This is a genomic window from Variovorax sp. YR750 (genome assembly GCF_900109805.1).
In the GTDB taxonomy this organism is placed as follows: Bacteria; Pseudomonadota; Gammaproteobacteria; order Burkholderiales; family Burkholderiaceae_C; genus Variovorax; species Variovorax gossypii.
Genome location: NZ_FOBJ01000001.1, coordinates 675512 through 731457 on the forward strand (window position 1 = coordinate 675512; position 55946 = coordinate 731457).

The 55946-nt window shown below is 68.3% G+C and carries 51 protein-coding genes and 1 other RNA gene (2 of these 52 running past the window's edge); 26 read left to right on the forward strand and 26 right to left on the reverse strand.

Annotated elements, in window-relative coordinates; genetic code table 11:
- Positions 1–449, forward strand: partial view of a hypothetical protein gene (locus tag BMY35_RS03100; protein WP_093195505.1) — the 3' portion only. The gene continues 304 nt to the left of window position 1, outside the view; only the last 449 of its 753 coding nucleotides appear in the window; its start codon lies off the left edge, out of view; it ends in the stop codon at positions 447–449.
- A gap of 111 nt (positions 450–560) precedes the next feature.
- The gene (locus BMY35_RS03105; RefSeq protein WP_093195506.1) at positions 561–1202 is read left to right on the forward strand and encodes a lysozyme inhibitor LprI family protein; all 642 of its coding nucleotides are present in this window, start codon (positions 561–563) and stop codon (positions 1200–1202) included.
- A 1-nt stretch (position 1203) separates the two neighbouring features.
- Here BMY35_RS03105 and ppa read toward each other — a convergent pair whose 3' ends face one another.
- On the reverse strand, positions 1204–1731 hold the full coding sequence (gene ppa, locus BMY35_RS03110; protein WP_093195507.1) for an inorganic diphosphatase: 528 nt from the start codon (positions 1729–1731) through the stop codon (positions 1204–1206).
- 255 nt (positions 1732–1986) lie between these two features.
- Between ppa and BMY35_RS03115 the strand changes: the two genes are divergently transcribed.
- The 8 genes from BMY35_RS03115 (at position 1987) to BMY35_RS03150 (ending at position 12557) form a co-directional block, all read left to right on the forward strand.
- On the forward strand, positions 1987–4503 hold the full coding sequence (locus tag BMY35_RS03115; protein ID WP_093195617.1) for a sodium-translocating pyrophosphatase: 2517 nt from the start codon (positions 1987–1989) through the stop codon (positions 4501–4503).
- Between the two features lie 163 nt (positions 4504–4666).
- On the forward strand, positions 4667–5035 hold the full coding sequence (locus BMY35_RS03120) for a nuclear transport factor 2 family protein (RefSeq protein WP_093195508.1): 369 nt from the start codon (positions 4667–4669) through the stop codon (positions 5033–5035).
- 68 nt (positions 5036–5103) lie between these two features.
- Positions 5104–7005, forward strand: coding sequence for a YhgE/Pip domain-containing protein (locus BMY35_RS03125; protein WP_093195509.1), 1902 nt, complete (start codon positions 5104–5106; stop codon positions 7003–7005).
- Between the two features lie 42 nt (positions 7006–7047).
- Positions 7048–7773, forward strand: coding sequence for a MerR family transcriptional regulator (locus tag BMY35_RS03130; RefSeq protein WP_093195510.1), 726 nt, complete (start codon positions 7048–7050; stop codon positions 7771–7773).
- Positions 7774–7777: 4 nt separating this feature from the next.
- Entirely contained in the window at positions 7778–9226 is a 1449-nt protein-coding gene (locus BMY35_RS03135) for a TolC family protein (protein ID WP_256228094.1), read from the forward strand.
- Entirely contained in the window at positions 9226–10212 is a 987-nt protein-coding gene (locus BMY35_RS03140) for an HlyD family secretion protein (RefSeq protein ID WP_093195511.1), read from the forward strand. The genes BMY35_RS03135 and BMY35_RS03140 overlap by 1 nt, the downstream gene beginning before the upstream one ends.
- Before the next feature lie 24 nt (positions 10213–10236).
- A complete protein-coding gene (locus BMY35_RS03145; RefSeq protein ID WP_093195512.1) occupies positions 10237–11421 on the forward strand; it encodes an ABC transporter permease in 1185 nt (394 codons plus the stop codon).
- Positions 11418–12557 carry an ABC transporter permease gene (locus BMY35_RS03150; protein ID WP_093195513.1) on the forward strand — a complete coding sequence of 380 codons (1140 nt, stop codon included), beginning with the start codon at positions 11418–11420 and terminating at the stop codon, positions 12555–12557. Before BMY35_RS03145 ends, BMY35_RS03150 begins: the two co-directional genes overlap by 4 nt.
- On the opposite strand, the gene BMY35_RS03155 is transcribed toward BMY35_RS03150, so the two are convergent.
- Positions 12554–13189 (reverse strand): TetR/AcrR family transcriptional regulator, encoded by a 636-nt coding sequence (locus tag BMY35_RS03155; protein ID WP_093195514.1) that lies wholly within the window; start codon positions 13187–13189, stop codon positions 12554–12556. The two genes, BMY35_RS03150 and BMY35_RS03155, sit on opposite strands and share 4 nt — an antisense overlap.
- Positions 13190–13319: 130 nt before the next feature.
- Between BMY35_RS03155 and BMY35_RS03160 the strand changes: the two genes are divergently transcribed.
- Complete coding sequence (locus BMY35_RS03160) at positions 13320–14162, forward strand: metal-dependent hydrolase (RefSeq protein WP_093195515.1); 843 nt, start codon at positions 13320–13322, stop codon at positions 14160–14162.
- Between the two features lie 24 nt (positions 14163–14186).
- Here the strand turns inward: BMY35_RS03160 and BMY35_RS03165 are convergent, their stop codons facing one another.
- The 8 genes from BMY35_RS03165 to BMY35_RS03200 all read right to left on the reverse strand — a co-directional run bounded on the left by BMY35_RS03165 (position 14187) and on the right by BMY35_RS03200 (position 21745).
- The gene (locus tag BMY35_RS03165) at positions 14187–14774 is read right to left on the reverse strand and encodes a hypothetical protein (RefSeq protein ID WP_093195516.1); all 588 of its coding nucleotides are present in this window, start codon (positions 14772–14774) and stop codon (positions 14187–14189) included.
- Positions 14775–15023: 249 nt separating this feature from the next.
- Positions 15024–15254, reverse strand: a complete 231-nt coding sequence (locus BMY35_RS03170; RefSeq protein WP_019653008.1) for a hypothetical protein — start codon at positions 15252–15254, stop codon at positions 15024–15026.
- On the reverse strand, positions 15241–15612 hold the full coding sequence (locus tag BMY35_RS03175; protein WP_093195517.1) for a hypothetical protein: 372 nt from the start codon (positions 15610–15612) through the stop codon (positions 15241–15243). The genes BMY35_RS03170 and BMY35_RS03175 overlap by 14 nt, the downstream gene beginning before the upstream one ends.
- A gap of 17 nt (positions 15613–15629) precedes the next feature.
- Positions 15630–16553, reverse strand: a complete 924-nt coding sequence (locus BMY35_RS03180; RefSeq protein WP_093195518.1) for a DUF6999 family protein — start codon at positions 16551–16553, stop codon at positions 15630–15632.
- The gene (locus BMY35_RS03185; protein ID WP_093195519.1) at positions 16537–18453 is read right to left on the reverse strand and encodes a StlD/DarB family beta-ketosynthase; all 1917 of its coding nucleotides are present in this window, start codon (positions 18451–18453) and stop codon (positions 16537–16539) included. Before BMY35_RS03185 ends, BMY35_RS03180 begins: the two co-directional genes overlap by 17 nt.
- A 3-nt stretch (positions 18454–18456) precedes the next feature.
- The gene (locus BMY35_RS03190) at positions 18457–19404 is read right to left on the reverse strand and encodes a fatty acid desaturase family protein (RefSeq protein ID WP_093195520.1); all 948 of its coding nucleotides are present in this window, start codon (positions 19402–19404) and stop codon (positions 18457–18459) included.
- Positions 19388–20158, reverse strand: coding sequence for a sterol desaturase family protein (locus BMY35_RS03195; protein ID WP_093195521.1), 771 nt, complete (start codon positions 20156–20158; stop codon positions 19388–19390). Before BMY35_RS03195 ends, BMY35_RS03190 begins: the two co-directional genes overlap by 17 nt.
- 9 nt (positions 20159–20167) lie before the next feature.
- The gene (locus tag BMY35_RS03200; protein WP_093195522.1) at positions 20168–21745 is read right to left on the reverse strand and encodes a phospholipase D family protein; all 1578 of its coding nucleotides are present in this window, start codon (positions 21743–21745) and stop codon (positions 20168–20170) included.
- Between the two features lie 161 nt (positions 21746–21906).
- Here BMY35_RS03200 and BMY35_RS03205 point away from each other — a divergent pair, with 161 nt between their 5' ends.
- On the forward strand, positions 21907–22458 hold the full coding sequence (locus BMY35_RS03205; protein WP_093195523.1) for a peroxiredoxin: 552 nt from the start codon (positions 21907–21909) through the stop codon (positions 22456–22458).
- A gap of 63 nt (positions 22459–22521) precedes the next feature.
- Positions 22522–23955 (forward strand): aldehyde dehydrogenase family protein, encoded by a 1434-nt coding sequence (locus tag BMY35_RS03210; protein WP_093195524.1) that lies wholly within the window; start codon positions 22522–22524, stop codon positions 23953–23955.
- A gap of 93 nt (positions 23956–24048) precedes the next feature.
- Here the strand turns inward: BMY35_RS03210 and BMY35_RS03215 are convergent, their stop codons facing one another.
- Positions 24049–24972 carry a ZIP family metal transporter gene (locus BMY35_RS03215; protein WP_093195525.1) on the reverse strand — a complete coding sequence of 308 codons (924 nt, stop codon included), beginning with the start codon at positions 24970–24972 and terminating at the stop codon, positions 24049–24051.
- An 11-nt stretch (positions 24973–24983) separates the two neighbouring features.
- Positions 24984–25619: a superoxide dismutase gene (locus BMY35_RS03220; RefSeq protein WP_093195526.1), complete on the reverse strand. Its 636-nt coding sequence runs from the start codon at positions 25617–25619 to the stop codon at positions 24984–24986.
- 204 nt (positions 25620–25823) lie between these two features.
- Here BMY35_RS03220 and BMY35_RS03225 point away from each other — a divergent pair, with 204 nt between their 5' ends.
- The 5 genes from BMY35_RS03225 (at position 25824) to glp (ending at position 31055) form a co-directional block, all read left to right on the forward strand.
- A complete protein-coding gene (locus tag BMY35_RS03225) occupies positions 25824–26513 on the forward strand; it encodes a hypothetical protein (RefSeq protein WP_093195527.1) in 690 nt (229 codons plus the stop codon).
- An 88-nt stretch (positions 26514–26601) separates the two neighbouring features.
- Complete coding sequence (locus BMY35_RS03230) at positions 26602–27885, forward strand: serine hydrolase domain-containing protein (RefSeq protein ID WP_093195528.1); 1284 nt, start codon at positions 26602–26604, stop codon at positions 27883–27885.
- Between the two features lie 58 nt (positions 27886–27943).
- On the forward strand, positions 27944–29092 hold the full coding sequence (moaA, locus tag BMY35_RS03235; RefSeq protein WP_093195529.1) for a GTP 3',8-cyclase MoaA: 1149 nt from the start codon (positions 27944–27946) through the stop codon (positions 29090–29092).
- Positions 29093–29106: 14 nt separating this feature from the next.
- On the forward strand, positions 29107–29742 hold the full coding sequence (mobA, locus tag BMY35_RS03240) for a molybdenum cofactor guanylyltransferase MobA (RefSeq protein ID WP_093195619.1): 636 nt from the start codon (positions 29107–29109) through the stop codon (positions 29740–29742).
- Complete coding sequence (gene glp, locus BMY35_RS03245) at positions 29739–31055, forward strand: molybdopterin molybdotransferase MoeA (protein ID WP_093195530.1); 1317 nt, start codon at positions 29739–29741, stop codon at positions 31053–31055. Before mobA ends, glp begins: the two co-directional genes overlap by 4 nt.
- A gap of 133 nt (positions 31056–31188) precedes the next feature.
- Here glp and rnhA read toward each other — a convergent pair whose 3' ends face one another.
- Complete coding sequence (gene rnhA / locus BMY35_RS03250) at positions 31189–31638, reverse strand: ribonuclease HI (protein ID WP_093195531.1); 450 nt, start codon at positions 31636–31638, stop codon at positions 31189–31191.
- Between the two features lie 46 nt (positions 31639–31684).
- A complete protein-coding gene (locus tag BMY35_RS03255; RefSeq protein ID WP_093195532.1) occupies positions 31685–32437 on the reverse strand; it encodes a class I SAM-dependent methyltransferase in 753 nt (250 codons plus the stop codon).
- 19 nt (positions 32438–32456) lie between these two features.
- On the opposite strand from BMY35_RS03255, the gene gloB reads away from it, so the two are divergent.
- Together gloB and BMY35_RS03265 are read left to right on the forward strand one after the other, a co-directional pair.
- Complete coding sequence (gene gloB / locus BMY35_RS03260) at positions 32457–33245, forward strand: hydroxyacylglutathione hydrolase (RefSeq protein ID WP_093195533.1); 789 nt, start codon at positions 32457–32459, stop codon at positions 33243–33245.
- Positions 33242–34867, forward strand: coding sequence for a transglycosylase SLT domain-containing protein (locus BMY35_RS03265; protein ID WP_093195534.1), 1626 nt, complete (start codon positions 33242–33244; stop codon positions 34865–34867). The genes gloB and BMY35_RS03265 overlap by 4 nt, the downstream gene beginning before the upstream one ends.
- Positions 34868–34909: 42 nt before the next feature.
- Here BMY35_RS03265 and BMY35_RS03270 read toward each other — a convergent pair whose 3' ends face one another.
- From BMY35_RS03270 to dnaX, 8 genes are all read right to left on the reverse strand, one after another.
- Positions 34910–36097, reverse strand: a complete 1188-nt coding sequence (locus BMY35_RS03270; RefSeq protein WP_093195535.1) for a low temperature requirement protein A — start codon at positions 36095–36097, stop codon at positions 34910–34912.
- A gap of 68 nt (positions 36098–36165) precedes the next feature.
- The gene (locus BMY35_RS03275) at positions 36166–37002 is read right to left on the reverse strand and encodes an ABC transporter permease (RefSeq protein ID WP_093195536.1); all 837 of its coding nucleotides are present in this window, start codon (positions 37000–37002) and stop codon (positions 36166–36168) included.
- Positions 37002–37817, reverse strand: coding sequence for an ABC transporter ATP-binding protein (locus BMY35_RS03280; protein ID WP_093195537.1), 816 nt, complete (start codon positions 37815–37817; stop codon positions 37002–37004). Before BMY35_RS03280 ends, BMY35_RS03275 begins: the two co-directional genes overlap by 1 nt.
- A gap of 44 nt (positions 37818–37861) precedes the next feature.
- A complete protein-coding gene (locus BMY35_RS03285; protein WP_093195538.1) occupies positions 37862–38902 on the reverse strand; it encodes an ABC transporter substrate-binding protein in 1041 nt (346 codons plus the stop codon).
- Between the two features lie 138 nt (positions 38903–39040).
- Positions 39041–39433, reverse strand: coding sequence for an MAPEG family protein (locus tag BMY35_RS03290; protein WP_093195539.1), 393 nt, complete (start codon positions 39431–39433; stop codon positions 39041–39043).
- A gap of 8 nt (positions 39434–39441) precedes the next feature.
- On the reverse strand, positions 39442–40032 hold the full coding sequence (gene recR / locus BMY35_RS03295) for a recombination mediator RecR (protein WP_093195540.1): 591 nt from the start codon (positions 40030–40032) through the stop codon (positions 39442–39444).
- A gap of 115 nt (positions 40033–40147) precedes the next feature.
- Positions 40148–40480 (reverse strand): YbaB/EbfC family nucleoid-associated protein, encoded by a 333-nt coding sequence (locus BMY35_RS03300; protein ID WP_012747441.1) that lies wholly within the window; start codon positions 40478–40480, stop codon positions 40148–40150.
- 57 nt (positions 40481–40537) lie between these two features.
- Positions 40538–42412 (reverse strand): DNA polymerase III subunit gamma/tau, encoded by a 1875-nt coding sequence (gene dnaX / locus BMY35_RS03305; protein ID WP_093195541.1) that lies wholly within the window; start codon positions 42410–42412, stop codon positions 40538–40540.
- Between the two features lie 87 nt (positions 42413–42499).
- Here dnaX and ffs point away from each other — a divergent pair.
- Positions 42500–42596: signal recognition particle sRNA small type (ffs, locus tag BMY35_RS03310), an RNA gene on the forward strand.
- Positions 42597–42690: 94 nt separating this feature from the next.
- On the opposite strand, the gene BMY35_RS03315 is transcribed toward ffs, so the two are convergent.
- From BMY35_RS03315 to BMY35_RS03325, 3 genes are read right to left on the reverse strand one after another with little or no spacing between them, the layout of a single operon-like run.
- Entirely contained in the window at positions 42691–43929 is a 1239-nt protein-coding gene (locus BMY35_RS03315; protein ID WP_093195542.1) for a TIGR03862 family flavoprotein, read from the reverse strand.
- Positions 43926–47189 carry a UvrD-helicase domain-containing protein gene (locus tag BMY35_RS03320; protein ID WP_093195543.1) on the reverse strand — a complete coding sequence of 1088 codons (3264 nt, stop codon included), beginning with the start codon at positions 47187–47189 and terminating at the stop codon, positions 43926–43928. Before BMY35_RS03320 ends, BMY35_RS03315 begins: the two co-directional genes overlap by 4 nt.
- Complete coding sequence (locus BMY35_RS03325) at positions 47186–49792, reverse strand: PD-(D/E)XK nuclease family protein (protein ID WP_093195544.1); 2607 nt, start codon at positions 49790–49792, stop codon at positions 47186–47188. Before BMY35_RS03325 ends, BMY35_RS03320 begins: the two co-directional genes overlap by 4 nt.
- A gap of 158 nt (positions 49793–49950) precedes the next feature.
- Here BMY35_RS03325 and trxA point away from each other — a divergent pair, with 158 nt between their 5' ends.
- On the forward strand, positions 49951–50283 hold the full coding sequence (gene trxA / locus BMY35_RS03330) for a thioredoxin TrxA (protein ID WP_093195545.1): 333 nt from the start codon (positions 49951–49953) through the stop codon (positions 50281–50283).
- Between the two features lie 194 nt (positions 50284–50477).
- Positions 50478–51743 (forward strand): transcription termination factor Rho, encoded by a 1266-nt coding sequence (gene rho / locus BMY35_RS03335; RefSeq protein WP_093195546.1) that lies wholly within the window; start codon positions 50478–50480, stop codon positions 51741–51743.
- 131 nt (positions 51744–51874) lie between these two features.
- On the opposite strand, the gene BMY35_RS03340 is transcribed toward rho, so the two are convergent.
- A complete protein-coding gene (locus tag BMY35_RS03340) occupies positions 51875–52933 on the reverse strand; it encodes an oxidoreductase (RefSeq protein WP_093195547.1) in 1059 nt (352 codons plus the stop codon).
- Between the two features lie 182 nt (positions 52934–53115).
- Between BMY35_RS03340 and BMY35_RS03345 the strand changes: the two genes are divergently transcribed.
- The 3 genes from BMY35_RS03345 to BMY35_RS03355 form a co-directional block, all read left to right on the forward strand.
- Entirely contained in the window at positions 53116–53385 is a 270-nt protein-coding gene (locus tag BMY35_RS03345; RefSeq protein ID WP_019653042.1) for a type B 50S ribosomal protein L31, read from the forward strand.
- 80 nt (positions 53386–53465) lie between these two features.
- Complete coding sequence (locus BMY35_RS03350) at positions 53466–55202, forward strand: hypothetical protein (RefSeq protein WP_093195548.1); 1737 nt, start codon at positions 53466–53468, stop codon at positions 55200–55202.
- Positions 55199–55946, forward strand: partial view of an MATE family efflux transporter gene (locus BMY35_RS03355; RefSeq protein ID WP_093195549.1) — the 5' portion only. 596 nt of this gene lie beyond the right edge of the window; the window shows 748 of its 1344 coding nt (coding positions 1–748); its start codon is at positions 55199–55201; its stop codon lies beyond the right edge, outside the window. The genes BMY35_RS03350 and BMY35_RS03355 overlap by 4 nt, the downstream gene beginning before the upstream one ends.

A 55946-nucleotide genomic window follows, 5' to 3' on the forward strand; every position in this document is an offset into this window, starting at 1 on the left:
AGGGCCAGGCCGCCGATGCCGTCGGCCATTACCGCGATGCGTTGAAAGGCCCCCTGGCCTCCGATCCGGAACTGCAATTCGGCCTCGCCAGCGCCCTTCTGGCCGCAGGCGGAGCGACTGCCGGCAACGAGGCATTGCAGGCGCTGCAGGCCCTGCGCGCCACGCGCGACGACTACCGCAAGGACGAAGTCGCGGTGCTCGCAGCACGCGCCCTCGCCGCCGATGGCCGCCAGGCGGAAGCACGACAGGCCTTCGAGGAGGCGCTGAGCCGCTACAACACCGTCGAGGCCCGCGCCCGCTACATCGCGTGGCTCGCCCAGCAAGGCGACGCCGCCGGCGCACAGCGCCAATGGGACGAACTCCAGCAGGCCGCGCGCCACTGGAACTCGCACGCACGCTCGGTCAATCGCGAATGGATGCGGCTGGCCAGCGACGCCGTCCGCAGCTGACACCCCTGCCCTGCTTCTCTCTCTCTGTCCAAGGGCATAGCGCCCTTGTCCGTTTGGCACATCGACGGCGTGCCGGGCCTCTCCTAGCATCGGCTTCGAGGAGATCCCCGCATGCAGACATTCACACGCCGGGCCGTCACGGCACTCTGCTTCTTCGCTGTCGCCCCGCTGGCCATGGCCGCCAGCTTCGACTGCGCCAAGGCCGGAAACGCCACCGAGAAGGCGATCTGCGCCGACCCCGGCCTCTCACGGCAGGACGAAGCCATGGCCGCGCTCTACAAGCGGCAGGTCGAGATGCCCGGCACGGGCCAGTGGCCCACCTTCCTGAAACGCGACCAGCGCGACTGGATCGTCGTTCGCAACCGCGAATGCAAGGGCAACACCGAGTGCCTGAAGCAGGACTACGAGCGGCGCATCACCTACCTGAGCCACCCGCTGCTGCACTGGATGGGCCGCTATGTGGAGGGCCGGTGCCCGAAGGACGGCCGCTTCCTGGATGTGACGCCCGAGGTGGGCGGCACGCTGGACATCCAGCTCTACGTCTGCCCAGATCCGCGCGGCAACATGCTGCTGCAGGGCAAGAACGTGCTCGACGGGCAACGGCGCCTCGTGGTGCGGGAGGCCGGGGGTTGCACCCGCACCCTGCAGTTCGACACCGACAGGGTCACCGTTTCGGACGGGCCGGGCTGCGCGCCGTCGCTGACCGGCAGCTTCGCGCGCGACCCGCGCCGCTCGCCCTTCGAGAACGAATAAGTTACTTCTTGTAGTTGGCGACGCCGTCCAGGATTTCCTTCTTGGCCGAGTCGATGCCTTCCCAACCCAGCACCTTGACCCACTTGCCCGCTTCGAGATCCTTGTAGTGCTCGAAGAAGTGGCTGATGGCCTTCAGGCGCATCGGGTTCACGTCGTCCACCGACTTCCAGTGGCTGTAGATGGGCAGTACCTTGTCGGTGGGCACGGCGAGAACCTTGCCGTCGACGCCGGCTTCGTCTTCCATCATCAGGATGCCCAGGGGACGGCACGGCACCACCACGCCGGGCAGCAGCGGATACGGCGCGATCACCAGCACGTCGACCGGGTCGCCGTCGCCCGACAGGGTCTGCGGCACGTAGCCGTAGTTCGCGGGGTAGTACATCGCCGTCGTCATGAAGCGGTCCACGAAGATCGCGCCCGATTCCTTGTCCACTTCGTACTTGATCGGGTCGGCGTTCATCGGGATTTCGATCACGACGTTGAAGGCATCGGGCAGGTTCTTGCCGGGGGAAACTTTGTCGAAGGACATGACGTTTTTCGAGTAGTTGAAAAGTATGAGACGAATGGGGACAAACCCGGAGTTTACTTTCCGTGTCACCGGCCGGTCGCACACGCATCTGTTTTTGCCTGTAAATTGCAACCGTTGGCCAATCGGCTCCGCACCCACGGTGCAGTGAGCTTCGAGGAAGCAACGCGGCGGAAAACATGGTCCCGTACGCGTTGCACGCAAGGGCCCATGCTGTCCGTCTCCACTAGTCACAACGAACGAATGGAGAAGCAAAGCATGATCGGCAACACCCCCCTGATACTGGCCATCGTCTGCGGTCTCGTGGCCGTGGCCTACGGTTTCTGGGCCCGAAGTTGGATTCTCGCGAAGGACGCCGGCAACGCCCGCATGCAGGAGATCGCGGCGGCCATCCAGGCCGGCGCCTCCGCCTACCTCGCCAAGCAGTACAGCACCATCGCCATCGTCGGCGTGGTGCTCGCGATCCTGATCGCCGTGTTCCTCGACCTCACTACCGCCGTCGGCTTCGTCGTTGGCGCGGTGCTCTCAGGGGCCTGCGGCTTCATCGGCATGAACGTCTCGGTGCGCGCCAACGTGCGCACCGCGCAGGCGGCCACGCAAGGCATCGGCCCGGCGCTCGACGTCGCCTTCCGCGGCGGCGCCATCACCGGCATGCTGGTGGTTGGGCTGGGCCTGCTGGGCGTGTCGGCCTTCTACTGGGTGCTGATCGGCAGCGGCACGCCGGCCGCGGGGCACAGCCTCTCGGCCGTCCTCAATCCGCTGATCGGCTTCGCCTTCGGCTCCTCGCTGATCTCGATCTTCGCGCGGCTGGGCGGCGGCATCTTCACCAAGGGCGCCGACGTCGGCGCCGACCTGGTGGGCAAGGTGGAAGCCGGCATCCCCGAGGACGATCCGCGCAACCCGGCCGTGATCGCCGACAACGTGGGCGACAACGTCGGCGACTGCGCCGGCATGGCAGCCGACCTGTTCGAGACCTACGCCGTGACGCTCATCGCCACGATGGTGCTGGGCGCGCTGATGGTTACCGCGGCCCCCACCAATGCGGTGCTGTATCCGCTGGCGCTGGGCGGCGTCTCGATCATCGCGTCGATCATCGGCTGCTTCTTCGTGAAGGCCTCGCCGGGCATGGTCAACGTGATGCCGGCGCTCTACAAGGGGCTGGCGGTGTCGGGCATCCTGTCGCTGATCGCGTTCTGGTTCGTCACCAGCTGGCTGATCCCCGACAACGCGATCGCCGCGAGCGGCAGCCAGCTCAAGCTGTTCGGCGCCTGCTTCGTCGGCCTCGCCCTCACGGCCGCGCTGGTGTGGATCACCGAGTACTACACCGGCACGCAGTACAAGCCCGTGCAGCACATCGCTCAGGCATCGACCACGGGCCACGGCACCAACATCATCGCGGGCCTGGGCGTGTCGATGCGCTCCACCGCCTGGCCGGTGATCTTCGTCTGCATCGCGATCCTGGCTTCGTATTCGCTGGCGGGCCTCTACGGCATCGCGGTGGCCGCCACGTCGATGCTGAGCATGGCCGGCATCGTGGTGGCGCTCGACGCCTACGGCCCCATCACCGACAACGCCGGCGGCATCGCCGAGATGAGCGAGCTGCCCGACAGCGTGCGCGCCGTGACCGACCCGCTCGACGCGGTCGGCAACACCACCAAGGCCGTGACCAAGGGCTACGCCATCGGCTCGGCCGGCCTGGCCTCGCTGGTGCTCTTCGCCGACTACACGCACAAGCTGGAGAGCTTCGGACAGGCGATCAGCTTCAACCTGAGCGACCCGATGGTGATCGTCGGCCTCTTCATCGGCGGCCTGATCCCCTACCTGTTCGGCGCGATGGCCATGGAGGCCGTGGGCCGCGCGGCCGGCGCGGTGGTGGAGGAAGTGCGCCGCCAGTTCCGCGACATCCCCGGCATCATGGAAGGCACCGGCAAGCCCGAGTACGGCAAGGCCGTGGGCATGCTGACCGGCGCGGCCATCAAGGAAATGATGATTCCCTCGCTGCTGCCGGTGCTGGTGCCGATCATCGTCGGCCTGGTGCTCGGGCCGAAGGCGCTGGGCGGGCTGCTGATGGGGACCATCGTCACGGGTCTCTTCGTCGCCATCAGCATGTGCACGGGCGGCGGCGCCTGGGACAACGCCAAGAAGTACATCGAGGACGGCCACTTCGGCGGCAAGGGCAGCGAGACGCACAAGGCCGCCGTCACCGGCGACACCGTGGGCGACCCGTACAAGGACACGGCCGGCCCCGCCGTGAACCCGCTGATCAAGATCATCAACATCGTGGCGCTGCTCATCGTGCCGCTGGTGGTGAAGTTCCATGCGGGCGATGCGGGGGCTGCCGTGCCCACGAAGGTGCCGACGCCGCCTGCCGTCACGGCTCCGGCAGCCACGGCGCCGTCGACGCCTGCGGCCGTGGTCGCATCGGGTGCCGTATCGGCCGCCGAGGCCGCCGCGGTGAAGGTCGAGAACGGCGTCGTGAAGTTCTACTTCGCGAGCGCCAGCTCCGAGGTGGCACCCAACGCAAAGGAGGCGCTGGGCGACGTCATCAAGGCCGTGCAGAGCGGCAGCACCGTGCTCGTGAGCGGCTACCACGACGCCAGCGGCGACCCGGCGAAGAACGCCGAGCTCGCCAAGCAGCGCGCGATGGCCGTGAGCGATGCGCTCAAGGCTGCCGGCGCTCCCGCCGACAAGATCGAGCTGGCCAAGCCGGAGCAATCGCAGGCGGACGGCCCTCCGACCGAGGCACGCCGCGTCGAAGTCAAAGTAAAGTCATGACATGACACTCCCCCAGGCTTCGCGCACTTCGTGTCGCTTCGCCAACCCCCTCGCCGGGGGCGACACCTGCGGCCCGGCAAAGCCGGTTCCGCGGTGTCTCGCGCACGATCCGCTTGAGCCTCATATGCCGCAGAAGGTGCGTTGCGCCATGGATCACTGAAAGATGCCCACACCCGAACGACTCGAATCATTCATCGCCGCCGTCGAAGGCGGCGCGCATGCCAAGGCCATCGAGGACTACTACACCGAAGATGCCACCATGCGCGAGAACCAGGCCGAGCCGCGGCGCGGCCGCAGCACGCTGGTGGCACAGGAAACCGCCGTGCTCGACCGCACCGAATCGGTGATCTCCACCTGCGTTCGGCCGGTGCTGGTGAACGGCGACCACGTGGCGATCCACTGGATCTTCGAGTTCACGTTCAAGGGCGGCGGCAAGATGCGCATGGAGGAGATCGCCTGGCAGCGCTGGGAAGGCGACCGCATCGCGCAAGAGCAGTTCTTCTACGACCCCGCGCAGCGAAAGCCGGGCTGATCGAGGCTTTTTCTCCGCTTCTCCGCGCGTTTCCACCGTCATGGCGCTTCTGCAGAACTCCTAGCCCCATGCGATACCTCCATGCACTGTGCGCCGGCACCTGGGCCATCGCCCGGGCCGAGCTGGCGATCGTGCGGCGCTTTCCCCGCATCCTGCTGGCCGTGGTGGCGGTCGGCGTGGTGCCCGCCATCTATGCGCTGATCTACCTCTCGAGCGTGTGGGACCCGGCCGGCCACACGGCCGACCTGCCCGCGGCCATCGTGAACCAGGACCGGGGCGTGACCTACATGTCGCGCACGGTCAACGTCGGCGACGACCTCACGCGCACCCTGCTCGAGAAGCGCGCCTTCGGCTTCCGCGCGATGGACGACGCAGAAGCCGCGCGCGCCGAAGTGCGACGCGGCGCTCTGGCCTTCGCGCTGCTGATTCCGCCCGACTTCAGCGCCAACGCGGTGCCCGGCACGCAGCGTGGCGCGGGGCAGCTGGTGGTCTACACCTCCGAAGGCAACAACTACAGCTCCGCCGGCCTGGCGCGGCGCTTCGCGGGCGAACTGGGGCACCAGGTCAACGAGATGCTCAACGAACAGCGCTGGGGGCTGGTGCTGAACGCGGCCTCCGGCTCGCAGGCGCGGCTCGAAAAGCTCAAGCAGGCCCTGCTGGAGCTGCGCGACGGCAGCCAGACACTGGCGAACGGCGCCGCCCAGTACAGCGCAGCGGCGCAGCAGGTCGGCAGCGGGTTCAAGCAGGTCAACGGCGGCATCCGCACCATCGAGTCGAAGCTGCCCGCCGACGCGGACCTGCGCGCGCTGAAGGCCGGCTCGCAGCAGCTCGCATCGGGCCAGCGCGAACTCGGCAGCGGGCTCGCACAGATCGGCGACGGGCTCGGGCAGCTGGAAGGCGGCGCCGGCCAACTCGGCGATGGCGCCCGCAGGATGCAGAAGGACACGGCCGACATCCCCTTCGTGGGCGACCGCATCTCCAAGGGCGCGGCCGAACTCGCCGCCGGCGCGGACAAGCTGCGCGGCGGCATCGACCAGGCGCAGGCCGCCATGACGAAGGCGCAGGACGGCAATCACAAGCTGGCAACCGGCGCGACGGCCCTCGACGGCGGCGTGGGCAAGCTCGCCGACGGCATGACGGCGCTCGCCGCCGGCATCCGCACGATGTCCGGCAAGCTGCCCTCAGACCGGAAGCTGGACGAATTCGTGCAGGGCGGCGCGCAGCTCGCCCAGGGCGCGGAACGCCTGTCGACCGGCGTGCGCACCATCGAAGCAGCCCTGCCCGCCTCCATCACCCGCATCCAGGGCAGTGCCTCGGGGCTGGCCGACTCGGTCGAGCCCAAGGTTGAAGTGGTGGCGCCGGTAGCCAACAACGGCAGCGCCTTCGTGCCCAACATGGTGTCGGTGGCGCTGTGGATCGGCGCGGTGATGGCCGGCTACCTGTTCAACATCCGCATCGTGCTGTCGGACCACAGCCACTATCCGAAGCTCGCGAAGACGCTGGGCAAGATCACCATGCCGGCGCTGATCGTGCTGCTGCAGGCGGTGCTGGTGCTGGCCACGTTGGTGGGCGTGCTGCGGGTGCAGGCTCCGGACGTGCCGGCGCTGGCGCTCACGATGGCGCTGGCCTCGCTGGTGTTCCTGGTGGTGCTGTTCGCGATCCTGCACGTGTTCGGCGACTTCGGCCGGATCCTCACCGTGCTGCTGCTGACGCTGCAGTTGTCGGCCGGCGGCGGCGTGCTGCCGGTGGAGCTCTCGGCCGGCTTCTTCCGCGACGTGCACGGCTGGCTGCCCTTCAGCTGGGTGGTGCAGGCCTTCCGCGCCGTGATGTTCGGCGCCTTCGACAACGGCTGGGCACATGCCTGCGGCGCGGTGCTGCTGTCGGGCACTGTGGCGGTCGGGCTGATGGCGCTCTTCGGCAAGTGGAACGAAGTGCTGCCGGCGGACTACAAGCCGACGATCCAGGTCTGAATCTCTTATGTGACATTGATGATGTAACATTCAATCCGTCACATGAACACGCCAGCCGTCACCGATGCGCTCCAGGAACTCTCCGTCGAGGAACTGGCCGCGCGCACCGGCGTGACGGTACGCAACATCCGCGCCTACACCACCGCCGGCCTGCTGCCGCCGCCCAGGCTGCGCGGCCGCCTCGGCCTCTACGGCGACGAGCACGCGCAGCGCCTGGCGCTGATCCGCGAACTGCGCGACCAGGGCTTCGGCATCGAAGCCATCCGCCGCATCTTCGGGCGCGCGCCGGCCTCGGCCTGGCGCGACCTCGTGGCGGTGGCGCGCTCCGTCTCGGGCAGCCTCTTCGCCGAAGAAGAGCCGGTGGTGGTCTCGGCCGACGCGCTCGCCGCGAAGTGGAAGGGCCAGATGACGCCCGCCCTGCTCGCCCGTGCCACCAGGGCCGGCCTCATGCGCGAGCTGCCCGACGGCCAGGTGCAGATGCTCAGCCCCGCGCTCGGCCAAGTCGCCGAGCAGCTCGCGGCGCTCGGCCTGCCGCTGGAGGAGGCGATCAGCATGCAGGAAACCATGGCCCGCACGCTGCGCACCGTGGCACGCCACTGGCTGCGCACGCTGGCCGACAGCCTGCTGAGCGGCGACGCCATCGACGCCCAGCGCACGGCCCAGCTGCTCGAGCAGGCGCGCGGGCTCGCCACCGGCGCGGTGCAGGCCGCGTTCCCCGTGATCCTGCAGCAGGAACTGGACGCCTTGTTGCGCCGCAAGGCCACCTGAAAAGATGACACCGATCCACCACGCCAGAAGCCCCTTCCTTCAGCGCCTGCCGCACCTGCTGCCGGCGCTGTTCGTGCTGTGCAGCCCGGCCTTCGCGCAGACCCAGGCCGGCAGCGACAACGCCCTCTCGCTGAGCTTCGACGCGGCCCGCGCCCGCATGATCGACCGCTCCGACAAGCTGGCCGCGGCCCGCGCGGCCGTCGAGGCGAAGGAGCTGCAGAGCCAGGGCCTCAAGGGCCTGGGCGGCCCGTCGATCAGCGTCTCGGGGCTGGCCTATGCCTACAACGCCAACCTGAACCTCGACCTCGATCCGCTCAACCAGAAGCTCGGGCAGATCGGCTCGTCGCTGCCCTCCTCCATCCAGAGCGTGATCACGCGCGTGCCGATCCCGCAACTGCCCAACAGCTACACGCTCAACCGCCACGACAGCGGCGCCAACGCCTCGATCTCGGCCGTGTGGCCGATCTACATCGGCGGCGCGACCGACGCGGTGCGCGGCTTCGTCTCGGCCCAGACGCGCGAGGCGCAGGCCGATGCCGAACAGGCCGGCCACGAGGTCGACACCCTGCTCGTGCAGCGCTACTTCGGCGCGCAGCTAGCCCGGCGCGCGGCTGCCCTGCGCCTGCAGGCCGAGCGCACCATCGCGCAGCACGATTCGGCGGCGCAGAAGATGCTCGCGGCCGGCGTGATCTCGCGCGTCGAGCGGCTGCAGGCCAGCGCCGCATATGAAGAAGCGCGCCGCAACGCGCGCAAGGCCGAGAACGATGCGGCGCTCGCCGCCGTGGCGCTGGCCCGCACCGTGCGCGCGGACGGCACCGTGGCGCCGCAGACGCCGCTCTTTCTCATCAGCACGCCGATCGAGCCTCTGGGCTACTTCATCGATTCGGCGCTCACGCGGCACCCGGGCCTGGGCAAGGTCGCGGCCAAGAAGTCGCAGGCCGAGCAACTGCACGAAGGCGAAGAAGCGCTGCGCCGCCCGCAGGTGATCGCCTTCGGCACGCGCGAGCTCAAGAGCGGCAACGCCGACTGGGTGGCCGGCGTCGGCGTGCGCTGGACGCTGTACGACTCGGTCGACCGAGACATGCTCTCTGCCGCGTCGCTCAAGCAGGTCGAGCAGGCCGAGCGCACCGATGCGCAGGCTCGCAGCGACATCTCGCTGCTGGTCGAGCGCAACTGGCGCGCACTGGAGAACGCGCGACGCCAGTACCTGGAGATGAAGGCATCCGTTGAACTCGCGCAGGAGGTGGTGAAGCTGCGCACCGCCGGCCTGCGCGAAGGCACGAGCACCACGCTCGACCTGATCGATGCCGAAACCAACCAGGCCAAGGTGCTGACCGAACGCGCGCAAGCCGCCAACGACTACGTGCAGGCGCTCGCGCAACTGCTCGAGAGCGCGGGGCTTTCAGACAGGTTTTCCGACTACATCGCGCGTGCCGACGTGAAGGTGAATTGATGATGAGTGCCAAGACCCGAAAACTGATCGCGATACTCGCCGCCCTGCTCGTGCTGGCGGTGCTCGTCTGGGGTTTCTGGCGCGCGTCGCGGCCCGCGCCGGAAGTGTTCCAGGGCCAGATGGAAGCGCGCGAGACCGACGTCGCCGGCAAGGTGACGGCGCGTGTCGCCGAAGTGCCCGTGAAGGAAGGCGACCGCATCCAGGCCGGCGCGGTTCTGGTGCGCATGGACAGCCCCGAGGTGCGCGCCAAGCTCGCGCAGGCCACCGCCGCCGAGCAGGCCGCGCAGGCGGTTGCCGAGAAGGCGCAGAACGGAGCGCGCCCGCAGGAAGTGGAAATGGCGCGCATGCAATGGCAGCGCGCCGAGACAGCCGCGCAACTCGCGCAGACCTCTTTCCGCCGCGTCGACGGACTGGCGCGCGAGGGCCTGGTGGCCGACCAGAAGCGCGACGAGGCCGAAGCCAACTGGAAGGCTTCGCGCGATGCCGCCATCGCGGCGAAGGCGCAGTACGACATGGCGCGCACCGGCGCCCGCCCCGAGGACAAGGCTGCCGCCAGCGCGCAGGCGCGCCAGGTTGCCGGCGTGGTGGCCGAGGCCGAAGCCGCCAAGGCCGAGACCGAGCTGCGCAGCCCGGTCGGAGGCGAAGTGGCCAAGGTGCTGGCGAAGGTCGGCGAGCTGTCGCCGCAGGGCGTGGCGGTGGTCACGGTGGTCGACCTGAGCGACCAGTGGGTGGTGCTGAACGTTCGCGAGGACCGGCTCTCGCGCTTCGCGCTGGGCGACGAATTCGACGCGCACCTGCCCGCGCTGCCCGAGGGCAAGCGCACTGCCCGCTTCAAGGTCTACTACAGCGCCGTGCTGCCCGACTTCGCGACATGGCGCGCCACGCGCGGCGGCACCGGCTTCGACGTGCGCACCTTCGAGGTCCGCGCACGGCCGCTCAAGCCCATCGAAGGCGCGCGGCCCGGCATGAGCGTGCTGGTGGACTGACCCGGCGACACACGGATTCCTTCGATGAGCCTCCGCGGCTTCTCCACCGCCAGCGCAAGGCGCGAGTTCGCGCTGCTGCGCACGCGACCGTGGGACCTCGCGATGATCTCGTGGGTGCCGCTGCTCGCGGTGTTCCTGATCTGGTGGATCTTCTCGGCCGGCCTGCCCGAGCGGCTGCCGATCGGCGTGCTCGACCAGGACCACTCCTCGCTCTCGCGGCAGGTGGTGCGCTTCCTGGACGCCACCCCGGGCCTGCGCGTGACGCAGCGCTACAGCGACGAAGGCGAGATGGCGCGCGCGCTGACCAGCGGCGCGGTCGACGCGGCGGTGCAGCTGCCGCGCGAGTTGAGCCGCGACGTGAAGCAGGGCCGCGTCGGCCAGGTCGTGCTGCTGCACAACGCGCAGCTCGGCACGCACTCGAGCCTGATCCAGCGCGACGTGCGCACCGCCGTGGCCACCGTCTCCGGCGGTGTCGAGCTCACGGTGCGCAACAAGCGCGGCGAGTCGATGAAGGCCGCGCGCGTGAGCATGGAACCGGTCAAGGCCAGCATGGTGGCGCTGTTCAACACCTCGACCGACTACGAGCAGTTCCTGGGCGCCGCGCTGATCCCGGCGCTGCTGCACATCCTTGCGATGACGGCCGGTGCGTGGGCCGTGGGCCGCGAACTGCGCGACCGCAGCATCGGCGGATGGCTCGGCGCCTCGCCGCGATGGCATGAAGCCCTGGCCGCGCTGGCGGGCAAGCTGGCGCTGCCGTTCGCGAGCCTCTCGGTGGTGGCACTGGCTGCCATGCTGTGGATCACCGCGGGCCGCGGGTGGCATCCGGTCGGCTCGCTCGGGTGGACGCTGTTCGCGTTGCTGGTTTTCCTGGCGCTGTCGATCGCGCTGGGGGCCTTCGTGGCGGCGCTCACTCGTTCGCTGCGCACGGCTCTTTCGGCCACGGGCTTCATCACCGCGCCGGCCTTCGCGTTCGGCGGCGTGGGCTTTCCGCTGGTCGCGATGCCTCTGCTGGCGCAGGTCTGGGCCAACCTGCTGCCCTACACGCACTACATCCGCGTGCAGATGGAGCAGCTGCAGATGGGCGCGCCGGTGGCGTATTCGGTGGCGACGCCGCTGTGGATGGCGCTGGGCACCGGTGTGCTGCTCGCCGCATGCGCTGCGGCGCTGGTGAAGGCCGCCAAGGCGCCCGAGAGCTGGGGGGGACGATGACCGGCACCGAACCGCTTCGCTTCGGCTCCGCGTGGCGCGAGACCGCGCTCGCCGTGCTGCGCGACAAGGGCGTGCTGCTGATCATGCTGCTCGCGCCGATCATCTATGGCTTCTTCTATCCGTGGCCATACGGCACACAGGCCGTGACGCGCGTGCCGGTGGCGGTGGTCGACCAGGACCACACCGCGCTGTCGCGGCAGATCGCACGCTTCGCGCAGGCCAATCCGCGCATCGACGTGCGCATGGTCACGGGCGACGTGGGCGAGGCACAGGAGGCGCTGTGGCGCGGCGAGATCGAAGGCTATGCGCTGCTGCCGGCCGACCTGAAGCGCAACGTGCTGCGCGGCACCTCGGCGGTGGTCACCATCGAGGGCAACGGCGCCTATGCGCTGCTCAACAAGGCGGTGCTGTACGGCTTCTCGGAGGCCGTGGGCACGGTGTCGGCGGGCGTCGAGATCCGCAAGCTGCAGGCCGGCGGCCAGAGCGCGATCCAGGCGGCGCGCAGCCGCAGTCCGCTCAACACGCAGCTCGTCGCGCTGTTCAACCCGACCGAGGGCTACGGCAGCTACGTGGTGCCGGCGGTGGCCTTGCTGATCCTGCAGCAGACGCTGCTGATGGGCGTGGCGATGCTGGCGGGCACCTGGGCCGAGGCCGGACGGCTGCGGGCCTCGATGGGGGCTTGGCTGGGGCGGCTCGGGGCGCTGTCTGGCTTCGGCTTCCTCAGCGGCGTCTTCTACTTCGGCTGGGTGTTCTTCCTGCAGGACTATCCGCGCGGCGGCAATCCGTGGGGAGCGCTGGTGCTGCTCGCCTTCTACGTACCGGCGATCTGCACGCTGGGCCTGCTGCTGGGCTGCTGGTTCCGCGACCGCGAACGAGCCTTGCAGGTGCTGCTGTTCACCGCGCTGCCGATGGCCTTCCTCTCGGGCTTCTCGTGGCCCGTGGAAGCCCTGCCGGAGCCGCTGCAGGCGTTGCGCTGGCTCTTTCCGAGCACGGCGGGCATCCAGGCCTCGCTGCGGCTCAACCAGATGGGAGCGCCGCTGCATGACGTGCTGCCCTATCTCGGCGTGCTGCTGTCGCTGACCCTGGCGGGCCTGCTGACGCTGCGGCTGGCCGCGACGACGCCGAAGCAGGCCTAGCGCCGGCTCTCGGCCGCCACGGCGCGCACCAGCCGCGTGGCGGGCGCCACCAGCTCGCGCAGATCGCCCGCGCGGTTCTGCTCGATGGCCTGCAGAACCAGCTCGTTGATGCCGCCCACCACCGTCATCGCCATTTCGCTTGTCAGGTGCACGGCGGGCCCCTCCGCGCTGCCGTTGCTGCTGGTGTTGATGGCGACCTGGATGAAGTTGGCGATCTCGTCGTTCACCCGTCGCCGCACCACGAGCCCCGGCATTCCGAGGCCCAGGATCTCGACGAACAGCGTGCGCAGCAGCACCGGGTCTTGGGCGAGGTAATCGAAGTACGCCGTCATCGCTTGCTCGACCTGCGCGTGCCACGGCTGCGCCGGGTCGAAAGCCTCGCTCACGGTCTGCAGCGCGAGGCGGCTGGCGGTTTCGTAGAGCGCGATCAGGCACTCGGTCTTGGTGCTGAAGTGTTCGTAGAAAGTGCGGCGCGACACGGCGGCCTCGCGCACGATGTCGGCAATGGTGGTTTCGGCGTAGCCCTTGGCCGCGACGGCATGCGCCATGCCCTGCAGCAGGCGCGCATAGTGCTCGCTTCCGGGGCCCTCGGCAGACTTGGAGGGAGCCGCTTTTTCGATGGTTTCGCTCATGGACGGCACATTTTCCTACGATCAGGTACTTGACAGTACCAATTCACAATTGCAACATGGCGACTCGCGGTACTGAGTTGTACCAACAGATCCACCCCACGCCGACCGTGCTTTTCCGAGGCTTGTTTTCATGACCGATCTCGTTGTCCGCCGCCTGCTGATCGACCTGCAACCGCCCTTTGCCCGCGACTGGTGCGGCGGCGACGCATTCTCGACTGCTTTCTTCAATGCGCTGTCGATGAGCTTTCCCTTCGGCGAGCAGTTCTTCATCGACGCGGTGCGCGACGCCGTCGCCACGCTGCCGGCGGAGGTGCAGGAGCAGCACAAGGCCGATGTGCGCGGCTTCATCGGGCAGGAAGCGACGCACCGGCGCATTCATTCGCTCTTCAACAACCATCTCGAGAACCAGGGCCTGGTCGACCGCTGGACGGCTCGCGCCAGCAAGCGCATGGAACTGATGGAAGGCGCCGATCCGCGTCATGCGCTGGCGGTAACGGCGGCCACCGAGCACTTCACGGCCATGTTCGCCGAGTGGCTGCTGGCCCACCCCGAGATCCTCGACGGGGCCGAGCCCCGGTTGCGCACCATGTGGCTGTGGCACAGCGCCGAGGAGCTGGAACACAAGAGCGTGGCCTTCGACATCTACAAGGCCGCGGGCGGCTCCGACGAATGGCGCACGCGCTGGTTCCGCCGCGTCACGATGATGTTCCTGGGCGACCTGATGCGCCAGACCATCGACAACCTGCGCCACGAAAAGCAGCTGTGGAAATGGTCGACCTGGAAGAGCGCCGCGCGCATCCTGCTGGGTCGCAACGGCCTGCTGCGCGGCAACGTTGCCGGCTGGCGCAGCTACCTGCGCGCGGATTTCCATCCGATGCAGCAGGACAGCAGCTTGTCGGAGCGTTGGCTCGCGGATAACCGGGCGCAGTACACGCCGGTGGGCGTGGCACCCGAGGCGGCGGCCGCGCGCTGACGGCGTCGGACCGCGCTCAATCGCTCAGAAGAAGGTGGCGCGGGTCGTCGTGTTGCCACCGGCCTGCTGGTGCTCGGGGCGCATCTGCAGATCGTGCAGGGTGTCGAAGTCGGACGGAGCATCCGGCACCCGCATCACCACTTCCAGCTCGTGCATCGACGCGACCCAGCGACCGGCCGGCGACTCGGCCGGCTCGTCGTTGGCGAACACGCCGTCGCGGATGTAGATGGTTTCGCCTTCGGGGCGCTCGGCGTGCAGCTCGATCAGGCGCGCGATCGAGAAGTTGTAGGTCACGAGCTTCTCGCGCGTCTTGCGGTCCTTGCCGCCGCAGTTGAACGAGCCTTCGGCCGCGATGACGATGCAGGAGCCGTCCACGCCGCCGTCCATCTCGATTTCGTTGCCCGAGCGCCAGATGGCGTTGGGCAGGCGCACGCGCACCTTGTCGATGACCAGGTCGCGCTGCTTGTTGAGGCTGCCCAGCGGCGGCACCAGCGAGCGCAGCTGGCGCAGGCGCTCGGCGAAGTTGTCGTCCATCAGGAATTCGACGTGGTGCGTCGCGCTGCCGGAGGAACGCCGGACCACCTGCATAACGACGTGGCGCGACTTACCCATGGCAGAACCCCCTGGCAAAGGTTGAATTCCGTAGCCCGCAGGGGGTACGGACGGCGTGGCAGCAATTCATTGGAAATCAGCTACTAATAGGACTTTTGATTACATGCAATTACATGCATCATTTGTGTCCAACTGTATAGCGATTACCCGCGACGTGGAAGCCCATTCCGTGATTTATGCACGAGGAAATGTCGCCAAAATGCCTCCTCGATGTGGTAGCTGGGTACCCCATCAGGCACCGCCAAGGCCCTATTCGAGGGCTTCGTCCAGCGCCTTGCACGAAGGCGCACACACGGTCTGCGACTTGCCCAGCACCTGGCGGGTGCGCAGCTGGGAGCGCACGCGGTGCTTGCCGCACATGAAGCACGACATGGTCGCCCCGCTGAACGACGCCGAGGCGCGGAACGGCGAGCCCGGCGCCTTCGACTTGTAGCGCAGCCCGTCCGCCACCACCGCAGTCTTCACTTCACCCTTCGCCATGCATCTTGTCCTTGCTGTTCGGTTCTGCACGGCGCATTGCGCGTGCAATGGCTTCCCGGGCACCGATTTCGGCCGCCAGGGAAGCGTCCAACGCCGAGCGGCAAAGCCCGGCGTGCTTGTAATTGAGGTTCTCGTAGACCTCGGCCGCGGCCGGATAGGCATCGAGCAGGCGACCTAGTTCGGCGCCCTGCTCGACGTCCTCGAACTCATGCACGAGGTGTTCGACCACGGAACGGTACTGCTCCGCCCCAACGGGTACGGCGCTGTGCTCAAGCTTCTCCAGCAGTTGCGCCAACACGTGGGTCACTGCCAGATCGGTCCTGGGAGACGGATTATCGGTCGTGTTCATGGCCTGCATCTGGGGGCAGCATACGCCTATGCAAGTGGCTGCTCGTACAGGGTTGTCTCCGGCTGGCCGGCGTTTTCGGCCTTCTGGTGCGCCGCCTGCATCCGCTGCAGCAGGCTGTGAAGCATTTCGGTCGACAGCCCGTGGATCACCAGCCGGTGCCCCGCCCGCAGGGTCGACAGCGGCACCAGCGGGTGCTTGTTGTTGACCAGGATCAGGTGTTCCGGCGCGTTCAGGATCGTCGCCGCATAGATGCCGATGGTCTCGTCCAGCTGCAGGGAGTTGGCCGCGCGCCAGAAATCGTTGTCCGTGAGCATCAGCTGGTACAGCGGCGTGAAGAGCTCGATGGCGCTCTGCAGGTCCAGGAAATTCAGCCTGCCCTGAGGCATGTCCTCCAGCCGCAGCCCAGGCTCCCGGATCATCGAGAAATCGACCTTCTCGGCCTTGCACAGCGCCAGCCCCCTGTCGCGCAGCGCGGTGTTCAGCCGGATCACGAAGTTGAAGAGGTTCAGGTCGTGCTTCAGGAACATCTCGTCCTTCAGCGCGTCGATGTCGGCCGGCTCCAGCGGGTTGGTGGCCACCGGCGCCGGCGAATTCCGCCCGATGAAGGCCAGGATCTGCGAGCCCAGGTGAAAGTGCCGCAGGATCAGCCAGTTGGCCTCCGGCGACACGAAGCGCTTCAGCCCCCAGGCCAGCAGCCGATGCAGCAGGATCGAATGCGACCAGTTGCGCGGCACGAAGACCTTGGCAATCTGGATCAGGATGATCGTCAGCCGCGCGATCGGCCTCAGGAACGGCAGCAGGTACTGCCGCGAGCCCGAACTCGAATCGGCCAGCCAGGCGGCCTTGACGTCGTCGGGCAGCGGCGTGCTCTGGTCGAGGTAGAGCGCCAGCCAGGGGCTGGGGTCGCGCTCGTCGTGGGCTTGCGTCAGGAATTCAGGCGTTCGATCCATGGGGCATTCGCTGCGTGATGTGTTGGAACTGCATCAGGTATAGCGCGGCCGTGTGTCGCGCGGTCTCGACGATCTGGCCGGCGGCGCGCGCCTGCCCTTCCACGGCCATCACCATCTCCACGGCCGTGAGCCAGCGGCTCAGGTGGTTCTCGTCGTTGTGGCCGTGGTATTCGAGGAAGCGGAAAACATCCGGTGGCAGCTTCAGGCTGGCCTTGAGCAACGGCAGCAGCGCCGGCACGATGCGCTGCCCCGTGCCCTCGATGATGTAGATCGCCCCCAGCAGGCCGATCGGGTCGCGCGTTGCGGCCAGGCCGTGCAGGTAGGCATTGAGCGCCTCGCCGCCGGGGTTGCGGCGCAGCTCCTCGATGTTCTCGACCATGCCGCCGGCCTTGCGATAGTCGCTGAAGAGGATGTTGAAGTCGTTCTGCTCCTCGCCCGCGTGCACGCCGATCAGCGAGGCCAGCATCTGGTACGGCTCGCTCAGCGAGGCGGCGCCTTCGCGCATCCACTTGCTGCCCTCGCGCACCTGCGGCACCCATTGCTCCATCCAGTTCAGGTAGTCGGGCACGGCGAAGCGGCGCTCGCGGATCTGGCGGATCAGCGGCGTGCGCCACGCGCGCGAGCGGTAGTCGTGCCAGATGGCGGCCAGCTCGGTCAGCAGCGCGCCCAGCCCCTCGGGTGCGGCGTCGGGGTCGTGCGGGGGAGCGATCACGAGGTCGTCATCGGGAACCGCCGCCGCGCGCGGCGCCACCACGACAGGCGCGGCATCGACAGCTTCCACCTCCAGCAGCATGTACGCCGCCATGAAGCGCCCCGATTCCGGCACGTAGCAGAAGATCTGCTCGCCCGGCTTCAGCCACCTGGTGTGCAGGAACTCGGCCAGCATCACGAGAATCGACGCCGCCCCGGTATTGCCGCGCCACGCGAGGTTGCTCCACCAGCGCTCGCGCGGGATCGACAGGTCGGCCTTGGCCATCAGGTCCTCGACCACCGGGATGAACTTCTCCGACGAGTAGTGGCACAGGAAGTGGTCGACCCGCTTCGGATCGACCCAGCCGTCACGTACCAGCCCCGCGTATTCGTGGATGCCGATGTCGAACAGGTGCGGCAGCAGCCGGATGTCCTGCCGCAGCGACAGCGCACCCGCAGCCTCGGCCTCGGCCCATGAGCCGAAGTCGAGATGGCCGCGCGCGCGGTCCTCGGTAAGCCCCAGCTGCATGCAGACCGGATAGTCGCCCGAGAAAGCACGCTGGTGCACCCACTTCAGCTTCAGGCGCAGGCCCGGCGAGCCCGCCAGGGCCTGTGCACCGTCGGACAGCAGCAAGGCGCCCGCGCCATCGGACAGCATCCAACGCAGGAAGTGCGAGTCGAAGTCGGTCTCGTAGCCGCGAGCCGCGAAGCGCGAACGCTTGAAGAGGCGCGACGGCATCTCGCTGGCCACCGCCATCGCCGAGCGATGCGCGCCCAGCTCGATGCCCTGCGCGGCCGTCTGGATCGCCGACACGCCCGCCGCGCAGATGCCGTGCACCGAATGCGTTTCCATGGGCTGTGCCGCCAGCTCGCCCTGGATCATGTTGGCGAAGCCCGGCATCAGCGTATCGCCGCCCGACGAGCCGCTGGCCAGCAGCGACACCCGCGACAGCTCCGCGCCGCCGCGCTGCAGGCAGTCGCGGATCGCGCCGGCCGCCAGTTGCGCATTGGTGTGCCGGGTCACGCCTTCGGCGTCGATCGCGTAGTGCCGCGTGAGGATGCCGTTCTCCGCCAGGATGCGCCGCTTGATGCGCTCCGACATGCGGTTGAGCGGCGCGATGTACGCGTCCATGCGGTCGTTGGAAATCGGCTCGCCCGGCATGAAGTAGCCGGCGCTTTCTAGGTACACGCGTTGGAATGAGACAGGCATGGTTCAGTGAGTTGATGAATCGCGGGGCATCAGCGGGCGGCTGCGAAAACGCGGCCACACGGCCCCCAGCACGAAGACGCGCACCATGTACGGCACCAGCCCGCCCTCGTTGAGCACGGGGTCCACCTGCGCGCGGTAGTGCGCGCGATGCAGGCGGGTGAGCTCGGACCAGTGGGCATGCGGGTTCTCGTGGTGTGCGGTGTGCAGGCCGATGTTGAACAGCAACGGGTTCACCAGCCCTTCGAAATTGCGTGCGTAGTTCAAGCGGCTACCCGCGGTATCGCGCGATGCCCCCGGCGCCTCCTTCCGCATAGGTTTCCGGCCGTCGGCGTGCGCGTGCTGCAGGTAGTTGGTCGCCAGCAACCAGTGCAGGCCGTGCAGCTGCGGCACGATCACGAACAGCAGCGCCTTGCGCCAGTCGATCGCCAGCAGCACCGCCCAGCTCGCCAGCCACACCGCGTACTGCGCCATGCAGTAGCGCCAGGCCCCGCGGCGATGCAGCCGCAGCCGCCCGAGCCACGCGAAGAAGAGCGGCATCAGCACCCACACGGCCTGGAACGGATGCAGCAGGTAACCCCACAGGTGGTTGGTGTCGCCGCCGAAGCGATAGGTGCGCGCCACGTCCTTCGGTCCGTGCCGGTGGCGATGATGGTTGGCCACGTGCGCGGGCCAGAACACGAAGGTCGGATGGCCCTGCAGCAGCGTGATCCAGAAATCGGTGAGCCTGTTCAGGCGCCTGCTGCGCCACATCCGCAGGTGCACGTGGTTGTGGTGGATCACGCCGACGCCGAGCGTCAGGAACAGCATCAGACCGTAGAGCAGCACGTCGAAGCCGTGGAACCACTGCCACGTCGCCAACGCGGGCAGAGCCACGAGGTAGGCGAGGCTCTGCCAGTCGCGCCAGTGGCGCAGCAAAGGCAGGCGGCGGCCCGCGTCAGGCCGTGGCGCCATGCTTCTTTCGGAAAGCCTGGAGAACCGGTTCGGCCGCGTCGGCCGCAACGCGCGTGCCGAACAGCCGGTCCATGAAGGTGAACTGGAAGCCGTAGTTGCCGTTGTGCACCGCGTGGTGCAGATGGTGCCGGCGGCTAGCAGCGAACCAGTGGCTGTACGACACGCCGGTGAAGAAGTCGTAGTTCGAGTGCCCGATGCAGTTGAAGAACAGGCTGAACACCGGCACAGCCGCGAGCGACCAGAAGCTGAAGTCGTGCACCACCATCGGCAGCAGGATCACGTTGCCCAGCATCAGCGCCTCGATCGGGTGGAAGCTGTAGGTCGACCACGGCGTGGTCACGAACGAGCGATGGTGCGGTCCATGGAAACGCCGCAGCCAGCGCGTGTGCAGCAGCCGGTGGTTGATCCAGAAATGCACGTCGTTCCAGATCGCGAGCACGATGATTTCCACCGCGATCTGCCGCCACCCCGCATCGGGATCGAGCCGCGCCCAGCCCAGCTGCAGCAGCCCCCACGGAAACACCATGCCCAGCCCGAAGATCAGCACCGACACGCCCGACTGCGTCAGCTCGCGCCGCAGCTGCCCCGGCTGCAGCGGCCGCGGATCGAGCACCCGCCCGACGCCGAGCGCCGGCAGCACGCGCTTCGTCAGCAGCCAGGTGGCGGCGCCGAAGCAAAGATAGATGCCGCCGAAGAAAAGCAGGCCCCACAGCATGACCTGCGGGGCGGACAACGAGGTGAAGGTCTGCGCCATCCCCCGAGGCTACAACAGCATCTCGGGAACGATCGGCGCGATGAGCATGTTGTAGAAGCGCTTGAAGAAGCCCGACTCCGGCTCGGTCGTCAGGATCATCTCCTTCTCGCCGTCGTTGGTGAGCCACTCCAGCGTGCCGGTGTCCTTGGCCAGCCGCAGCCGGTAGGAGTTCTGCAGCTTGCTGATGTTGATGACGCGCAGCATCTCGCGCGCCAACTGCGGGCTGTCGACCACCAGCCCCATCTCGGTGTTCTGGCTGGCCGAGCGCGGATCGAGGTTCATCGAGCCGATGAAGATGCGCCTCTTGTCGATGGCGGCGGTCTTGGCATGCAGCCGCCCGAGCGACTTGCCGAACATGCCGAAGCGTTCGCCCGCGGTGGTTCGCTGCGGGCTCAGCTCGTACAGGTCGGCGCCGCTTTGCAGCAGCTTCTCACGGTAGCGCGCGTAGCCGGTGTGCACCAGCGGCTCGTCGTTGGCGGCCAGCGAATTGGTCAGCAGCGTGAGCTTGACCTTGCGCCGGCCCAGGTCCTGGAACGCCTCCATGCCGCGCTCGCCCGGCACCAGGTAGGGCGAGGTCAGGTCGACCTCGCTCTGGGCGTCGAGCAGCAGCGCCCAGACCTTCATCGTGACGCTGGTGGCGATGGCCTCATCCGCCGTCATGGTCGTGGGCTTGGTGGGCGGATCGGCAATGGCGCGCGCCTCGCCCCACAGCAGGCCCATGCGGCCGGCGTCGAGCTCCTCGGCGATGGGGCCGTAGCCCAGGATGTCGGACGGCGGCAGCACCACCTTCGGCGGCGGTGCCGCCATGCCCACCCAGCTGTCGAAGTCGGCGCCATTCGGCTTGCGACCGCCCTCGCCCGTCACGATGTCGGCGATGGGCCAGACCTGCTGGCTGTTCCAGTAGGCGTCGAAGATCGACTCGAGCTGCGGCACCACCTTGCCGACCACCAGCGCGTCCATGTCGATGAAGTTCTGTGCCTCGTTCAGCACGAAATACTCCTCGGCGATGTTGCGCCCGCCCACCACCGCCATCACGCCATCGGCGATGAAGAGCTTGTTGTGCATGCGATGGTTGAGCCGCGGAATCTCCCAGGGCGACGCCGCGAAGCGCGACAGGAAGCCGTTGCGCCCGCAGCAGAAGGGATTGAACAGGCGCACGTCGACATTGGGCGTCTCCGACAGCGCCAGCAGCAGCTGCTGGCTCTTGACGGTGTAGAGGTCGTCCACCAGCACCCGCACCTTCACGCCGCGCATCGCCGCCTCGCGCAGCGTGCGCAGCAGCAGGCGGCCGACGGGGTCGTTCTCGAGCTGGTAGTACTGCACCACCAGCGAGCGCTGCGCCCGCTGGGCGAGCTGGAGGCGCGCGTCGAGCGAATACACGCCCAGCGGCATCAGCCGGAAGCCCGAATGCTCCTCGGGCGGCGTCGAGGCGGCGACGATCTTCGCCAGCATGGTCGAAGAATCGGCGGAGGCGGCGAACTCCGCGGGCCGCTCCCGCGCCGGCGGCAGCGAGCCGCAGGCGCCGAGCACCGCGGCCAGGGCGCCCGCAAGCGCGATGCGCAGAAAGGTTGAGAACCAGGCGTTCATGATGGTGCTTCCGTTGCTCAGTTCTTCTCTTCTTCTCATCGTGGTGTCCGACTGTCCTGTTCGTTCTCGTTCTTTACGCTGGCCGGCTTGTATCGGTTTCAAGGCTTTTCTTGCGAAGGCTCCGACCTAGAATTCGATCCACACCGCTGCGGAGTTACATCATGGCTCGTTCGCACCTCCACCGCATCGCCTGGATGGCGTTTTTTACCGCCCTTGCACATCCTGCCTGGGCCGCCCTGGACATCGGCGATCCCGTTCCCAAGTTCACCGCCAACGCCGCCCTCGGCGGCAAGACCTTCCGCTATTCGCTGGCCGACGCGCTCGCCAAGGGCCCGGTGGTGGTGTACTTCTTTCCGGCGGCCGACTCCAACGACTGCTCGATCGAGGCCCATGCCTTCGCCGAAGCCATCGATCAGTTCGCCGCGCTGGGCGCCAGCGTGATCGGCGTTTCGGCGGACGACATAGGTACCCTGTCCAGGTTCTCGGTCAAGTCCTGCCAGAGCCGCTTTCCGGTGGCCTCCGACGAGGGCAAGACCGTGATCCAGGGCTTCGACGCGCTGATGCAGACCCGGCCCGATTTCGCCAACCGCCTGTCGTACGTGATCGCGCCGGACGGCAAGGTGGCCTACTACTACCAGAACCTGAATCCGGACAAGCACGTGGAGCGCATGCTGAACGCGGTGAAGGCGCTGCCGAAAACTGCCGCCAAGTAGCGGTTGGGGTTTGTGCCGGGCGGCGGCCACGGCTTTTGCATGCTTCGCGCAAAATCCAGCCCCATGCAGCTCAACTACATCGCCAACGCGGACGTTCCGTCCTCCTCCGGCCGCACCCTGCCGGTCATCGATCCCTCCGACGGCCAGCCCTTCGACGAAATCCAGCGCAGCAACGCCGCCGACATCGACTCCGCCGTGCGCGCCGCGCGCGACTGCTTCGAGGGTGTCTGGCACAAGGTCAGCGCCGCCGACCGCGGCCGCCTTCTCTTCAAGCTCTCGCAGAAGATCGCCGAGCATGTCGACGAGCTCGCGCTGATCGAGCAGCGCGACTGCGGCAAGCCCGTCAAGCAGGCCCGTGCCGACGCCGTGGCGCTGGTGCGCTACTTCGAGTTCTACGCCGGCGCCTGCGACAAGCTGCACGGCGAGACCATTCCCTACCAGGACGGCTACAGCGTCTTCACCTGGCGCGAGCCGCACGGCGTTACCGGCCACATCATTCCCTGGAACTACCCGATGCAGATCTTCGGGCGCAGCGTGGGCGGCGCCCTGGCGGCGGGCAATGTGTGCGTGGTGAAGCCGGCGGAAGACGCCTGCCTTTCGCTGATCCGCGTGGCACAACTGGCGGCCGATGTCGGCTTTCCGGCCGGCGCGCTGAACATCGTGACGGGCTACGGCCATGAAGTCGGCGACGCGCTCGCCCGGCATGCGGGCATCGACCACATCAGCTTCACCGGCAGCCCGAAGATCGGCACGCTGATCCAGCAGGTCGCGGCCGAGCGGCATTGCCCCGTCACGCTGGAGCTGGGCGGCAAGAGCCCGCAGATCATCTTCGCGGACGCCGACCTGGACGCCGCCATTCCGGTGGTCATCAACGCCATCGTGCAGAACGCCGGCCAGACCTGCTCGGCCGGCTCGCGAGTGCTGATCCAGCGCGACATCTACGAACCGCTGCTCGAGCGCCTGGGCCATGCCTTCGAAGCGCTGCGCGTGGGCCCCGCGGCCATGGACCTCGACGTGGGCCCGCTGATCCGCCAGACGCAGCAGCAGCGCGTGTGGGACTTTTTGAGCGACGCGCAGCACGCCGGCATCCCGATGGTGGCGCAAGGCATCGTGGTCGAGGAAGCGCCCGAGACCGGCTTCTACCAGGCCCCCACCCTGCTGCGCGACGTGCCGGTGAACCACCGCCTCGCCCAGGAAGAAGTCTTCGGCCCCGTGCTGGCCGCGATGCAGTTCGCCGATGAAGACGAAGCCGTGGCGCTCGCCAACGCCACCCACTTCGGGCTGGTTGCCGGCGTCTGGACGGCCGACGGCGCGCGCCAGTTCCGCATGGCCAAGCGCGTGAAGAGCGGGCAGGTTTTCATCAACAACTACGGCGCCGGCGGCGGCGTCGAGCTGCCCTTCGGCGGCGTGAAGTCTTCCGGCTACGGCCGCGAGAAGGGCTTCGAGGCCCTGTACGGCTTCACCACGCTGAAGACCGTCGCCGTCAAGCACGGCTAGAACCGGGCCCTCCCCCCAGGCTTCGCGCCCCCTCAGCGGGGCGACACCTGCGGCCCGGCAAAGCCGGTTCCGCGGTGTCCTGCGAAGGGAGCCCTACCCCAGCGCGGTATCCAGCAGCATCATCAGCACGAAGCCGATCATCAGCCCGCTGGTGGCGAAGGCTTCGTGCCCCTTGCGGTGCGATTCGGGAATGATCTCGTGGCTGATCACGAAAAGCATCGCGCCCGCAGCGAAGCCCAGCCCCCAGGGCAGCAGCATCGCCGAATGGCCCACCACTGCCGCGCCCAGCACGGCGCCCAGCGGCTCCACGAGTCCCGAGAGCATGCCGATCAGCACCGCGAACACGCGGCTGTAGCCGGCGGCCAGCAGCGCCACCGCGACCACCAGGCCCTCGGGCACGTCCTGGATGGCGATGCCGGTGGCCAGCGCGTCGGCGCGCAGCCCGTTGTTGGCCGCGTAGCCCACGCCGATGGCCAGGCCTTCCGGCACGTTGTGCAGCGCGATCGCGAACACGAAGAGCCAGGTACGGCGCAGCTGCTTCGCGGCGTTGCCTTCGCGCCCCTTGATGAAGTGCTCGTGCGGCAGCACGCGGTCCAGCAGCATCAGGACGATGCCGCCGAGCAGGATGGCGGAGCCGATCACCCCGCCCGCGGCCCAGCTCCCGCCGCCGAAGGTGCCCGCGTTCTTCGCGGCCTCCAGGCCCGGGATGATCAGCGAGAAGGCGCTGGCCGCGAGCATCACGCCGGCGCCGAATCCGAACAGCGTGTCCTGCAGCCGCTCCGGCAGCTTCTGCGAGAACAGCACCGGCAGCGTGCCGAGCGCCGTCGCCAGCGCGGCGACCGAGCCGCCGAGCAAGGCGTTCCACACCAGCGGATCGGATCGCACGAACTGCCAGAACTGGACGACGCCCACCAGCGCACCCGCCGCGACGATGGCGAAGCCGATCCATTCGCGCATCGGCCGCACGGGCCTCGGCCGACCGCCCTGCGCCACCGTGCCCTGCTGCGGCTCGTTCATGGGCTTGCTCCTCAGCCGCCGGTGGCGGCAGCGTGGCGCCGGGCCACCTCGGCCCAGTTCACGACGTTGTAGAAGGCCGCGATGTATTCGGGGCGGCGGTTCTGGTACTTGAGGTAGTACGCGTGCTCCCACACGTCGAGCCCGAGGATCGGCGTGTTGCCCGAGCCGATGCCGCGCATCAGCGGGCTGTCCTGGTTGCCGCTGCTTTCCACCGCGAGCTTGCCGCCGGGGCCCACCGACAGCCACGCCCAGCCGCTGCCGAAGCGCGTGAGGGCAGCCTTGGTGAAAGCTTCCTTGAACGCATCGAAGCCGCCCAGGTCGGCGTCGATGGCGTTGGCCAGCGCTCCAGCAGGTGCACCGCCGCCGCCTTGGCCGACGGGGGCCATCACGGTCCAGAACAGGGTGTGGTTGGCGTGGCCGCCGCCGTTGTTGCGCACCGGCGCGCGCAGCGCCTCGGGCAGCTGCTCGACGCCGGCGATCAGCTCTTCGAGCGGTGTTTCCTCATGCGGCGTGCCATTCAGGGCCGCGTTGAGGTTGTTCACGTAGGTCTGGTGGTGCTTGCCGTGGTGGATTTCCATGGTCTGCGCGTCGATGTGGGGTTCGAGCGCATCGAAGGCATAGGGCAAGGCTGGGAGGGTGTACGGCACGGTCGGGAAGCTCCTTGATTGGAAGAGCCCTTTGCGTCGTCGACGTGCTGCGTACTCAGGCGTCCAAATGATAGGAATTCTCATTGTCTATGTCAAGACATATGAGGCATGGATGGTGCAAACCGGCCATTTCCGATGGCCGCGGAAGCTTCCTGAAACGACCGATACACTGCCCTGCAGCACGTTTCCGGGAGATCTCAAACGATGAAGCTCGCACGCATCCTTCCCCTCGTACTGCTCCTTGGCGCCGGCCTCGCCGCCGCCGAGCCCGCCACGCCGCCGGCCGGCGACTACATCTACGAAGGCGGCAGCGGCTCGCTGCGCGTCAAGCCCAACGGGCACTTCGACATCACCACCATCGGCGCCAACGCACACACCTGCGCGCTGGACGGCACCATCGCGCGCGGCAAGGCCAAGCTCGACGACACGGGATGCGTGCTGAGCTTCGCGTTGAATGCCGACAAGGTGCAGGTCACGACCAACGGATCGGACCAGTGCCGCGACTACTGCGGCATGCGCGCCGGCTTCGAGGGCGCCTACATCCGCCCCGCCCCCGCCTGCACCGACAAGGCCGTGGCCGGCTCGCGCAAGAGCTTCAAGCGCCTGTACGACGCGAAGGACTACGCCACGGCGCAGACCACCCTCGCCCCCGTGCTGTCGGACTGCGACAAGACCCTCGACTGGATCACCAAGGCCTGGCTGCGCAACGACCTCGCGCTCACGCAGTTCAAGCTCAACGACCGCGCCGCCTGCCTGAAGACGCTGCAGCCGCTGGCCGAGGACGCCGCCCGCACCGACGACGGCATCAAGGAAAACTACCCGCCGGCCGACGCCGAGATCTTCCTGCCCGTGGTCCGCGCCACGCGCACGAACCTGAAGCTCTGCCGCGGATAGCCCCCGAGGGGAGTTCAGCGAAGGCGGCACGCGAGACCGCCGGGCGGTTGCGGTTTTTCACCCACCACGACAAGACGGAGACGACACCATGAGATTCCTGAAGCGCAACCTGCGCGCGGCCGTGCTCGGCCTGGGCCTGGCCCTTCCCCTGCTTGCGGCGGCGCAGCAATTGCCCGCCGCGAAGCCGGAGCAGGTCGGCCTCTCGACCGAGCGCCTGCAGATGCTCACCGACGTGCTCAAGGCCGACGTGGCCGCCGGCAAGATCCCGGGCGCGGTACTGCTTGTGGCGCGACAGGGCAAGGTGGCGTGGTTCGAGCCTGTCGGCAGGCTCGACAGCGCGGCCGGCACACCGATGCCGCGCGACGGCATCTTCCGCATCTACTCGATGAGCAAGCCCATCACCACGGTGGCCGCGATGATGCTGGTGGAAGACGGCCGCCTGAAGCTGGACGACCCGATCTCGGCCTACCTGCCCGAGTTCGCCAGCATGACCGTGGGCGTCGAGAAGCCCGGCGCCGACGGCAAGCCGGTGCTCGAGACGGTGCCCGCGCGCCGCCCGATCACCGTGCAGGACCTGATGCGCCACACCTCGGGCCTGACCTACGGCTTCTTCGGCCCGGGCCTCGTGAAGCAGGCCTACAACGCCGCCGACCTGGGCGCCGGCGACCCGACGCTGGCCGAGTTCTCCCAGCGCCTGGCCAAGCTGCCGCTGGCCTACCAGCCCGGCACGACCTGGGACTACAGCCAGTCGACCGACATCCTCGGGCGCGTGATCGAGGTGGCGTCGGGCCAGTCGCTCTACCAGTTCGAGAAAGCCCGGCTCTTCGACCCTCTCGGCATGAAGGACACCACCTACTACGTGCCCGAGCCGGCGCGCCAGCCGCGCATCGCCGAGCCGCTGCCCAACGACCGCAGCTTCGGCGTGGGCGCCGAATTCAACGACCCGCGCGTGGTGCGCAGGTACGAATCGGGCGGCGGCGGGCTGGTGTCGACCGCGAACGACTACGCGCGCTTCCTGCAGATGCTGATCAACGGCGGCTCGCTCGACGGCAAGCGCTACCTAGGCCCGCGCACCATCGCGCTGATGACCGCCGATCATTCCAACGCGGGCGCCGGCATCGTGCCCGGCCCGCTGTACCTGCCGGGACCGGGCTACGGTTTCGGCCTGGGCTTTGCCGTGCGCCGCAACGACGGCGAGGCGCCCTACCCCTCGGCCGGCGGCGAATACAACTGGGGCGGCGCGGGCGGCACCTACATGTGGGTCGACCCGAAGAACGAGATGTTCGTGGTGCTGATGCTGCAGTCGCCGAAATTCAGGACACATTACAGAACATTGACCCGGGACATGATTTATGCGGCGGTGATCAAGTAGCCTGTGTTCCACAGGCCCTTGGAGCCTGGCGCAAAATCAGGCCCCGCCCCGTGAACCCATGAAGAACAGCAGCAGCACCGTCATTCCGATCTCCAGCATCGGCCGCGCACGCCCCACGGTGGCCGTGCCGGAGGTAGCCGTGCCCGCCACGGGCATGTTGCTCGACCGCCTGGGCCGGCCGCTGACCGACCTGCGCATCAGCGTGACCGACCGCTGCAACTTCCGCTGCAGCTACTGCATGCCCAAGGACGTGTTCGACAAGGACTACAAGTACCTGCCGCACAGCGCGCTGCTGAGCTTCGAGGAAATCACACGGCTGGCCCGCCTGTTCGCCTCGCACGGCGTGCGCAAGCTCCGGCTGACCGGTGGAGAGCCGCTGCTGCGCAAGAACATCGAGGGCCTGATCGAGCAGCTCGCCGCGATCCGCACGCCCACCGGCGAGCCGCTGGCGCTGACGCTGACCACCAACGGCTCCCTGCTCGCGCGCAAGGCCGCCCGGCTGCACGCCGCCGGCCTGCAGCGCGTGACCGTCAGCCTCGACAGCCTCGACGACGCGGTGTTCCGCCAGATGAACGACGTCGACTTCCCGGTGGCCGACGTGCTGGCCGGCATCGACGCGGCGCTGGCCGCCGGACTGGGCCCCGTCAAGGTCAACATGGTGGTCAAGCGCGGCACCAACGAGCAGGAAATATTGCCGATGGCGCGCTACTTCCGCACGCACCACGGCGGCAAGGTGATCCTGCGCTTCATCGAGTACATGGACGTGGGCGCCACCAACGGCTGGCGCATGGACGAGGTGCTGCCCTCGGCCGACGTCATCACGCGCATCCATTCCGAATTCCCGCTGGTGCCGATGGGAGCCACCACGCCCGGCGAGACCGCCCGGCGCTGGGCCTATGCGGACGGCAGCGGCGAGATCGGCGTCATCAGCAGCGTCACCCAGGCCTTCTGCCACGACTGCAGCCGCGCGCGGCTCTCGACCGAAGGCAAGCTCTACCTGTGCCTCTTCGCCAGCGCCGGCCACGACCTTCGCCCGCTGCTGCGCGGCAGCGCCAGCGACGAGGACATCGCCTCTGCCATCGGCCACATCTGGCAGGGCCGTGCCGACCGCTATTCCGAATTGCGCGCCCTGCACGGTCCGGAAGGCGACGGCGGCGCCCACGACAAGGCGCCGCGCCGCGTCGAGATGAGCTACATCGGCGGATGAGGCAGGCGGCCGCCATGCCCGCGCACGCCGTCATCGCGCCCGCCGACATCACGGGATTGCTGCTGGCCGGCGGACGCGGTTCGCGCATGGGCGGCATCGACAAAGGGCTCCAGCCCTTCAACGGGGAACCGCTGGCGCTGCATGCGATGCGGCGGCTGGCGCCGCAGGTCGGCCCGCTCATGGTCAATGCCAACCGCAACCTGGCCGAATACGAGGCCCTCGGCGTGCCGGTGTGGCCCGACAGCCTCCCGGACTACCCGGGCCCGCTGGCGGGCTTCCTGGCCGGGCTGGAGCACTGCTCCACGCCATGGCTGCTGACCGTGCCCTGCGACACGCCCCTGTTCCCGTCCGACCTCGCCGCCCGGCTCGCCGAAGCCGCGATCGCCGGCCAGGCCGACATCGCCATGGCCCTCGCCCCCGAGGCCACCGAAGACGGGCCGGCGCTGCGGCCCCAACCCGTCTTCTGCCTGCTGCGCGCCGAACTGCGCGACAGCCTGCTTCGCTACACCGCCGCCGGCGGCCGCAAGGTCCATGCATGGATCTCGCAGCACCGCGCGGTGCACGTGCCCTTCGACCGTCCCGGCGACGCGCCCGACGCCTTCTTCAACGCCAATACCCTGGCCGAACTGCACGCCCTCGAAAACCGATGAGCCGCATTGCCGACATCGCCTCTTCAGCCCTCGCGGGCCACGACGGCGCCGCCGACCTGAGCGTCGAGGCGGTCCACGCCTTTCTTTCCCAGCTGACGGCCACTGCCGTCGTCACCCAGCGCGAGAGCATCTCGCTGTTCGACGCCCTCGGCCGCGTGCTGGCCGAGGACATCGTCTCGCCCGTCAGCGTTCCGCCGCACGACAACTCCGCCATGGACGGCTACGCCTTCGACGGCGCAGTGCTGCCCGACAACGCCCCCATCGACGCCTCCGTCGCGCTGCGCGTGGCAGGCACGGCGCTGGCCGGGGCAGCCTGGCGCGGCACTCTCGGGCCTGGCGACGCAGTGCGCATCATGACCGGCGCGATGATGCCGGCGGGCCTCGACACCGTCATTCCGCAGGAGTTCTGCAAGGTCGACGGCGACCGCGTGTGCTTTCCCGCCAGGGTGCTGCGCCGCGGCGACAACCGCCGCTTTGCCGGCGAAGACCTCATGAAGGGTCAGCCCGCGCTACGCAAGGGCGAGCGCCTGTCGCCCGCCGCGCTCGGCATGGTCGCCAGCCTGGGCCTGCCCGGCGTGCCCGTGCTGCGACGGCTGCGGGTGGCCTGCTTCTCGACCGGCGACGAGATCCTGAGCCTGGGCGAAGCGCCACGCGAAGGCGCGGTGTACGACAGCAACCGCTACACCGTCTTCGGCCTGCTCGCCCGGCTGGGCTGCGAGGTGGTCGATCTCGGCCTGGTGCGCGACGACCCGGCCGCGCTCGCCGCCACGCTGCAGCGTGCCGCGCGCGAGGCCGACGCCATCATCACCAGCGGCGGCGTGAGCGCGGGCGCGGCCGACCACACGCGCGACGTGATGCAGAAGCTGGGCGACATGGCCTTCTGGCGCGTGGCGATGCGTCCGGGGCGTCCGCTGGCGGTGGGGCTGATCCCGCGCGAAGCCTCTTCGCAGCCTGCCGTGCTGTTCGGCCTGCCGGGCAATCCGGTGGCCGTGATGGTGACGTTCCTGGCCTTCGTGCGACCCGCCCTGCTGCGCATGATGGGCTGCCACGAAGCAGCGGCCGCGCCATCGCCGCTGCTGCGCGCGCGCACCACGGGCCCGATCCGCAAGAAGCCGGGCCGCACCGAATATCAACGCGGTTTCGTGAAGACCGTGCCCGGCGCGCTGCCGGAGGTCTGCGTGGCGGCCAACCAGGGATCGGGCGTGCTCAGCTCGATGCTGGAAGCCAACGGGCTCGTGGTGCTGCGCCACGACCAGGGCAGCGTGGGCCCCGGCGAGGAAGTGGACGTGATGATGTTCGACGGGAACATCTAGCACTCCCCCAGGCTTCGCGCACTTCGTGTCGCTTCGCCAACCCCCTCGCCGGGGGCGACACCTGAGGCCCGGCGGAGCCGGTTCCTCGGTGTCCTCGAGCGGGGGCCTCGTATCAACGGCCCCCCGGGACTACCTAGATTCGGCCCAGGGCCTTGTCCACGCCCTTGTTGGCCAGCATGTCGGCGCGCTCGTTGCCCGGGTCGCCCGAGTGGCCCTTGACCCAGCGCCATTCGATCTGGTGGCCGCCTTCGTTCACCAGCTTGTCGAGCCGCTTCCAGAGCTCGACGTTCTTCACCGGCTCCTTGCTGGCGGTGACCCAGCCCTTGGCCTTCCAGCCGCGGATCCATTCGGTGATGCCCTTGCGCACGTACTGGCTGTCGAGGTAGAGCAGCACCTTGCAGGGCCGCTTGAGGGCGGCGAGGCCCTCGATGACCGCGGTCAGCTCCATGCGGTTGTTGGTGGTGTTGAGTTCACCGCCGAACAGGTCCTTCTCGGTGGCGCCCGACTTGAGCCACGCGCCCCAGCCGCCGGGGCCGGGATTGCCCTTGCAGGCGCCATCGGTGTAGATCACGACTTCGTTCAAACCAGCTTTTCCTTTTTCTTCATCTCTATCGATTTCAGTTTCAATTTCAGTTCTTGTTGGGCTCGCCGCTGCGGTGCACCTTGCCCGCAATGGGCACGGGCGCCGTGGCACGGGCTCCGGCACGGCGCCAGTCGGCGCTCAGCATGCGCATGCCGCGCACCCGCTTCACCGCGACCAGGAAGTAGGCCGCACCGAAGATGGGCCACCAGCGCTCGCCGGCGGCGTCCATCCAGCGCGAGCGCTCCAGCCAGGCCTCGCTGCGCACCGCCGGCCGGTAGATGCCGAAGCGGCCCGACTCCACCTCGAAGCTCAGCAGGCGCAGCCAGTCGCGCATGCGCCAGTAGCCGATGAACTCCCCGCCTTCGGGCAGGTAGAGGTCGCCGATGCCGAGCCGGCGATAGATGTGAGCGCGGCGCTGCCGCATGCCCCAGAGGCTGGTCGGGTTGAGCCCGCAGATCACCACGCGGCCCTCGGGCACCAGCACCCGCTCGACTTCACGCAGGGTGGCGTGCGGATCGGGACTCAGCTCGAGCGCATGCGGCAACACCACCAGGTCGAGGCTGTTGGCCGCGAACGGCAGTGCCGCGAAGTCGGCCAGCAGCGTCGCCTTGCCGGCGCGGGCGGGATCGTCCAGCGCCAGCCAGCGGTGCGGCATGCGGTTGGCGCGCAGGCCGTCGACCTCCGCGGCGCCCAGCTGCAGCGCGTGATAGCCGAACACGTCGGCCACCGCCTGATCGAACTGGGCCTGCTCCCAAGCCAGCAGGTACCGCCCCGGGGGGGTCGCGAACCAATCCTGCAAACCTATAATTTGACCGCTCATGACCCTTGTTCCGCTGCCCGCCTTCGCTGACAACTACATCTGGATGCTGCACGACGGGTCCCACGCCATCGTGGTGGATCCGGGCGATGCCCAACCGGTGTTCGACGCGCTGGCGCGCCACAAGCTGCAACTGGCCGCGATTCTAGTCACGCACCATCACCCCGATCACACGGGCGGCGTGGCCGCGCTGCATGCTGCCACCGGTGCGCAGGTGTGGGGCCCCGCCCGCGAGCGCATCCCCGAGCCCTTCACGCCGCTTGCGCAGGGCGACATCGCCGAGGTGCTGGGCCTGCGCTTCGAGGTCATCGACGTGCCGGGCCATACGGCGGGGCACATCGCGTACTTCCTGCCCGCCGCGCAAACCGCACCCGCCGACACTCCGCTGCTCTTCTGCGGCGACACGCTCTTCTCCGGCGGCTGCGGGCGCCTCTTCGAAGGCACGCCCGCGCAGATGCTGGCCTCGCTCGACGCGCTGGCCGCATTGCCCGGCGACACGCGCATCTGCTGCGCGCATGAATACACACTTTCTAACCTGCGTTTCGCGCAGGCGGTGGAACCGGCCAACGCCGAGCTGACTCACTACAACGCGCGCTGTGAAAGCCTGCGCGCGCAGGGGCAGCCCACGCTGCCGTCCCAACTGGCGATCGAACGCCAGGTCAACCCCTTTCTTCGCAGCCGCGAAGCCACTGTCCTTCGAGCGGTGCGTGCCCACGCCGAGCTTGCTGCCGATGCGGCAGAGGCCGACGTGTTCGCCGCACTGCGCCAATGGAAAAACGACTTCCGATGAAACTGATCGCTGCCACCTGCATTGCAGGTTCACTGGTGCTCGCGGGCTGCGCGGGCACGAACAACAGCTCCTCTCCCTCCTCTTCTTCCCCCTCCTCGTCGTCGCAGGCCGGCGGCACCGGCTCCAAGGTCGCCGGCAGCGCGGCCCCCGTCTATCCTCGCGACGCACTCTCCCCACTTGCCAGCGGCCAGGCCCGTTCGCAGAGCGTCGTCACGCTCGCGCCGCCGGTCGACATGTGGGACCGCATCCGCCGCGGCTTCAAGATGCCGGACCTCGACAACGACCTGGTGCGCGACCGCGAGCAGTGGTACGCCAGCAGGCCCGACTACATCCAGCGCATGACGGAGCGCTCGAACAAGTACATCTTCCACATCGTCGAGGAACTCGAGCGTCGCAACATGCCGACCGAGCTCGCACTGCTTCCCTACATCGAGAGCGCGTTCAACCCACAGGCCATCTCCAGCGCGCGCGCAGCGGGCATGTGGCAGTTCATGCCGGCCACCGGCAACGACTTCGACCTGAAGCAGAACATCTTCCGCGACGACCGCCGCGACGTGGTGGCCTCCACCCGCGCCGCGCTCGACTACCTGCAGAAGCTCTACGGCATGTTCGGCGACTGGCAGCTCGCGCTGGCCGCCTACAACTGGGGTGAAGGCAGCGTGAGCCGCGCCATCGCCAAGAACCAGCGACTGGGCCTGCCCACCACCTACAGCGACCTCACCATGCCCGCCGAGACGCGCATGTACGTGCCCAAGCTGCAGGCGGTGAAGAACATCGTGGCGAATCCGCAGGCCTTCAACACCGAGCTGCCGCTGATCGCCAACCACCCGTACTTCCAGACCGTCACGCTCACGCGCGACCTCGACGTGGAGCTCGCAGCCAAGCTGGCCGACGTGCGCCTCGAGGACTTCCGCGCGCTGAACCCGGCCGCCCACAAGCCGGTGCTGATCGCGGCCGGCACGCCGCAGATCCTGCTGCCCTGGGACAACGCCGCCGTGTTCCAGCGCAACTTCGACGCCTACTCGCAGGGCCAGTACGCCAGCTGGACCGCCTGGGTCGTGCCCAACACCATGACGGTGGCCGACGCCGCCCAGCGCTCGGGCATGAGCGAGAACGACCTGCGCTCCATCAACAACATCCCGCCGCGGATGCTCATCAAGACCGGCTCGACGCTGATCGTGCCGCGCGGCGCCCGCGTGAAGGAAGACGTGGCTGCCGTGGTGGCCGACGGCGGCCACCTGAGCTTCCAGCCCGAGATCGTCACGCGCCGCACGACCGTGAAGGCCGGCCGCGCCGACAGCGTCGCGAGCATCGCGCGCCGCTACAACCTCAAGCCCGCCAGCGTGGCCGAGTGGAACGACGTGAAGCCGAACCACGCGTTCAAGCGCGGCTACAGCGTGGTGGTGTACCTGCCCGTGCGCGCGACGGTCGCTGCCCGCGCTGGCACCGGCATCCGCGCCACTTCGCATGCCGCGGCACCAACTCCCGCCCGCCGTGGCGGCACGCCTTCGAAGGCTGCCGCTCCGCGCGGCGCCGGCAGCGTCGTCAAGGTGCCTGCCAGCAGCAAGCAGCAGGTCGTGCGCGAGAAGCGCGGCGGCACGCCCTCCAAGAAGAAGCGCTGAAGCGCTGAAAAACCGCGAACGAACGAGCGCGCGAACGAAGGCTCAGTGAGCCTTCGCCGCCTGCTGTGCCCTTCTGCGCACCACGGCCTCCATCGCGGCGACGCCGATCATGATGACGGTGGTGAGCGTTCCCACCACCAGCACCGTCATGTGCGACGCGAAGATAGCGAGCACGGCCAGGAAGCCCAGCCCGAAGAGATGAGACTGCGGCAGGAAGCCGCGCACCACGCGCTTGAATAGTGCATTGCCGAACAGGTAGATCGCCGGTCCGCCGATCAGCGCCCCCAGGTACTTGAGCTCGGCGTGGTGCGAGCCCTCGCCGATCGTCAGCTCGTCCGCCACGGCGCAGACGATGATGCCCGCCACCAGGATCACGTGCGTGTAGTGGAACTTGGCACCGATGCCGCCCGGGTCCTTCGCATGCTCGATGACGTGCGTCGCCTCCTTGGCGCTGGTGTCGAAGTACATCCACCACATCGCCAGGCTGCCCGCGAAGCCCACCATCAGTGCGAACAGGTCGATGCCGTGCCACTCGGGGTGGTGGCCGAAGGCGATGCCGGTGGCCAGCACCGACTCGCCCAGCGCGACGATCACGAAGAGCTGGCAGCGCTCGGCGAGGTGGCCGCCGTCGATGGTCCAGTCGCTGGTCAGCGAGCGGCCCAGGCCCGGAAAGCGCAAGCCGATCATCGGCGCGATGTATTCGCACAGCACGCCGCCGAGCCACAGCACGAGGCGCGTCTGCCCCTCGGCCAGGCCGCCGGCGATCCAGAACACCCCGGCCACGCAGTTCCACGCCAGCAGGCGACGGAAGTTGGGCGTAAGCGGATCGTTCGGCCCGATGGCGATCAGCATGCACAGCGTGCGCCCCGCCTGGATGCCCACGAAGCAGAGCGCGAACACCAGCCCTCGCTCGGCGAAGGCGCCGGGCAGCGCCGAGGCCATCACCATCGCCAGCAGCATGATCGCGAACAGCACGCCGCGGATGCGCAGCGTGCCGGGGTTGAACCAGTTGGTGGTCCAGGCCGTGTACTGCCAGCCCAGCCAGACGGCGAACCACATGACCAGCGTCTGCAGCGCCCCGAGGAGCGTGAGGTGGTCGAGCAGGTAGTGGGAAAGCTGCGTGACGGAGAACGCGTAGACCAGGTCGAAGAAAAGCTCTTCGTTCGAGACCCGTGCCGCCTCGCTGCGCGAGCGCAGGGTCGTGGCCCGCCTGTTGTTGTCGTGGCTCATTGTTCGTTTACCCCCATGAATCGTTGCGGCGCCCTGCGGAGCCGCGCGCGATCATCGCACGGGCAACGCTAGAGCTTCTCGGTCTCGCCGGTCTTGGGTTGCCACTTCATGAGGCGCCGCTCGATGACCCCGACGATCCCGTCCAGCGCCAGCGCGAAGGCCGTGAGCACCACGATGCCCGCGAACACCGTGTTGACGTCGAAGGTGCCTTCGGCCTGCAGGATCAGGTAGCCCACGCCGCGCGCCGAGCCCAGGTACTCGCCCACCACCGCCCCCACGAAGGCCAGCCCCACCGACGTGTGCAGGCTGGAGAACACCCAGCTCGTCGCGCTCGGCAGGTACACCGTGCGCAGCAGCTGCCGCTGGTTGGCGCCCAGCATCTTCGCGTTGGCCAGCACCACCGGGCTCACCTCGCGCACGCCCTGGTAGACGTTGAAGAACACGATGAAGAACACCAGCGTCACGGCCAGCGCCACCTTGCTCCAGATGCCCAGGCCGAACCACAGCGCGAAGATGGGCGCGAGGATCACGCGCGGCATCGAGTTGGCGGCCTTGATGTACGGATCGAGGATCAGGCTCGCCGTGGGCGCGAGCGCCAGCCACAGCCCGCAGGCCAGCCCGAGCACGGTGCCGATGCCGAAGGCCAGCACCGTCTCGAGCAGCGTGGTGCCCAGGTGCTGGTAGATGTCGGCGTTGCCCTTCAGTCCTTCGGGGAAGAGCGCGTTGGCCGGAATCTCGAACGGCAGGAACCAGCTCCAGATGCGGCCCGCCACCTGGATCGGCTCGCCGAGGAAGAAGGCGATCTGCTGGTTGCGCGAGGCGATGTGCCACGCCACGAGGATCACCACCAGCAGCGCCAGCTGCCAGAAGCGCGCGTTGCGTTCGTTCAGGCCGAGCCGTGCCATCACGCGGCCTTCCTGAGTTGTTGCGCGTAGCCCTTGAGCACCTCGTCGCGCAGCACTTCCCAGATCTGGGTGTGCAGCTCGACGAAGCGCGGCTGCGTGCGCACCTCGGCCACGTCGCGCGGGCGCGGCAGGTCGATGGCGAATTCGCCGATGGGATGCGTGGCCGGCCCGGCCGACAGCACCACCACGCGGTCGCTCATCGCAATGGCTTCGTCGAGGTCGTGCGTGATGAAGAGCACCGCCTTCTTCTTCGCGCTCCAGAGCTCGAGCACCTCGTTCTCCATCAGCTGGCGCGTCTGGATGTCGAGGGCGCTGAAGGGCTCGTCCATGAGGATGATGTCGGGATCGAGCACCAGGGTCTGCGCCAGCGCCACGCGCTTGCGCATGCCGCCGGAGAGCTGGTGCGGATAGCGGTCGCCGAAGCCCGAGAGGCCCACGCGCGAGAGCCACGCCTCGGCCTGCTCGCGTGCCTGCGCCTCAGGCACGCCCCGGTACTGCAGGCCCACCATCACGTTGTCGATGGCGCTGCGCCATGGCATCAGCGCCTCGGTCTGGAACATGTAGCCGGCGCGCGCATTGATGCCCGAGAGCGTCTGCCCGAAGACCTTCACCGTGCCCGACGAAGGCTCCAGCAGGCCCGCGCCCACGTTCAGCAGCGTCGACTTGCCGCAGCCCGTGGGCCCGACCACCGAGACGAATTCACCCGCCTTCACCCGCAGGGTGGTGTCGGCCACCGCCGTGTAGCGCTGGCCCGGATCGTCCTTCGAGAGAAAGGTGCAGCTGATGGAGAGGAGTTCGAGTGCGTGGTCGGACATGGCATAAAAAACCCGGCCTGAGCCGGGTCGCGGGACGTTCGGAATCAGGCTTTGAACCTGTCTTTCGCGCGCCTTGCAAAATCGTTGGTGTAGGTCTTCGCGAGGTCGATCTTCTCGGCCTTCACGGAGGTGTCGAAGCTCGAGATGGCGTTGAGCGCCGTCTTCGGGCCGTCGGCGGGTATCAGGCCGTCGGTGGCGATCGACTCGCGCACCTTGTCGAACGACGCGAGATACAGCGCGCGGTCGCCGAGCAGGTAGGTCTCGGGCACCGTCTTGATGATGTCGCCCGGCCCCGCCGTCTGCAGCCACTTCAGGCCGTGCACGATGGCGTTCGCCAGCGCCTGGCAGGTGTTGGGATTCTTCTGGATGAACTCGCTCGAAGCATAGAGGCACGCCGCCGGCATCGTGCCGCCGAACACCTGCTGCGTGCCCTTGAGCGTGCGCGTGTCGCTGATGATCTTCACGTCGCCCTTCTGCTCCAGCATCGTCATCACCGGGTCGGTGTTGCTGATGGCGTCGATCTGGCCCGAGCGCAGCGCGGTGAGCGCGCCCGCCGCCACGCCCACGCCGATGAAGCTCACGTCGCTGGCCTTGAGCCCGCCGCGCGACAGCACGAGGTTGGCCACCATGTTGGTCGACGAGCCCGGCGCGGAGACGCCGATCTTCTTCCCCTTGAGATCCTGGATGCCGGTGTAGCCGGCCATGTTCTTGGTCGACACGCCCACTGCGATCTGCGGCGCCCTGCCCTGCAAGACGAAGGCCTGGAAGAACTGGTTCTTGGCCTGCAGGTTGATGGTGTGTTCGTAGGCGCCAGAGCAAACGTCGGCCGACCCGCCGACCACCGCCTGCAGGGCGCGCGCGCCGCCGGCGAAATCGGAGATCTCCACGTCGAGCCCTTCGGCCTTGAAGTAGCCGAGCTGCTCCGAGATGGTGAGCGGCAGGTAGTAGAACGCCGCCTTGCCACCGACCGCGATGGAGACCTTGGTCTTCTCCAGCTTCGCCTGCTGCGCAAAGACACGCGGCAACGCAATGGTTGCTGCGGCAATGGCGGCTGAAGCTGAAACGAATGTGCGGCGATGAAGCATGAAACCTTGCCCGTTGGCTCTGTGATTCGTAAGGACTGAATCGAGCTTAGGGGCCGCAACACGCGACTGCATCGGGGTGTTCCCGTGCGGGTTTTCACGTAAGCATGAAGGCCTCGCCGAGAAGCCTTCGCCAAGGCTTCATCGAGCCAGAAAAAGTATCGCGATATTGACCAGGAACGCGAGTGCCCAGACAGCGCTGCGAGCACTGCCGATGCCCCTGATGTAGAGCGCGAGATAGATCGTGCGCAGCACCACGTAGGCCACCGCGAGCATGTCGAGGCGCGCCTGCGCCGCGCCGAGCTGGTGCGCGATGATCACCGCGCCGATGAAGAACGGCAGCCCTTCGAAGCTGTTGGCCTGCGCACTGTTGGCGCGTGCACGCCAGCCGCTCTGCTTGGAGGCCCATTCGCGCGGATGCAGGTTGTCGCGCGGACCGAAGCTGCCCGCCTTGGCGATCCATGCCGCCAGATACGGCAGTACGCAGGCGACGAGCACGCACCAGTAGGCGATCGTGAGCAGCGAGAGAGTCATGGTTCTATCTATCTGCGGTCCACGAGGGCGTGCGCGATGGTGCCGAGATCGACGTATTCGAGCTCGCTGCCCGCTGGCACGCCGCGCGCGAGTCGCGTCACGGTGAGGCCATGCTGCTTCAGCGCTTCGCCGATCACGTGCGCCGTGGCCTCGCCCTCGGCCGTGAAGTTGGTGGCGAGGATCACCTCGCTCACCGTGCCGTCGCGCGCGCGATCGAAGAGCTTCTGCAGGCCGATGTCCTTCGGGCCGATGCCGTCGAGCGGACTGAGCTTGCCCATCAGCACGAAGTAGTAGCCGCGGAATGCGCCTGTGCGCTCGAGCGCGGCCTGGTCGGCCGGCGTCTCGACCACGCAGAGCTTGCTGGCGTCGCGCCGCGTGTCGAGGCAGACGTGGCAGATCGGCGCTTCGGTGAAGGTGTTGCAGCGCTCGCAATGCCGCACCTGGCCGGCCGCCTGCTGCAATGCGCGCGCAAGCAGCTGCGCGCCCTCGCGGTCGTGCTGCAGCAGATGGAACGCCATGCGCGAAGCCGACTTGACGCCAACCCCGGGCAGGCGGCGCAGCGCATCGACCAATGCATCCAGCGAACTGGCGTCTGCCATGTCAAGCTGCCCCTTCGCAGGAACACCGCGGAACCGGCTTTGCCGGGCCGCTGGTGTTGCCCCCGGCGAGGGGGGTGGCGGCCACACGAAGTGGGCAAGCCTGGGGGAGAGTCATTTAAAACGGCAGCTTCATGCCGGGCGGCAGGCCGGGCATGCCGGCAGTGAGCTTGCCCATCTTCTGCTCGCTGGTTTCCTCGGCCTTGCGCACGGCGGCGTTGAAGGCGGCGGCCACCAGGTCTTCGAGCATGTCCTTGTCGTCCGCCAGCAGGCTGGGGTCGATGGTGATGCGCTTGACGTCGTGCTTGCAGGTCATGACGACCTTGACGAGGCCGGCGCCGGATTCGCCTTCGACCTCGATGGTGGCCAGTTCTTCCTGGGCCTTCTTGAGGTTGTCCTGCATTGCCTGCGCCTGCTTCATGAGGCCGGCCAGTTGTCCTTTGTTGAACATCTTTGATCCTGATCTGTCGGGTTGGAAAAGTGGGTGAAGGATACGGGAGACGCGGACTCAGGCCGGCTTCAGCGTGCCGGGGACGATCTTCGCGTCGAAGTCGCGCATCAGCGCCTGCACTTCGGGGTCGCTCATGATGGCCTCCTCGGCCACGCGCTGGCGTTCGTCGGCCGCCTGCTTGTTGCGGCGCGCGGGGCTGTCGACCACGGCGCCGACTTCGATGGCGAGCTTGATCGCGTGACCCAGGCCGTTCAGCGCGGCAGTGAGCTTTTCGCGGCTGGATGGCTGGCTCAGCGTCTCGCGCTCGATGCGCAGCAGCCACTGGTCGGTGTCGCGGCCCACCAGCTGCGACTGCAGTGCGAGTTCGCGCGTCAGGGCGCTGATGGCCTCGGCCGCGATCAGCTGCGTGACCGTGGCGTACCAGAAATCGCCGTCCTCGCTGGTCGGGATGGGCGTGAAGGTGCTTCGCGGCTCGTCGGGGCGCGGGATGTCGCGGGCACTCGGCGGGGGCTGGACCCGGATGGGCACGCCGACGACCTTGGCGGGCGCCTCGGCGGCATCGGGGCGGGGCTCGGCCTGCCGGGGTTCGTCGACCACGGCGAGGCGATGGCCGGCCGGAACCGGTGCAGCGGCCTGGACGACAGCAGGCGCGGGGGCCGGAGCGGGAGCCTGTGCAACCGCTGCAGGCGCTTCGACCGGCGGGCGGGCCACCGACGCGGGAGCCGGAGCGGGCGACACGACACGCGCCGGAGCCTGCGGCGCGGCGGCCGCGGCTTCATTCAGAGTTTTTTTTTCCGGGGATGCCGTCGAAGCGGTCGCGCTGGAAGGCTTGAAGGCCAGAAGCCGCAGCAGCACCATGGTCAGCGCGGCGTATTCGTCGGGAGCCAGGCCCAGTTCGCCGCGCCCATGCAGGCACAGGCTGTACAGCAGCTGCGTTTCGTCGGCCGGCATCAGCGCGGCAAGGCGCGCGGTGTCGGCCGCATCGGGGTCGGTGGCCGCATCTGCCGCTTCCGCCCGCGAGGGCACTGCCTGCAGCACCGCCATGGCCTGCAGCACGGCCGTCATTTCCTCGAGCGTGGAGGCGGCGGACATGCCGTCGACGCGCAGCGCCTCGGAAGTCTCGACCACCGTCTTGCCGTCGCCCCGGGCCAGCGCCTCGATCAGGCGGAACACATGGCCGCGATCGACGCTGCCGAGCATCTGCCGCACGCCGGACTCGACCAGCTCGCCGTTGCCGAATGCGATGGCCTGGTCGGTGAGCGAGAGCGCATCGCGCATCGAGCCGCGCGCCGCGCGCGCCAGCAGGCGCAGCGCCTGCGGATCGGCCGGCACGTTCTCGGTCTGCAGCACGGCGGTGAGGTGCTCCAGCACCGTCTCGGGCGCCATCGGCCGCAGGTTGAACTGCAGGCAGCGCGACAGCACCGTGACCGGCACCTTCTGCGGATCGGTCGTGGCCAGCACGAACTTGAGGTATTCGGGCGGCTCCTCGAGCGTCTTCAGCATCGCGTTGAACGCGGTGTTGGTGAGCATGTGCACTTCGTCGATCATGAAGACCTTGAAGCGCCCCTGCACCGGCTTGTAGACCGCCTGCTCGAGCAGCGACTGGACTTCGTCAACGCCACGGTTGGAGGCCGCGTCGAGCTCGGTGTAGTCGACGAAGCGGCCGGCGTCGATGTCGCGGCAGGCCTGGCACACGCCGCAGGGCGTGGCGGTGATGCCGCCCTGCCCGTCCGGCCCCTGGCAGTTGAGCGATTTCGCAAGAATGCGCGAGACCGTGGTCTTGCCGACACCCCGGGTGCCGGTGAAGAGATAGGCGTGATGCAGGCGCTGCGTGGTCAGCGCGTTCTCGAGCGCCTGCACCACATGCCCCTGGCCGACCATCTCACCGAAGGTTTTCGGGCGGAACTTGCGAGCGAGCACGAGATAAGACATTGCGGGCATTCTAAAAGGAGGCGTGGCCCCGCCCCTCGAACCCCACGCCCCGGAGTGCGGACTTCCCGAGGGGTTACAATCCACCCTGACGGGCCTCCCTGCATGGTGAAGTGGCCAACCGGGTCAGGTGGGGAACCAAGCAGCCCTAACTGCGTAGTCAGTGCCAGGGGTAAGGCTCGTCAACTTCTTCAGCGGTTTCGTTTCATTCCACGCGAAATGAAACGGGGCCCGCAAAAACAGATCTCCAGCGACAAAATCTCCGGCGCGAGGCCTTTCTTTCAAAGGCCCAGCCGCTGGATCACGCCGCGCGCCGCCGCGGCGCCACTTGCCATCGAAGCCGTGAGCAGGTAGCCGCCGGTCGGCGCCTCCCAGTCCAGCATCTCCCCAGCCGCGAACACGCCCGGCAGTGCCGTTGACATGAGCTGCGCGTCCAGCGTGTCGAAGCGCACGCCGCCAGCAGTGCTGATGGCTTCGTCGATAGGCCGGGCCGCGACGAGCTTCAGCGGCACTGCCTTGATCGTCGCCGCGAGTTGCTCCGCGTCGTGCATCGCCTCGCGGCTCAAGGCCTCGTGCAGCACGCCGGCCTTGATGCCTTCGAGACCCAGTCGGCTCTTGAGATGGCTGCTGAGCGAACGCGCGCCGCGCGGATGCTTCACTGCGGCCAGCACCTGCTCGGCACTTCGATCGGGCAGCAGGTCGAGCAGTAGCGTCGCGCTTCCTTTTTCGGCGATCTCGTCGCGCAACAGGGCCGAGGCCGCGTAGATCAGGCTGCCCTCGATGCCACCGGCTGTCGCGACGAATTCACCCTTGCGCGCGAAATGCCGCCCATGGCTGTCCGTGAACGAAATCGCCACCGACTTGAAGGGCTGTCCTGCAAATCGACTGGAGAAATGCTCGCTCCAGCCCGTACTGTCGAAACCGCAGTTGGCCGGCAGCAGCGGTGCCACGTCCATGCCCTGCGCCTGCAGCCACGGCGCCCATGCGCCGTCGGAGCCGAGGCGTGCCCAGCTTGCACCGCCCAGCGCCAGCACGACGGCATCGGCCTTCGCCGTGACTTCGCCGGCGGGCGTCGAGAAGCGCAGCGACGCCATGTCGAACGGCCCCTCGCCCATCCAGCGATGCCGCATGTGGAACTGCACGCCCGCCGCGCGCAGCCGATGCAGCCAGGCACGCAGCAGCGGCGCTGCCTTCATGTCGGAGGGAAACACGCGCCCGGAGGTGCCGACGAAGGTTTCGATGCCCAGCCCGCTTGCCCACTCGCGCACCTGCTGCGGACCGAACTGCGCGAGCATTGGCTCCAGCTGCGCCCGGCGCTCGCCGAAGCGGCTCATGAACGCGTCGAAAGGCTCGGAGTGCGTGAGGTTCAGCCCGCCGCGTCCGGCCAGCAGGAACTTGCGGCCCACCGAGGGCATCGCGTCGTAGACATGCACCTGGGCGCCGGATGCGCTCAGTACTTCAGCCGCCATCAGGCCGGCGGGGCCGCCGCCGATGACGGCGACGGTGGGAGAAACATTCATTCGAGATTTACCAGTTCGCCCTGCCCGGTGAGGAACGCGACGCGCACCGTGGCACCGGGATAGGCATGTTGCACCGCGGCGCGATAGCGCTGCATCTGTGCGATCAGCGCGGCGTCCCGCTCGGGGCGCGCCGCGGATTTGTAGTCGAGGATCCACCAGGCACCGCTGTCGCGCTCGCGCACCAGCCGGTCGATCCGCAGGGTTTCGCCTTCGTGCACCAGCGTGACTTCGTTGCCGTGCCAGTCGACCCTGCGATCGTCCCACACCCAGGCACCCTCACCCGAACGGATGCGCTGGGCCAGCGCGGCAGCGCCGCGCGCCTGTTGCGCGTCGAGCAGGAATTCGCGGGCCGCGGCGCGCACATGGGCAGCCGCCAGCGGTTCGCCCGGCACCGCCCATTCGAGCAGCCGGTGCATCGCCTGGCCGAAGGCGGCGGCGCGGGCATCGAGCGTGGTGCTGGCGGCTTTCTTTGCCACGGCCGGCTGCTCGACAGGCTCGGGGGCCTCCGGCATGCGCTGCATCGGGAAACTTGCCGCGCTGCCCGGCGCCGACAGCGCGACCAGCGGCTCGTCGGCCTCCGTGGGCTCGCACAGCGCTTCCAGACGCGCCCACCAACTGCCCTCGTTGGCACGCGCGGGCCGCACCGAGGACAGCACCAGCCGCTCGCGCGCCCGCGTGACGGCAACGTAAAGTCCGTTGAGCTCCTCGCGATGGCGCGCGCGCTGCTCTTCCTCGAGAAGGCCCGCCGCGCAGGCCGGGGGCGTCTTCTCGCTCGCAAGAAAGATGAAGCGCGTCGGCGCGCTGTCGCTGCCCTTCCATTCGACGAGCACGCCCATGGTCTGGGCGCGCGGCGGCGCAGCGTCGCAATCGAGCATGAGCACGGTGTCGGCTTCCAGCCCCTTGGCGCCATGCACGGTCAGCAGCTGCACCGCGTCGGGAGCGACCACGGTCGGGGCACGCACTCCTCCCGCGCGCAGGGCACGCACCAGCGCGTACGGCGTGGCGAAACGCGCGCCGTCGATGTCCAGCGACGCGGAAAGCACGCCGCGCAGATTGGCCAGCGCGCCCTGGCGCATCGCAGCCGGCACGGCGGCGCCGAACTTCGCAAGCAGGTCGCCGTCATGGAAGATCGCGTCGAGCGCGTCATGCGGCGGCAGCGTCATGAGCCAGCGCTGCCATCTCTTGAGCCGCGGGCCGGCCTCGACCAGCACCTGCGGAAGGCTCTCGTCCTTCTGGATCAGCGAGAACCAGCTCACCGGGCCGCGCTCGCGCTGTCGCAGTGCGAGCTGCACCAGCGCCTCGTCGTCGACACCGAACACCGGCGACTTCAGCGCCCGCGCCAGCGACAGGTCGTGCGCCGGAGACACCAGCGCGTCGATCAGCGCGACCACGTCCTGAACCTCGGGCGCGTCGTGCAGGTCGTTCTTTTCCGGCTGCTGCACGGGAATGTGGCGCAGGCGCAGCGCGTCCTGCATGGCCGAGAGCCGGCTGCGCCTGCGCGCCAGCACCATGATGCGGCTGGGCTGCGTACCGTCGGCGATGCGCTGCGCGACCCACCGCGCGGCCTGCTCGCACTCCTTCTGCAGCAGTTGCTCCTCGGGCAGCACGCGCGGGGTGACGAGGCTGTCGCGCCAGTGCAGCATGCCGTCGTCGGCCGGTGCCGCTTCGGCCGTATCGCCGAGCGCATCGCGGTCGATGGCCGGCAGCCTGAGCAACTCGCCGTCGTCGCCGCGCTCGGTGGTGTGGGCGCGGTAGCCGTCGAATTCGCCGGCCTCCTGCGCGGCCAGCATCGCCGCGTTGACCAGCCCGACCACCGACTGCGCGTTGCGATGCGTGTGATCGCAGTTCAGCAACTCGCCGTCGAGCCCTTCGCGCACGAACTTCTTCGCGGCGATGAACACCTGCGGCTCGGCGCGGCGAAAGCGGTAAATGCTCTGCTTCGGGTCGCCCACGATGAACACGCGCGGCGCGCGTCCCTGCGCGCCAGTGTAGGCGCTGAGCCAGCCGTAGAGCGCCTGCCACTGCAGCGGGTTCGTATCCTGGAACTCGTCGATCAGCAGGTGCGCGATGCGCGCGTCGAGCCGCTCCTGCACCCAGCCCGACAGGGCCGACTGGCCCAGCAGCAGCTGCGCGGCCTGCTCGACGTCGTTCATGTCGACCCAGCCATGGGTGCGCTTGACCTCGGCGAAGGCCGCGATCAGCAGCCGCGTGAGGCGCGTCATGCGCTGCTGGTAGAGCCATGCGGCGTGCTGGGCCTGGGCCGCGCAGAGCAACTGAAGCTCGGCTTCGGCCTCCTGCGCGGCGGGAAACTTCTGCAGGTTCTTGTTGAGGCGGTCCTCGGTCGCCACGAAGAAGCTCTTGCGCAGCAGTGCAAGCGCGGCGGACAGCGAACCGGCGGCGGGCTCGCCCGTTCCGAACACGTCGATGATGGCTTCGGCGGCCTTCTGCGGCGTCTTGTTGCTCTCACGGCCCAGCGCGGCGGCCCGGTCGAGCCAGCGACGGCGGACCTGTTCGCCGCGCAATGCATCGGTCGGTTCGTCCAGGCCTTCGAGCGCCGGATAGAGCGCGCTGAAATGCTGCACGGCATTCTCAGCATCGGCCAGGGAGAACTCGACGCGCTTCGACAACGCTTCGCCCAGGGCCTTGGCCGTCTGCGAGCGACCGTGCGTGGCAACGACGGCGTAATAGTCGGCCAGCGCCTCCTTGTCGGCCGTGACCGCCTCGAAGAAGGGCCGCCATGTATGGCCGCGCGCCTCCGCGTCGTCTTCGAGCAGCTCGTAGTTCGAAGGCAGGCCCAGCTCGCGCAGCACCGCGAGCGGCGCGTTGCGCAGCAGCCCGGCGAACCAGGCGTGGAAGGTGCGGAACTGCACCGGCCTGCCGCCTTCGAGCAGGCGCCGGTAGAGGCCCTTCAGGCGGGGCACGGCAGCGGCTGCCGCGGCAGGCTCCATGCCGCGCATCACGAGCTGGCCGACCAGTTCTTCCGGTGCGCGCTGCGCGAAATCCTCCAGCCACTGGTCGAGCCGCTCGCGCATTTCGCCGGCCGCCTTCTTCGTGAAGGTGATGGCCAGGATCTCGTGCGGCTCGCAGGCGGACTCGCCCTCCTCGAGCAACGCGCGCAGGATGCGCGAGACCAGCATCCAGGTCTTGCCCGCGCCGGCGCAGGCCTCGACGGCGACCGAGCGGCGCGGATCGCAGGCGACGGTGTAGAAGGCCTCGCGTGCGACGTGCCGGCCGTTGTGTTCGTAGGCTGCGCCGTTCATTGCGTGTCGCCTCCGGTCGTCGGGCCGCCCACGATGGCGGGCAGCGGGGACTCGTCGCCCCAGAAGTCCTTTCGGCAGAGGCCGCGTGCAGCGCAGTAGTCGCACACGGCGCCCTCCCCCAGCGGCGGCAGCGCCGCGCCCTGCGCGATGCGCCTGAAGTCGTCGATGATGCCGGCCACCAGTGCATCGCGCGCCTCGACCACGGCGGGCTGCTCAACGGTCTGCGTGCCGGCGGATTTCTCGCCCACGTTCACGTAGGCCGCACGCAGGGTGTCGTCGGCCACGAGCGCGGCGTAGAAGGCCAGTTGCGTATCTTCGGTCGGGTCCTTCACGCGCTCCTTGCTGACCGTGGCGGACTCGGTCTTGTAGTCGATCACGAAGGCCTGGCCGTCGGGCATGCGGTCGATGCGGTCGAGCCGGCCGATCAGGCGCAGCTCGCCCAGCGACTGCTCCTTCCACGGCTCGGACTCGGTGAAGACTGCGCCCGCCGCCTCGTGCCCCGTCAACCAGCCCAGGTAGCCATCGCGCACCGCGGGCCATGCGGCAGCGAACGGCAGGAACTCGGCGTCGGACAGCCCGAGCTCCTGTGTCGCGCGCCGCGCGGCCTCCTCGATGAGGGCGATGCGCTGCTGCGCATCCTGCGTCGGAGCTTCGGCCAGGGCTTCGTGGAAATGGCCGAGCACCGCATGCAGCCAGTTGCCGAAGTCGCGCTTGTCGACCTCGGCATCGAGCTCGTCGGCGCTGCGCAGGCCCAGCTGCCGCAGCGCAAAGAAGCGATAGGGGCAGCGGCGCAGGTCCTCGTACACGCTGGTGGAGATGTTCTCCAGCGGCAGGAGAGCGCCCGAAGGCGTCGGGTAGCCGGTCGGCTGCACGGGCACGTCGCGCGGCAGGCGCGGATCGGCCGAGGGCTGCAGGGCGTGGTCGAGCTCCAGGGCCTGCACGAGCGGGCTCGGACGCACGGGTTCGCCGCTGGCGTCGGAGTGGCGCCAGATCAGCTCGCAAGACGGGTTGTGCAGGGCCGCGGCCCAGGCTGCGCGCTGTGCGGCCTCGAGTGCCTCGCGCGAGGGCAGGCCCAGTTCGAGGCGCTGGGCTGCGCTCCAGTTGCCTGGGGGCTCAGGCGATGCGGGCAAGCGTCGATCGTCGCAACCCGGGATGACCACCGCGCCGAAGGACCGACCCAGCAACTGGTAGAGCGGGAGCACCACGACCTTGGGCGCCTGGTCGCCGGCGGGAGGCACGAAGCTGGCGTCTTCCAGCACGTCGCGCACCCAGGCGGTGAACTCCGTCAGGGTGTGGCGGCCGCCGGGGAATTCGTCCTCGTCGTCGCCATGCGCGCCGGCGTCGAGCCACAGAGCGCCGATCACCTTGCCGCCGGCCAGGTCTTCCTCGAGCAAGGCCCACTGGTCGCTGGCCTCCAGCAGTTCGCGCAGCGCACGCAGCCACTCGGCCAGCGGGCGCGAACGAGCCATGGGCGCACGGCGCGCCTCGACGGCCTCGGTGAAAACCAGCAGCGCAGTGTCTTTCGACTTCTCGCTACGGGTCATCAGGGAGCACCACGCCGACCAGTCGCGCATGCCTTCGTGGCGCAGGCGCGCTTCGACCGACTGGACGATGGGCGAATCGCCGTCGGCGCCGCTCTTGAGCCATTCGAGCACCTGGTCGCTGGTGGCGTCGTGGGCGCATGCGCGCAGCGCGCTCATCAGCGAGGCGGCTGCGCGCGTGGTCGAGAGCTTCCAGCCCGTTTCGTCGTGCGTGACGACGCCTTGCGCACTCAGCTGGGCGCTGATGCGACGGGTGAGCGCGCGATCGGTCGCGACCAGCGCGACGGGCGCGCGGTCTTCGGCGAGATGGCGCAGCACGCAGGCCGCGGCGAGCCCGGCTTCGTCCTCGGGGTCGAGGGCGATGTGCGAGGCGCAGGCCTGCGTGGGCGCGCCGGAAGGCACGAGCGAGAGGTGAAGCGCGCGGTCGCCCCACAGCCTGCAGAGCGATTGGGTGAGCGGATCGGCTTGGAAGCCCTCGAGCACGATCAGCGCGTCGACCTGGGCTCGCGTGGACTCGCGCTGCAGCACGTCGGTGGCGTAGCTCGAGGTCGAAGTCCAGGCGACGGCGATGCGGATCAGTGCGCTCTCGATGCGGAACCACTCGGACTCGCTGCCCGCGTCCGCCACGCTCGCCGCACGCTGAGCCCATTCGCCGCCGCGCTCCTCGGGCGTCACGGCAGCGGCCAGGGGCGCCAGTTGATAGGCGAGCTCGACGACGCGGCCGGCCAGGGCGAAGCGCTCGGCATGGAAGCCCGCCTGCGAAAGCAGCGCCTGCGCGGTGACCAGGTCGCGCGCCATGTCGTGGGCGATGTCGTAGCCCGTCGGCACGAAGCCGCCCGCGCTGCGGGCCCAGTTGTGGGTGGTCTCGAAGCGCGGCACGAAGCCCGGACTGCCGCATCGGGCCCACATGGCGCGCGCGACGCCCATCAGCTGCGCATAGGGCACCAGCACCACGGTGCGGGCGGCATGCAGCTGGCGCTCGGCGAGCGCGCGGACGATCCGCGCGACGACGCCGTCGGCGGGATCGCACCACAGGGCCTGGACGGGGTGGCCTTCGTTCATGTTCTATCGAGGGGGTCGGAGCACGCGCGGACGCGGGGCGCAAGGGCTTTGGCTATCGCCGCCATAGCCGCCCTGCAAGTCACGCCGCCCCTTGGTTTCTGTCACAATGACCAGCACTTTAGCTGCACCGAAACTCTCTGCGCACAAGGACCCATCACATGGCCAGCGAACTCATCAAACACATCTCCGACTCCTCCTTCGAGGCCGACGTGCTCAAGTCCAGCCAGCCGGTGCTGGTCGACTACTGGGCCGAATGGTGCGGCCCCTGCAAGATGATCGCCCCGATCCTGGACGAAGTCTCCACCGCCTACGAAGGCAAGCTGCAGATCGCCAAGCTGAACGTCGACGAGAACCGCGACATCCCCGCCAAGTTCGGCATCCGCGGCATCCCCACGCTGATGCTGTTCAAGGACGGCCAGCTGGCAGCTACCAAGGTCGGTGCCATGAGCAAGGCTCAGCTCACCGCCTTCATCGACCAGCAACTCGCCTGATCGATTTCAACCGGCCAGCGCGCAATGCGTTGGCCGGCGCGTTTTTCCTGTCATAATCTCCCACAGATCACCGGCCCTTTACTCAGGCAACCGGTTCGAGTTCCCCGGTTGGTGAGGCAGTTCTCGCTTCACACCCAACCTCCCCCCGTTTTCCGTTTCTCCCCGACCGATAGGCCCCGTCAAGGGCTCATTCCATGCACTTAAACGAACTCAAGGCACTCCACGTGTCTGAAGTCCTCAAGCAGGCTGAAGCGCTTGAGATCGAAAACGTCGGCCGCATGCGCAAGCAGGAGCTGATGTTCGCGATCATCAAGAAGCGCGCCAAGGCCGGCGAACAGGTCTTCGCCGACGGCGTGCTCGAAATACTCCCCGACGGCTTCGGCTTCCTGCGCAGCCCCGACACCAGCTTCACGGCCAGCACGGACGACATCTACATCTCGCCCAGCCAGGTGCGCCGCTTCAACCTGCACACCGGCGACATGATCGAAGGCGAGGTGCGCACGCCCAAGGACGGCGAGCGCTATTTCGCGCTGACCAAGCTCGACAAGGTCAACAACGGCCCGCCGGAGCAGAACAAGCACAAGGTGATGTTCGAGAACCTGACGCCGCTGTTCCCCAAGGAGCAGATGAAGCTCGAGCGCGAGGGCATCAAGGGCGACGAGAACATCACCGGCCGCATCATCGACATCATCGCCCCCATCGGCAAAGGCCAGCGTGCCCTGCTCGTGGCACCGCCCAAGAGCGGCAAGACGGTGATGATGCAGCACATCGCCCACGCGATCAGCGCCAACTACCCCGACGTCCACATGATGGTGCTGCTCGTCGACGAGCGCCCTGAAGAAGTGACTGAGATGCAGCGCACCGTGAAGGGCGAGGTCATTGCCTCGACCTTCGACGAACCCGCCGCACGCCACGTGCACGTGGCCGAAATGGTCATCGAGCGCGCCAAGCGCCTGGTCGAGCTGAAGAAGGACGTCGTGATCCTGCTCGACTCCATCACCCGCCTCGCCCGCGCCTACAACAACGTCGTGCCCTCGTCGGGCAAGGTGCTGACCGGCGGTGTCGACTCCAACGCGCTGCAGCGCCCCAAGCGCTTCCTGGGCGCCGCGCGCAACGTGGAGGAAGGCGGCTCGCTGACCATCATCGGCACCGCGCTGATCGACACCGGTAGCCGCATGGACGAAGTGATCTTCGAAGAGTTCAAGGGCACCGGCAACTCCGAAATCCACCTCGACCGCCGCCTCTACGAGAAGCGCGTCTTCCCGTCGATCCAGCTCAACCGCAGCGGCACGCGCCGCGAAGAGCTGCTGCTGGCGCCCGAGATCCTGCAGAAGACCCGCATCCTGCGTCAGCTCATGTACAACATGGACGAGATCGAGTCGATGGAGCTGATGCTCAAGAACATGAAGGCGACGAAGACCAATGTCGAGTTCTTCGACATGATGCGTCGCGGCGGGTAACTGTTGCTCGCCCCAGGCTGCGCGCACTTCGTGTCGCTACGCCAACCCCTTACCGGGGGCGGTGCCCACTGACCGGCAAAGCCGGACCAGTGGCACCCTACGAATGAATGCCCGCCTTGCGCGGGCATTTTTCATGTGCGGATCGCACGCCCCTCGAGAGCGCTCTGGCGACCGAGGTCGAGCAGTTCCATCAGCGCGACGGCCTGCTCAGGCGGAACTGGATTGGGACCATGGCCGAGGATGGCATCGCGAACCGCGGCGTAGTAGTCGACGTAGTTGCCGGCCCGTGTGGGAATGCTTCGCTTGACGAAGGTCCCGCCAGGCCCTGCCAGCGAGAGTTCTCCGTCCAGCGGATCGGCTCCCCAGCCTTCGGCTGGCGGCCGCTGTCCGGCGCGCAGCGCCTCTTCCTGCGTATCGACGCCGTGCTTGACGTAGCTCCCGCGCGTGCCGTGGACGATATAGCGCGGCGCCGCGTGGGCCGCGAGCGTCGTCGAATGCAGCACCACGCGCTGCGGCGCGTGCGGCCCGGCCTCGTAGCGCAGCACGGCATGGAAATAGTCCTCGACCACGGCGCTGTCGCGCAAGACGGCGGTGTCGAGCTGGATCGTGTCGGGACGGCCGAAGAGCTGCACTGCCTGGTCGACCAGATGGGAGCCCAGATCCACCCAAAGGCCCGAGCCGGGCACGGCCTGCTCGCGCCAACGCTCCTTCACTTCGGGCCGGAAGCGGTCGAAATGCGATTCCATGTACACCGGGCGGCCCAGTTCGCCGGTTGCCAGGACATCCTTGAGAGTCAGGAAATCGGCGTCGAAGCGGCGGTTCTGGTAGACCGCGAGAACCCGATTGTTGCTCTTTGACAACAAATCCAGCTCCCTCGCCTCGGCAACGTCGAGCGTGAAGGGCTTGTCCACCACCACGTGCTTGCCAGCCTTCAGCGCCGCCTTGGCGACCGGATGGTGCTGGGCATTGGGCGTGGCGACCACGATCAGGTCGATGTCCGAACGGGTCACGAGCGCGGCCACGTCGGGAACGACCGCCACGCCGGGCCAGTCGGCATGCACCTTGTGCGGCTGCGAACTGGCCACGGCCGCCAGTTCCAGGCCCCGAACGGCCGAAAGAACGGGCGCATGGAAGGTCTGTCCGGCAAAACCATAGCCGACAAGGCCCGCGCGCAGGGGTGTGGAAGTCATTGGGAGCCTTTGGTTTGCTCGAAAATGGGGCAGTATGCGATAATCGCTGGCTCCGCGAAAAGTGCGGTCAGGCAGCTTCGCCTGGCCTCCTCGGTCTTCCCCGAGGCAGCGCGCCGCTTCTGGCACGCTGGTGGCTCTCGCATCGACCGCGCATTGATTCCAAAAGCGCAAAAGGAAACACCATGGCAAAAGAAGGCATTCACCCGAATTACCGCGAAGTCCTGTTCGTCGACATGTCGAACGGCTTCAAGTTCGTGACCCGTTCGTGCGCGAACACCAAGGAAATGGGCAAGACCGACGACGGTCGTGAACTGCCGCTGTTCAAGCTCGATACCACCAGCGAATCGCACCCGTTCTACACCGGCACGCAGAAGTCGGTTGACAACATGGGCGGCCGCGTCGAGAAGTTCCGCAACCGCTTCGGCAAGACCACCGGCGCCGCCTCGAAGTAAGGTACGCGCTTTTTGCGTCGAGGGCAGCCCGGTTTACCGCGCTGCCCTTTTTATTTCCTAATCCAGCCTTCTCCCGCCACTTGAACCAGCCCACCCCCGCGATCGTTGCCCAGAGCGCCGTGCGCCGGCTGCCGCGCATCGCATTGCTCCTGCTGTGCGCGGCGTATCTGCTGCCGGGGCTGGTGGGCCGGGGCCCCTGGAAGAGCGCCGACATCACGGCCTTCGGCTACATGGCCGAGCTGGCTCGCAGCACCGAAGGCATCGCGCGCTGGTTCGATCCGATGCTGCTGGGCCTGCGCCCGGAAACGCCTGCGCTGATCCCGTACTGGATCGGCGCCCTGGCGATCAAGATCGCCCCCTCGTGGCTGAACCCCGACCTGGCCGTGCGCATCGCGTTCGCGTTCCTGCTCTGGGGCACCTTCACGGCCACCTGGTACGCCGTGTACTACCTGGCCCGCACCTCACGCGCCCAGCCGGTGGCCTTCGCATTCGGTGGCGAGGCCCGCCCGACGGACTACGCGCGCGCCATCGCTGATGGCGGCCTGCTGGCACTGATCGCCTGCCTCGGTCTCGCGCAACTCGGCCACGAGACCACGCCCGCACTGGCGCAGCTTTTCTTCGCCTCCCACCTCTTCTACGGCGTGGCCGCGCTGCCCTATCGCCGCACGGGCCCCGTGATCGCGCTGGCCGTGGGCACCATCGGCATCACGCTGAGCGGTGCGCCCACGGTCGGACTGGCGCTGGCTGTCGGCAGCGTGCTGTACATCGCCTACGAGCGCCGGCTTGCCGCCCAGTCCGAGAGCGAAAACGTCTATGACGAAGACAGCGGCCCCGGCTACACGCTCGGCGCCCTGCTCACGATGATCGGCATCACCGTGCTGGCGGCCGTGCTCGTGTTCGGCCTGAAGCTGCCCACGTGGAAGATCACCGTACTCGGCGGCTCCCTTGTCGGCGACGTGCGCAGCCAGGCCAAGCTGCTGGTGTGGTTCACGTGGCCGGTCTGGCCGCTCGCCATCTGGACGCTGTGGCGCTGGCGGCGACAGCTCACGGCCCGTCACGTCGCGCTGCCCTTCTGGTTCGCGGTGGTGCCGCTGGCCGCCACCTGGACCACCGACTACTCCGACCGTTCGCTTCTGCTGGCGTTGCCCGCCTTCGCCACGCTCGCGGCATTCGCCCTGCCCACCTTCCGGCGCAGCGCGGCGGCACTGATCGACTGGTTCAACGTGCTGTTCTTCAGCGGCCTCGCCGTGCTGGGCTGGATCTACTGGATCGCCATGCAGACGGGCGTGCCGCCCAAGCCCGCGGCCAGCGTCGCGCGGCTGGTGCCCGGCTTCGTTCCCGAGTTCTCGCCGATTGCCGTGGCCCTGGCCGCGGCCGCGACCATCGCCTGGTGCTGGCTGGTGCGCTGGCGCACGGGGCGGCATCGCGCCGCGCTCTGGAAGACGCTGGTGCTGCCGGCCGGCGGCACCGCGCTGTGCTGGATGCTGCTGATGACGCTGTGGCTTCCGCCCATCGACTACGCGCGCAGCTACGTGCCGCAGATTCGCGCCGTGGCCGAGCGGGTCGGCCAGCCGCGCTGCATCGCGGAACTCGCGCTCAGCCGCCCGCACATCGCTGCGCTGCGCCATCACGGCAACTTCAACGTGCAACCGCTGCTGCTGGGCACCGATTGCCCGTGGCTGCTGGCCAGCCCCGAAACGATCGAGCGCCTGCACACCATCATTCCCTTCGACCAGTGGCGCTTTGCCGGTACGCTGCGACGCCCCAGCAGCGCGGCCGACGACCTCCTGCTCTACCAGAAGATCACGCCGCAGTGAGGGGCGAACGGGCTCTGATCGCGCGGCACGCCGGCACGGTGCTCGTCGGCCAGCTGGCCGTGATGGCCTTCGGCGTGACCGACACCATCATCGCCGGCCGCTACTCCGAGCATGCATTGGCCGCGCTGTCGGTCGGCGCCGCGGTCTTCGTCAGCGTCTATGTCTCGCTGATGGGCGTTCTGCAGGCGCTGCTGCCGATCTGGGCCGAACTCCACGGCGGCGGGCGCGGCGACGAGGTGGGCCGGTCGGTGCGTCAATCGCTGTACCTGGCGGCCATTGCGATCATGGTCGGCATGGTGATCCTGCTGCTGCCCGGTTCGGTCCTCCAATGGACCCAGGTGCCGGCGGACATGCGGGGCGAGGTCGAGGCCTACCTCGCCGTGCTGGCCTTCGCGCTGGCGCCCGCCCTGCTCTTCCGCTTGTTCAGCACGCTCAACCAGAGCCTGGGCAGGCCCCAGCTCGTGACATGGCTGCAGCTGAGCTCGCTGGTCGTGAAGCTGCCGCTGTCCATCTGGTTCACCTTCGGCGGCGCGGGCCTGCCGGCCATGGGCCTGGTGGGCTGCGGCTGGGCCACGCTGTGCGTGAACTGGACCATGCTCGGCTGCGCCATCTGGCTGCTGCGCAGCCGGCCGTTCTATGCCGACTACGGGCTCTGGAAACGCATCGAGGCCCCCGACTGGCAGCAGATCCGCAAGTTCGCGCGGCTCGGCGTGCCGGGCGGCCTGGCGGTGCTGGTCGAAGTCA

What these genes read in the sequence shown, in the direction of transcription:
- BMY35_RS03205 (WP_093195523.1), top strand. Translation starts at nt 21,907, where the DNA reads ATGGCTCGTTCGCACCTCCACCGCATCGCCTGGATGGCGTTTTTTACC.
- BMY35_RS03140 (WP_093195511.1), top strand. Translation starts at nt 9,226, where the DNA reads ATGATGAGTGCCAAGACCCGAAAACTGATCGCGATACTCGCCGCCCTG.
- BMY35_RS03265 (WP_093195534.1), top strand. Translation starts at nt 33,242, where the DNA reads ATGAAACTGATCGCTGCCACCTGCATTGCAGGTTCACTGGTGCTCGCG.
- BMY35_RS03210 (WP_093195524.1), top strand. Translation starts at nt 22,522, where the DNA reads ATGCAGCTCAACTACATCGCCAACGCGGACGTTCCGTCCTCCTCCGGC.
- glp (WP_093195530.1), top strand. Translation starts at nt 29,739, where the DNA reads ATGAGCCGCATTGCCGACATCGCCTCTTCAGCCCTCGCGGGCCACGAC.
- BMY35_RS03175 (WP_093195517.1), bottom strand. Translation starts at nt 15,612, where the DNA reads ATGCAGGCCATGAACACGACCGATAATCCGTCTCCCAGGACCGATCTG.
- BMY35_RS03230 (WP_093195528.1), top strand. Translation starts at nt 26,602, where the DNA reads ATGAGATTCCTGAAGCGCAACCTGCGCGCGGCCGTGCTCGGCCTGGGC.
- BMY35_RS03190 (WP_093195520.1), bottom strand. Translation starts at nt 19,404, where the DNA reads ATGGCGCCACGGCCTGACGCGGGCCGCCGCCTGCCTTTGCTGCGCCAC.
- BMY35_RS03285 (WP_093195538.1), bottom strand. Translation starts at nt 38,902, where the DNA reads ATGCTTCATCGCCGCACATTCGTTTCAGCTTCAGCCGCCATTGCCGCA.
- moaA (WP_093195529.1), top strand. Translation starts at nt 27,944, where the DNA reads ATGAAGAACAGCAGCAGCACCGTCATTCCGATCTCCAGCATCGGCCGC.
- BMY35_RS03105 (WP_093195506.1), top strand. Translation starts at nt 561, where the DNA reads ATGCAGACATTCACACGCCGGGCCGTCACGGCACTCTGCTTCTTCGCT.
- BMY35_RS03340 (WP_093195547.1), bottom strand. Translation starts at nt 52,933, where the DNA reads ATGACTTCCACACCCCTGCGCGCGGGCCTTGTCGGCTATGGTTTTGCC.
- BMY35_RS03280 (WP_093195537.1), bottom strand. Translation starts at nt 37,817, where the DNA reads ATGTCCGACCACGCACTCGAACTCCTCTCCATCAGCTGCACCTTTCTC.
- BMY35_RS03325 (WP_093195544.1), bottom strand. Translation starts at nt 49,792, where the DNA reads ATGAACGAAGGCCACCCCGTCCAGGCCCTGTGGTGCGATCCCGCCGAC.
- mobA (WP_093195619.1), top strand. Translation starts at nt 29,107, where the DNA reads ATGCCCGCGCACGCCGTCATCGCGCCCGCCGACATCACGGGATTGCTG.
- BMY35_RS03275 (WP_093195536.1), bottom strand. Translation starts at nt 37,002, where the DNA reads ATGGCACGGCTCGGCCTGAACGAACGCAACGCGCGCTTCTGGCAGCTG.
- BMY35_RS03125 (WP_093195509.1), top strand. Translation starts at nt 5,104, where the DNA reads ATGCGATACCTCCATGCACTGTGCGCCGGCACCTGGGCCATCGCCCGG.
- BMY35_RS03320 (WP_093195543.1), bottom strand. Translation starts at nt 47,189, where the DNA reads ATGAACGGCGCAGCCTACGAACACAACGGCCGGCACGTCGCACGCGAG.
- BMY35_RS03120 (WP_093195508.1), top strand. Translation starts at nt 4,667, where the DNA reads ATGCCCACACCCGAACGACTCGAATCATTCATCGCCGCCGTCGAAGGC.
- BMY35_RS03215 (WP_093195525.1), bottom strand. Translation starts at nt 24,972, where the DNA reads ATGAACGAGCCGCAGCAGGGCACGGTGGCGCAGGGCGGTCGGCCGAGG.
- BMY35_RS03185 (WP_093195519.1), bottom strand. Translation starts at nt 18,453, where the DNA reads ATGCCTGTCTCATTCCAACGCGTGTACCTAGAAAGCGCCGGCTACTTC.
- BMY35_RS03150 (WP_093195513.1), top strand. Translation starts at nt 11,418, where the DNA reads ATGACCGGCACCGAACCGCTTCGCTTCGGCTCCGCGTGGCGCGAGACC.
- recR (WP_093195540.1), bottom strand. Translation starts at nt 40,032, where the DNA reads ATGGCAGACGCCAGTTCGCTGGATGCATTGGTCGATGCGCTGCGCCGC.
- BMY35_RS03145 (WP_093195512.1), top strand. Translation starts at nt 10,237, where the DNA reads ATGAGCCTCCGCGGCTTCTCCACCGCCAGCGCAAGGCGCGAGTTCGCG.
- BMY35_RS03195 (WP_093195521.1), bottom strand. Translation starts at nt 20,158, where the DNA reads ATGGCGCAGACCTTCACCTCGTTGTCCGCCCCGCAGGTCATGCTGTGG.
- rho (WP_093195546.1), top strand. Translation starts at nt 50,478, where the DNA reads ATGCACTTAAACGAACTCAAGGCACTCCACGTGTCTGAAGTCCTCAAG.
- BMY35_RS03170 (WP_019653008.1), bottom strand. Translation starts at nt 15,254, where the DNA reads ATGGCGAAGGGTGAAGTGAAGACTGCGGTGGTGGCGGACGGGCTGCGC.
- gloB (WP_093195533.1), top strand. Translation starts at nt 32,457, where the DNA reads ATGACCCTTGTTCCGCTGCCCGCCTTCGCTGACAACTACATCTGGATG.
- BMY35_RS03200 (WP_093195522.1), bottom strand. Translation starts at nt 21,745, where the DNA reads ATGAACGCCTGGTTCTCAACCTTTCTGCGCATCGCGCTTGCGGGCGCC.
- BMY35_RS03225 (WP_093195527.1), top strand. Translation starts at nt 25,824, where the DNA reads ATGAAGCTCGCACGCATCCTTCCCCTCGTACTGCTCCTTGGCGCCGGC.
- ppa (WP_093195507.1), bottom strand. Translation starts at nt 1,731, where the DNA reads ATGTCCTTCGACAAAGTTTCCCCCGGCAAGAACCTGCCCGATGCCTTC.
- trxA (WP_093195545.1), top strand. Translation starts at nt 49,951, where the DNA reads ATGGCCAGCGAACTCATCAAACACATCTCCGACTCCTCCTTCGAGGCC.
- BMY35_RS03130 (WP_093195510.1), top strand. Translation starts at nt 7,048, where the DNA reads ATGAACACGCCAGCCGTCACCGATGCGCTCCAGGAACTCTCCGTCGAG.
- BMY35_RS03180 (WP_093195518.1), bottom strand. Translation starts at nt 16,553, where the DNA reads ATGGATCGAACGCCTGAATTCCTGACGCAAGCCCACGACGAGCGCGAC.
- dnaX (WP_093195541.1), bottom strand. Translation starts at nt 42,412, where the DNA reads ATGTCTTATCTCGTGCTCGCTCGCAAGTTCCGCCCGAAAACCTTCGGT.
- BMY35_RS03135 (WP_256228094.1), top strand. Translation starts at nt 7,778, where the DNA reads ATGACACCGATCCACCACGCCAGAAGCCCCTTCCTTCAGCGCCTGCCG.
- BMY35_RS03155 (WP_093195514.1), bottom strand. Translation starts at nt 13,189, where the DNA reads ATGAGCGAAACCATCGAAAAAGCGGCTCCCTCCAAGTCTGCCGAGGGC.
- BMY35_RS03300 (WP_012747441.1), bottom strand. Translation starts at nt 40,480, where the DNA reads ATGTTCAACAAAGGACAACTGGCCGGCCTCATGAAGCAGGCGCAGGCA.
- BMY35_RS03115 (WP_093195617.1), top strand. Translation starts at nt 1,987, where the DNA reads ATGATCGGCAACACCCCCCTGATACTGGCCATCGTCTGCGGTCTCGTG.
- BMY35_RS03345 (WP_019653042.1), top strand. Translation starts at nt 53,116, where the DNA reads ATGGCAAAAGAAGGCATTCACCCGAATTACCGCGAAGTCCTGTTCGTC.
- BMY35_RS03165 (WP_093195516.1), bottom strand. Translation starts at nt 14,774, where the DNA reads ATGGGTAAGTCGCGCCACGTCGTTATGCAGGTGGTCCGGCGTTCCTCC.
- BMY35_RS03270 (WP_093195535.1), bottom strand. Translation starts at nt 36,097, where the DNA reads ATGAGCCACGACAACAACAGGCGGGCCACGACCCTGCGCTCGCGCAGC.
- BMY35_RS03290 (WP_093195539.1), bottom strand. Translation starts at nt 39,433, where the DNA reads ATGACTCTCTCGCTGCTCACGATCGCCTACTGGTGCGTGCTCGTCGCC.
- BMY35_RS03160 (WP_093195515.1), top strand. Translation starts at nt 13,320, where the DNA reads ATGACCGATCTCGTTGTCCGCCGCCTGCTGATCGACCTGCAACCGCCC.
- BMY35_RS03315 (WP_093195542.1), bottom strand. Translation starts at nt 43,929, where the DNA reads ATGAATGTTTCTCCCACCGTCGCCGTCATCGGCGGCGGCCCCGCCGGC.